The 55,130-nt window shown below is 64.6% G+C and carries 56 protein-coding genes and 1 pseudogene (2 of these 57 cut by a window edge); 34 read left to right on the top strand and 23 right to left on the bottom strand.

From position 1 onward, the window contains the following. On the top strand, positions 1-120 hold the final stretch of the coding sequence (locus tag KDC96_RS03820; protein ID WP_212450828.1) for a GNAT family N-acetyltransferase. 570 nt of this gene lie to the left of the window's left edge; only the last 120 of its 690 coding nucleotides appear in the window; its start codon lies beyond the left edge, outside the window; its stop codon occupies positions 118-120. 8 nt (positions 121-128) lie between these two features. On the opposite strand, the gene KDC96_RS03825 is transcribed toward KDC96_RS03820, so the two are convergent. Further along, a complete protein-coding gene (locus KDC96_RS03825; protein WP_212450829.1) occupies positions 129-1,070 on the bottom strand; it encodes a hypothetical protein in 942 nt (313 codons plus the stop codon). A gap of 111 nt (positions 1,071-1,181) precedes the next feature. Between KDC96_RS03825 and ligA the strand changes: the two genes are divergently transcribed. The 3 genes from ligA to KDC96_RS03840 are packed head-to-tail and all read left to right on the top strand — an operon-like array spanning position 1,182 to position 4,581. After that, positions 1,182-3,263 (top strand): NAD-dependent DNA ligase LigA, encoded by a 2,082-nt coding sequence (gene ligA / locus KDC96_RS03830; protein WP_371815526.1) that lies wholly within the window; start codon positions 1,182-1,184, stop codon positions 3,261-3,263. Between the two features lie 8 nt (positions 3,264-3,271). Then, the gene (locus KDC96_RS03835) at positions 3,272-4,084 is read left to right on the top strand and encodes a c-type cytochrome (RefSeq protein WP_212450830.1); all 813 of its coding nucleotides are present in this window, start codon (positions 3,272-3,274) and stop codon (positions 4,082-4,084) included. Continuing rightward, complete coding sequence (locus KDC96_RS03840) at positions 4,081-4,581, top strand: CinA family protein (RefSeq protein WP_212450831.1); 501 nt, start codon at positions 4,081-4,083, stop codon at positions 4,579-4,581. Before KDC96_RS03835 ends, KDC96_RS03840 begins: the two co-directional genes overlap by 4 nt. On the opposite strand, the gene KDC96_RS03845 is transcribed toward KDC96_RS03840, so the two are convergent. The 6 genes from KDC96_RS03845 to KDC96_RS03870 all read right to left on the bottom strand — a co-directional run bounded on the left by KDC96_RS03845 (position 4,578) and on the right by KDC96_RS03870 (position 9,011). Further along, on the bottom strand, positions 4,578-5,249 hold the full coding sequence (locus KDC96_RS03845; protein ID WP_212450833.1) for an SDR family oxidoreductase: 672 nt from the start codon (positions 5,247-5,249) through the stop codon (positions 4,578-4,580). The two genes, KDC96_RS03840 and KDC96_RS03845, sit on opposite strands and share 4 nt — an antisense overlap. A 143-nt stretch (positions 5,250-5,392) precedes the next feature. Further along, entirely contained in the window at positions 5,393-6,070 is a 678-nt protein-coding gene (locus KDC96_RS03850; protein WP_212450835.1) for a DUF2459 domain-containing protein, read from the bottom strand. A gap of 1 nt (position 6,071) precedes the next feature. After that, entirely contained in the window at positions 6,072-6,986 is a 915-nt protein-coding gene (locus KDC96_RS03855) for a 50S ribosomal protein L11 methyltransferase (RefSeq protein ID WP_212450837.1), read from the bottom strand. After that, positions 6,983-7,954 (bottom strand): MBL fold metallo-hydrolase, encoded by a 972-nt coding sequence (locus tag KDC96_RS03860; protein WP_371815527.1) that lies wholly within the window; start codon positions 7,952-7,954, stop codon positions 6,983-6,985. The genes KDC96_RS03855 and KDC96_RS03860 overlap by 4 nt, the downstream gene beginning before the upstream one ends. Continuing rightward, positions 7,941-8,231, bottom strand: coding sequence for a GIY-YIG nuclease family protein (locus tag KDC96_RS03865; protein ID WP_212450840.1), 291 nt, complete (start codon positions 8,229-8,231; stop codon positions 7,941-7,943). The genes KDC96_RS03860 and KDC96_RS03865 overlap by 14 nt, the downstream gene beginning before the upstream one ends. 54 nt (positions 8,232-8,285) lie before the next feature. Next, the gene (locus KDC96_RS03870; RefSeq protein WP_212450842.1) at positions 8,286-9,011 is read right to left on the bottom strand and encodes an SDR family NAD(P)-dependent oxidoreductase; all 726 of its coding nucleotides are present in this window, start codon (positions 9,009-9,011) and stop codon (positions 8,286-8,288) included. 108 nt (positions 9,012-9,119) lie between these two features. Here KDC96_RS03870 and sdhC point away from each other — a divergent pair, with 108 nt between their 5' ends. From sdhC to KDC96_RS03895, 5 genes are read left to right on the top strand one after another with little or no spacing between them, the layout of a single operon-like run. Beyond that, a complete protein-coding gene (gene sdhC / locus KDC96_RS03875) occupies positions 9,120-9,512 on the top strand; it encodes a succinate dehydrogenase, cytochrome b556 subunit (protein WP_212450844.1) in 393 nt (130 codons plus the stop codon). Next, positions 9,512-9,898, top strand: a complete 387-nt coding sequence (gene sdhD / locus KDC96_RS03880) for a succinate dehydrogenase, hydrophobic membrane anchor protein (protein ID WP_212450846.1) — start codon at positions 9,512-9,514, stop codon at positions 9,896-9,898. The genes sdhC and sdhD overlap by 1 nt, the downstream gene beginning before the upstream one ends. Further along, the gene (gene sdhA, locus KDC96_RS03885; RefSeq protein ID WP_212450848.1) at positions 9,898-11,751 is read left to right on the top strand and encodes a succinate dehydrogenase flavoprotein subunit; all 1,854 of its coding nucleotides are present in this window, start codon (positions 9,898-9,900) and stop codon (positions 11,749-11,751) included. Before sdhD ends, sdhA begins: the two co-directional genes overlap by 1 nt. Positions 11,752-11,802: 51 nt before the next feature. Continuing rightward, positions 11,803-12,789 (top strand): C13 family peptidase, encoded by a 987-nt coding sequence (locus KDC96_RS03890; protein ID WP_212450850.1) that lies wholly within the window; start codon positions 11,803-11,805, stop codon positions 12,787-12,789. Between the two features lie 10 nt (positions 12,790-12,799). Further along, positions 12,800-13,516 carry a hypothetical protein gene (locus KDC96_RS03895; RefSeq protein ID WP_212450852.1) on the top strand — a complete coding sequence of 239 codons (717 nt, stop codon included), beginning with the start codon at positions 12,800-12,802 and terminating at the stop codon, positions 13,514-13,516. A gap of 2 nt (positions 13,517-13,518) precedes the next feature. Here KDC96_RS03895 and KDC96_RS03900 read toward each other — a convergent pair whose 3' ends face one another. After that, on the bottom strand, positions 13,519-14,172 hold the full coding sequence (locus KDC96_RS03900; protein ID WP_249171910.1) for a peptidylprolyl isomerase: 654 nt from the start codon (positions 14,170-14,172) through the stop codon (positions 13,519-13,521). 123 nt (positions 14,173-14,295) lie between these two features. On the opposite strand from KDC96_RS03900, the gene KDC96_RS03905 reads away from it, so the two are divergent. The 3 genes from KDC96_RS03905 (at position 14,296) to creD (ending at position 17,887) form a co-directional block, all read left to right on the top strand. After that, positions 14,296-14,700, top strand: a complete 405-nt coding sequence (locus KDC96_RS03905) for a BlaI/MecI/CopY family transcriptional regulator (protein WP_256439035.1) — start codon at positions 14,296-14,298, stop codon at positions 14,698-14,700. After that, a complete protein-coding gene (locus KDC96_RS03910; protein WP_212450857.1) occupies positions 14,697-16,334 on the top strand; it encodes a M56 family metallopeptidase in 1,638 nt (545 codons plus the stop codon). The genes KDC96_RS03905 and KDC96_RS03910 overlap by 4 nt, the downstream gene beginning before the upstream one ends. A gap of 152 nt (positions 16,335-16,486) precedes the next feature. Beyond that, entirely contained in the window at positions 16,487-17,887 is a 1,401-nt protein-coding gene (gene creD / locus KDC96_RS03915) for a cell envelope integrity protein CreD (protein ID WP_249171911.1), read from the top strand. 66 nt (positions 17,888-17,953) lie between these two features. Here the strand turns inward: creD and KDC96_RS03920 are convergent, their stop codons facing one another. Both KDC96_RS03920 and KDC96_RS03925 read right to left on the bottom strand, forming a co-directional pair. Next, positions 17,954-18,460 (bottom strand): hypothetical protein, encoded by a 507-nt coding sequence (locus KDC96_RS03920; protein ID WP_249171912.1) that lies wholly within the window; start codon positions 18,458-18,460, stop codon positions 17,954-17,956. Then, a complete protein-coding gene (locus KDC96_RS03925) occupies positions 18,438-19,298 on the bottom strand; it encodes a neutral zinc metallopeptidase (protein ID WP_212450861.1) in 861 nt (286 codons plus the stop codon). The genes KDC96_RS03920 and KDC96_RS03925 overlap by 23 nt, the downstream gene beginning before the upstream one ends. Positions 19,299-19,413: 115 nt before the next feature. Here KDC96_RS03925 and KDC96_RS03930 point away from each other — a divergent pair, with 115 nt between their 5' ends. The 5 genes from KDC96_RS03930 (at position 19,414) to KDC96_RS03950 (ending at position 24,937) form a co-directional block, all read left to right on the top strand. After that, on the top strand, positions 19,414-20,169 hold the full coding sequence (locus tag KDC96_RS03930) for a 3-hydroxybutyrate dehydrogenase (RefSeq protein WP_212450862.1): 756 nt from the start codon (positions 19,414-19,416) through the stop codon (positions 20,167-20,169). Next, positions 20,166-21,647, top strand: a complete 1,482-nt coding sequence (locus KDC96_RS03935) for a M20/M25/M40 family metallo-hydrolase (protein WP_212450864.1) — start codon at positions 20,166-20,168, stop codon at positions 21,645-21,647. The genes KDC96_RS03930 and KDC96_RS03935 overlap by 4 nt, the downstream gene beginning before the upstream one ends. An 87-nt stretch (positions 21,648-21,734) precedes the next feature. Further along, on the top strand, positions 21,735-23,189 hold the full coding sequence (gene guaB / locus KDC96_RS03940) for an IMP dehydrogenase (protein ID WP_212450866.1): 1,455 nt from the start codon (positions 21,735-21,737) through the stop codon (positions 23,187-23,189). A gap of 3 nt (positions 23,190-23,192) precedes the next feature. After that, positions 23,193-24,380, top strand: coding sequence for an RsmB/NOP family class I SAM-dependent RNA methyltransferase (locus KDC96_RS03945; RefSeq protein ID WP_212450868.1), 1,188 nt, complete (start codon positions 23,193-23,195; stop codon positions 24,378-24,380). A 62-nt stretch (positions 24,381-24,442) separates the two neighbouring features. Further along, positions 24,443-24,937 (top strand): lipopolysaccharide assembly protein LapB, encoded by a 495-nt coding sequence (locus KDC96_RS03950; protein ID WP_249171913.1) that lies wholly within the window; start codon positions 24,443-24,445, stop codon positions 24,935-24,937. Positions 24,938-24,947: 10 nt separating this feature from the next. Here KDC96_RS03950 and KDC96_RS03955 read toward each other — a convergent pair whose 3' ends face one another. Both KDC96_RS03955 and KDC96_RS03960 read right to left on the bottom strand, forming a co-directional pair. Further along, a complete protein-coding gene (locus tag KDC96_RS03955) occupies positions 24,948-25,421 on the bottom strand; it encodes an RNA pyrophosphohydrolase (RefSeq protein WP_212450872.1) in 474 nt (157 codons plus the stop codon). Positions 25,422-25,425: 4 nt separating this feature from the next. After that, positions 25,426-26,367: an alpha/beta hydrolase gene (locus tag KDC96_RS03960; RefSeq protein WP_212450874.1), complete on the bottom strand. Its 942-nt coding sequence runs from the start codon at positions 26,365-26,367 to the stop codon at positions 25,426-25,428. A gap of 74 nt (positions 26,368-26,441) precedes the next feature. On the opposite strand from KDC96_RS03960, the gene KDC96_RS03965 reads away from it, so the two are divergent. The 4 genes from KDC96_RS03965 to KDC96_RS03980 all read left to right on the top strand — a co-directional run bounded on the left by KDC96_RS03965 (position 26,442) and on the right by KDC96_RS03980 (position 31,503). Beyond that, positions 26,442-27,446: a metal-dependent hydrolase gene (locus KDC96_RS03965; RefSeq protein WP_212450876.1), complete on the top strand. Its 1,005-nt coding sequence runs from the start codon at positions 26,442-26,444 to the stop codon at positions 27,444-27,446. 138 nt (positions 27,447-27,584) lie between these two features. Continuing rightward, a complete protein-coding gene (locus KDC96_RS03970) occupies positions 27,585-28,976 on the top strand; it encodes a deoxyribodipyrimidine photo-lyase (protein WP_212450878.1) in 1,392 nt (463 codons plus the stop codon). Positions 28,977-29,043: 67 nt separating this feature from the next. Continuing rightward, the gene (locus KDC96_RS03975) at positions 29,044-30,264 is read left to right on the top strand and encodes a cyclopropane-fatty-acyl-phospholipid synthase family protein (RefSeq protein ID WP_249171914.1); all 1,221 of its coding nucleotides are present in this window, start codon (positions 29,044-29,046) and stop codon (positions 30,262-30,264) included. 18 nt (positions 30,265-30,282) lie between these two features. Beyond that, positions 30,283-31,503 (top strand): serine hydrolase, encoded by a 1,221-nt coding sequence (locus tag KDC96_RS03980; protein ID WP_212450881.1) that lies wholly within the window; start codon positions 30,283-30,285, stop codon positions 31,501-31,503. 32 nt (positions 31,504-31,535) lie between these two features. Here the strand turns inward: KDC96_RS03980 and KDC96_RS03985 are convergent, their stop codons facing one another. The 4 genes and pseudogenes from KDC96_RS03985 to purF form a co-directional block, all read right to left on the bottom strand. After that, positions 31,536-31,847 (bottom strand): PilZ domain-containing protein, encoded by a 312-nt coding sequence (locus KDC96_RS03985; RefSeq protein WP_212450882.1) that lies wholly within the window; start codon positions 31,845-31,847, stop codon positions 31,536-31,538. A gap of 4 nt (positions 31,848-31,851) precedes the next feature. Continuing rightward, complete coding sequence (locus tag KDC96_RS03990) at positions 31,852-32,199, bottom strand: PilZ domain-containing protein (RefSeq protein WP_212450883.1); 348 nt, start codon at positions 32,197-32,199, stop codon at positions 31,852-31,854. Between the two features lie 134 nt (positions 32,200-32,333). Then, positions 32,334-33,046: pseudogene (locus KDC96_RS03995) on the bottom strand (SDR family NAD(P)-dependent oxidoreductase). Positions 33,047-33,055: 9 nt separating this feature from the next. Beyond that, a complete protein-coding gene (gene purF / locus KDC96_RS04000; protein WP_212450885.1) occupies positions 33,056-34,558 on the bottom strand; it encodes an amidophosphoribosyltransferase in 1,503 nt (500 codons plus the stop codon). A gap of 216 nt (positions 34,559-34,774) precedes the next feature. Between purF and KDC96_RS04005 the strand changes: the two genes are divergently transcribed. From KDC96_RS04005 to KDC96_RS04025, 5 genes are all read left to right on the top strand, one after another. Continuing rightward, the gene (locus KDC96_RS04005; protein WP_212450886.1) at positions 34,775-36,013 is read left to right on the top strand and encodes a lipoprotein-releasing ABC transporter permease subunit; all 1,239 of its coding nucleotides are present in this window, start codon (positions 34,775-34,777) and stop codon (positions 36,011-36,013) included. Continuing rightward, the gene (locus KDC96_RS04010; RefSeq protein ID WP_212450888.1) at positions 36,006-36,686 is read left to right on the top strand and encodes an ABC transporter ATP-binding protein; all 681 of its coding nucleotides are present in this window, start codon (positions 36,006-36,008) and stop codon (positions 36,684-36,686) included. The genes KDC96_RS04005 and KDC96_RS04010 overlap by 8 nt, the downstream gene beginning before the upstream one ends. A gap of 52 nt (positions 36,687-36,738) precedes the next feature. Continuing rightward, on the top strand, positions 36,739-37,047 hold the full coding sequence (locus tag KDC96_RS04015) for a hypothetical protein (protein WP_212450890.1): 309 nt from the start codon (positions 36,739-36,741) through the stop codon (positions 37,045-37,047). An 80-nt stretch (positions 37,048-37,127) separates the two neighbouring features. Then, the gene (locus tag KDC96_RS04020) at positions 37,128-37,652 is read left to right on the top strand and encodes a hypothetical protein (protein WP_212450892.1); all 525 of its coding nucleotides are present in this window, start codon (positions 37,128-37,130) and stop codon (positions 37,650-37,652) included. Then, positions 37,649-38,128, top strand: a complete 480-nt coding sequence (locus tag KDC96_RS04025) for a glutathione peroxidase (RefSeq protein WP_212450894.1) — start codon at positions 37,649-37,651, stop codon at positions 38,126-38,128. The genes KDC96_RS04020 and KDC96_RS04025 overlap by 4 nt, the downstream gene beginning before the upstream one ends. 7 nt (positions 38,129-38,135) lie before the next feature. Here the strand turns inward: KDC96_RS04025 and KDC96_RS04030 are convergent, their stop codons facing one another. Further along, on the bottom strand, positions 38,136-38,432 hold the full coding sequence (locus KDC96_RS04030) for a hypothetical protein (protein ID WP_212450896.1): 297 nt from the start codon (positions 38,430-38,432) through the stop codon (positions 38,136-38,138). Between the two features lie 4 nt (positions 38,433-38,436). After that, complete coding sequence (locus KDC96_RS04035; protein WP_212450898.1) at positions 38,437-39,174, bottom strand: Yip1 family protein; 738 nt, start codon at positions 39,172-39,174, stop codon at positions 38,437-38,439. 134 nt (positions 39,175-39,308) lie between these two features. Here KDC96_RS04035 and dnaE point away from each other — a divergent pair, with 134 nt between their 5' ends. From dnaE to KDC96_RS04050, 3 genes are all read left to right on the top strand, one after another. Then, complete coding sequence (gene dnaE / locus KDC96_RS04040) at positions 39,309-42,794, top strand: DNA polymerase III subunit alpha (protein ID WP_212450900.1); 3,486 nt, start codon at positions 39,309-39,311, stop codon at positions 42,792-42,794. A gap of 113 nt (positions 42,795-42,907) precedes the next feature. Continuing rightward, the gene (locus KDC96_RS04045) at positions 42,908-44,506 is read left to right on the top strand and encodes a long-chain fatty acid--CoA ligase (protein WP_212450902.1); all 1,599 of its coding nucleotides are present in this window, start codon (positions 42,908-42,910) and stop codon (positions 44,504-44,506) included. A gap of 2 nt (positions 44,507-44,508) precedes the next feature. Continuing rightward, the gene (locus tag KDC96_RS04050; RefSeq protein WP_212450904.1) at positions 44,509-44,949 is read left to right on the top strand and encodes a DUF1330 domain-containing protein; all 441 of its coding nucleotides are present in this window, start codon (positions 44,509-44,511) and stop codon (positions 44,947-44,949) included. A gap of 4 nt (positions 44,950-44,953) precedes the next feature. On the opposite strand, the gene KDC96_RS04055 is transcribed toward KDC96_RS04050, so the two are convergent. The 5 genes from KDC96_RS04055 to KDC96_RS04075 form a co-directional block, all read right to left on the bottom strand. After that, complete coding sequence (locus KDC96_RS04055; RefSeq protein WP_212450906.1) at positions 44,954-45,472, bottom strand: YbjN domain-containing protein; 519 nt, start codon at positions 45,470-45,472, stop codon at positions 44,954-44,956. 39 nt (positions 45,473-45,511) lie between these two features. Continuing rightward, complete coding sequence (locus KDC96_RS04060) at positions 45,512-46,609, bottom strand: PA0069 family radical SAM protein (protein WP_212450908.1); 1,098 nt, start codon at positions 46,607-46,609, stop codon at positions 45,512-45,514. Positions 46,610-46,996: 387 nt separating this feature from the next. Beyond that, positions 46,997-47,524 (bottom strand): molybdenum cofactor biosynthesis protein B, encoded by a 528-nt coding sequence (gene moaB, locus KDC96_RS04065; RefSeq protein WP_212450910.1) that lies wholly within the window; start codon positions 47,522-47,524, stop codon positions 46,997-46,999. Positions 47,525-47,536: 12 nt separating this feature from the next. Continuing rightward, positions 47,537-49,303 (bottom strand): lytic transglycosylase domain-containing protein, encoded by a 1,767-nt coding sequence (locus tag KDC96_RS04070; RefSeq protein ID WP_212450912.1) that lies wholly within the window; start codon positions 49,301-49,303, stop codon positions 47,537-47,539. Further along, complete coding sequence (locus KDC96_RS04075; protein WP_212450914.1) at positions 49,300-50,088, bottom strand: hypothetical protein; 789 nt, start codon at positions 50,086-50,088, stop codon at positions 49,300-49,302. The genes KDC96_RS04070 and KDC96_RS04075 overlap by 4 nt, the downstream gene beginning before the upstream one ends. 105 nt (positions 50,089-50,193) lie before the next feature. Here KDC96_RS04075 and KDC96_RS04080 point away from each other — a divergent pair, with 105 nt between their 5' ends. The 5 genes from KDC96_RS04080 to ilvD form a co-directional block, all read left to right on the top strand. Beyond that, positions 50,194-51,840, top strand: a complete 1,647-nt coding sequence (locus KDC96_RS04080; protein WP_212450916.1) for an electron transfer flavoprotein-ubiquinone oxidoreductase — start codon at positions 50,194-50,196, stop codon at positions 51,838-51,840. Between the two features lie 124 nt (positions 51,841-51,964). Then, entirely contained in the window at positions 51,965-52,333 is a 369-nt protein-coding gene (locus KDC96_RS04085) for a hypothetical protein (RefSeq protein WP_212450918.1), read from the top strand. After that, positions 52,330-53,139 carry a 4-(cytidine 5'-diphospho)-2-C-methyl-D-erythritol kinase gene (locus tag KDC96_RS04090; RefSeq protein WP_212450919.1) on the top strand — a complete coding sequence of 270 codons (810 nt, stop codon included), beginning with the start codon at positions 52,330-52,332 and terminating at the stop codon, positions 53,137-53,139. The genes KDC96_RS04085 and KDC96_RS04090 overlap by 4 nt, the downstream gene beginning before the upstream one ends. A gap of 11 nt (positions 53,140-53,150) precedes the next feature. After that, positions 53,151-53,873 carry an N-formylglutamate amidohydrolase gene (locus KDC96_RS04095; RefSeq protein WP_212450921.1) on the top strand — a complete coding sequence of 241 codons (723 nt, stop codon included), beginning with the start codon at positions 53,151-53,153 and terminating at the stop codon, positions 53,871-53,873. Between the two features lie 42 nt (positions 53,874-53,915). Next, a protein-coding gene (gene ilvD, locus KDC96_RS04100) for a dihydroxy-acid dehydratase (protein ID WP_212450923.1) crosses the window boundary here: on the top strand, positions 53,916-55,130 show its 5' portion. Its footprint extends 501 nt past the window's final position; only the first 1,215 of its 1,716 coding nucleotides appear in the window; it begins with the start codon at positions 53,916-53,918; the stop codon falls past the right edge of the window.

Below are 55,130 nucleotides of genomic sequence, written 5' to 3' on the forward strand. Positions count from 1 at the left end.
CGCGGCGATACGCCGTTCCTGCATTCCTACGCCGGGAACGCTGCGGCGATCGGGCTTTACGAAAGCCTCGGCTTCCGGATCGCGCGAACGATGACGGTCACGATACTCGCGCCCGCCTAGCGCTGAACCTATTGCGCGTGGAACCGCGCCGACTGGCCAAGGCGCTGCTTCGACGTGTTGGTCGGCACCGCCACCGACACCGCCGGATCGTACTTAACGCCTGATGCGTCCTCCGGGACGTACAGTTCGACCATGGTCCGGCTGTATCCGCTCGCATCGTAGCGCACCCAGTACCCGTCCGGATGGCGGCTCCACCGCTCGGACGGGACATTGGTGCGGCTGCCTTCGCCAAGCGGTGCCATCCCGGCCAGCACCGCCACCCGTTCAAGCTCACCATAGCTCGCACCGGTCGACAGCATGCGCCGCATGTCGGCTTCGGCGCGCAACACGGCGGCGACCGGTTGCGGCACCCCGCCGACCAGCGATTGCACCTGGCGATTGGTCAGCACGTCGATCGCGTTGCGGTTGAGCGAGGCCAGCTGACGGCTGGTGAGCAAACGCGTTGCCGCCAGCTTGGCGCGGCTGTTCAGATCCTCGAACTTGGCACGGGCTATGATCGCCCACAGCAGCACCTGGATATCGCGCTGGTCGATATCGGGATGATCGACCGAGTTGCGCAGGATCGCCTCGACCGCCTTTTCCTGCGATCCCATGAGCGGGGCGTAAAGGTAGGCATCGCCGCTGGTCGGGCCATAGGTGCCCGCCTTGAGGCAATAGCTCTGCGCGGTCATCGTGTAATATCCGGGAGCGAGGACGAAGCGGTTGCTGTCGTCGAGCGGCAGGTTGGACATCGCGTTGGCGGGGCCGGGATCGAACCCGTCGCGGTTGGGGTCTTCGTAAACCGCATCCTGAATGCTGGTCGAAACCGGCGGCTTGCCCTTCATCAGATCGGGCAGCTTGAGCTCGGGCGCGAGCTCGCGCACCAGGCCGCGCAACTGCGCGTGCGATTGCGGTGCGAACGACAGGCTCAGCCCGATAGCGACCAGCGCAGTCATTACGTAACGAAACATCGCATTCCCCCCAGAACCGGTCTTTCCCATACCGCCCGGCGCGATAGCCGATTCGCGCACGCGTCGATTGTTCAATCGCGACACTCTTGAGTTATGGTCAAATCGGTTTCGATGTCTATGGAAGAGGCGATGACCGACACGATGAGCGAAGCCGAAGCGGCCAACGAATTGATGCGTCTGGCGCGGGAGATCGCGCGGCACGATCGGCTGTATCACGCCGAAGATTCGCCCGAGATCAGCGATCCGGAATACGATGCGCTGGTGCGCCGCAATGCGGAGCTCGAGGCACGTTTCCCGCACCTGGTCCGCGAGGATTCTCCGTCGCGCAAGGTCGGCCACGCCATCGCGGCGTCGCCGCTGTCGAAGGTGACGCACGAAGTCCGGATGATGAGCCTCGACAACGCCTTCAACCGCGAGGAGGTCGAGGACTGGGTCGCGCGGGTGCGACGGTATCTCAATCTCGCCGGGGACGAACCGGTAGCGATTACCGCCGAGGACAAGATCGACGGGCTGTCGTGCTCGCTGCGATACGAGCAGGGAAAGCTGGTGCGCGCCGCGACGCGGGGCGACGGGCAGGTGGGCGAGGACGTGACCGCCAACGTGGCGCACATCGCCGATATTCCGCAGCAAATCGCAGCCTCTGACATGCCCGACGTGTTCGAGGTGCGCGGCGAGATTTATATGTCTAAACAGGACTTTACCGCACTCAATGCTGCGCAGCATGAAGCGGGTGGAAAGCTGTTCGCCAACCCCCGCAATGCCGCTGCGGGATCGCTGCGGCAAAAGGACGCCAGCGTCACCGCGACGCGACCGTTGCGGTTCTGGGCCTATGGCTGGGGCGCGGCGAGCGAGGTTCCCGCCGAGACCCAGCACGAGGTGATGCGCCGGATCGAGGCTTGGGGCTTTCCCGTCTCGCCGTTCCTGACCGTCACCGACAGCGTCGATGCGATGATCGCACATTATGACGAGATCGGCCGCCAGCGGCCCGACCTCGGCTACGAGATCGACGGCGTGGTCTACAAGGTCGACCGGCTCGACTGGCAGCAGCGGCTCGGCTCGGTCGGCAAGGCACCGCGCTGGGCGCTGGCGCACAAGTTCCCGGCGGAACGCGCCGAAACGACGCTCGAGGCGATCGACATCCAGGTCGGGCGCACCGGCAAGCTGACCCCGGTCGGACGGCTCGCGCCGGTTCTGGTCGGCGGTGTGACGGTCACCAACGTGACGCTGCACAATCGCGACGAGATCGAGCGGCTCGGCGTGCGGCCGGGCGACCGGATCGTGATCCAGCGCGCCGGCGACGTGATCCCGCAGGTGGTCGAGAACCTGACCCGCGACGCCGATCGCGCACCCTTCGTGTTTCCGGACAATTGCCCCGAATGCGAAAGCGAGGCCGTGGCCGAAGAAGGCGAAGTCGATGTCCGCTGCACCGGTGGGCTGATCTGCCCGGCGCAGCGCACTCAGCGGCTCGAGCATTTCGTCAGCCGCAAGGCGCTCGATATCGAGGGATTGGGCAGCAAGACGATCGCGCAGTTCTTCGCGCTGGGATGGCTCGAAAGTCCTGCCGATATCTTCCGCCTGCACCAGCGCCGCGAGGAGATCCTCGCGCTCGAAGGGTGGCAGGACAAGTCTGTGGACAACCTGTTGGCAGCTGTGGAGGAAAAGCGCGCGCCCGACGCGGCGCGGCTGCTGTTCGGCCTCGGCATTCGCCATGTCGGCGAGACGACATCGCGCGACCTGATGAAGAACTTTCACGAACTGCCGGTGCTGCGCGACCTCGCCGATCGCGCGCGGGCAGGGGAAGACGAAGCGGTGCAGGAGCTGACCTCGATCGATGGCATAGGTGAGACCGTGGTGTCCGCGCTCGGGGATTTCTTCCACGAGCCGCACAATGTCTCGGTGTGGGAGGACCTGCTGGGCGAGGTCAGCCCGCCTCGCTACGAGGTCGAAACGCTCGACTCGCCGGTCGCGGGCAAGACCGTGGTATTCACCGGCAAGCTCGAAACCATGAGCCGCGACGAAGCCAAGGCGCAGGCCGAGCGGCTCGGCGCCAAGGCGGCAGGTACGGTCAGCGCGAAGACGGACCTGCTGGTCGCCGGTCCGGGCGCGGGATCGAAGCTCAAGAAGGCGCAGGAACTGGGGATCGCAGTGATCGACGAAGCGGGCTGGGCCGAGATCGTCGCGCAGGCGGGTTAGGAGGGGTCATGCGGCTTTTGCTGATGGCGTGCGGATTGCTGTTGGTGGCGGCCTGTAACGCGCAGCCGGCCGAGACACCCACGCAGCCGGAACCTCCACGATTCGAAGTCGTCTCTGCGGACCCGGTCGAGCATGGTGAACGGCTTTCGGCTGTGCTCGGATGCACCGGCTGTCACACCCCTGGCCTCACCGGTGAAGACTGGAGCGAGCCCGAACTCGGGGTGCTCTGGACCGCCAACCTGACCCGAAGCGCCGCGGCATACTCGCACGATGAACTTGCAGCGATGATCACCGAGGGCAGACGCCCCGATCGCGCGCTTATCGATATGCCCTCGGCGCTGTTCACCGAAATGCATCCGGCGGATATCGATGCCCTGGTCACCTATTTGAAATCGCTGAACCCCAAGGGTGCCGTTCAACCCGCTCCGACCATCGGGCCGCAGCTGGCGAAACAGATCGCGACGGGTGAATTCAAGGACTCGGTCCAGCAAGTCGCCGAAATGCGCGGACAATTCCCGCCCGATATGGGGTCAGCGCATGACTATGGTCGCTTCATCGTGCGCGCGACCTGCGTCGAGTGCCACGGCATGGACCTGCGGGGCGGCAAACAAATGGCAGGTGCGATGCCGGTCGATCTGCGAGTCATGAAGCTCTACTCGGCGGAAGAATTCTCAACCCTGCTCCAGACCGGCAAGGCTCTGGGTGACCGCGAACTGGAGCTGATGAGCGCGGTGGCGCGCCGGCGTTACGCGCGGTTTACCGAAGCCGAGCGCGAGGCGGTTTTCGGATATCTGACCGAAGTGGCTAGGCGCGAACCGTGATCCTCAACGATCTCCACCCCCAGGCGCTGCGCATCGCGGCGGCTCTGCGCGCTCGGGGCGATACAATCGCTGTCGCCGACGGCGCGACCGGGGGCCTGATCGCGGCGGGCCTGCTCACGGTGCCCGGGGCGCTCGATTTCTTCGTCGGGGGCGGGGTGGTCTATTCGTTGCGGGCGCGCGACGTGCTGTTCTATCTGCCGCGCGAGGCCTATCGCGGGATGCGCGGGGCGAGCGAGGATTACGCTTTGCTCCAGGCGCGCGCGATCCGAGACAATTTCGGTGCGGAATGGGGCATCGCCGAAAGTGGCTCGGTCGGCGGTTCGACTCACCCCTCGGGCGCGCCGGCGGGGCGAAGCGTCGCGGCGGTCGTCGGACCGGAAGGGTTCGAACAGACCGCTCTGCTGGAGACTTCCCGCGAAGATCGTATCGCCAATATGGAGGCGTTCACTCGCAACGCCTTTGCACTGCTCGAAAGCGCCGTGAGGGTTGGCGTTTAATCGTTGGGCATCAGGTAGATCTCGCGCACCGCTGACGTTTCGGGCTGGCCCAGCGCGAAGATCACGGCATTCGCGACATCTTCGGGCTGGATCTTGGTGGGCTTGGGCTCGTCGAAGAAGTCGGTGTTGACCATGCCCGGCGCGATCACCGTCGCGCGGCCACCCCATTCGCGCATTTCCTCGGCCAGGTTCTCGCCGAAGCCGTGTACGAAATGCTTGGTCGCCGAATAGACCGAGCCCTTGAACGTGTCGCGGCCCGCTTTCGAACCGGTGACGACGAACTGGCCCCTGGTCTTCTTCAGGTGCGGGATCGCGGCATGCGCGGCGTAGAGCACGGCCATGATATTGACCTCGATCATGCCGCGCCATTCCTCGGGATCGCCACCTTCGACGCCGGGCTTTTCGACGCCCGTACCGGCATTGGCGAACACGCCATCGATGCTCCCGAAGCGATCGGCGGTCTGCTGCAGGGCGTCGCGTATGTCATCGAGACGGGTCACATCGCAGGTGATCGCGATAACGCCGTCGCCGATTTCGCCCGCAAGCGCTTCGATCTTGTCGGTCGAGCGAGCGAGCAGGGCGACGTTCCAGCCGGCGCTGGCGGCGGCCTTTGCGGTCGCGGCCCCGATTCCCGACGACGCGCCGGTGATAAGGAGGGTCTTGGCCATGATGATTTCCTTCGCATGGATGTGCGTTCGCCAATCCAATGGTCCAGCAAGTGGCGCGGTTCCGAATTATTCTCGCGCGCCGCTGCAGTCGTCCGCTACCGGTCGGTTCGTCATCCGGGCGAGCGGCGCGCGGCTTTCGCGTTCTAGCTGCCGGGCAGGTCGGGCACCCATTTCATCACCCCGCCGGGCATCGGGGTCCACCACCCGGTCCTGATGCCCGCCGCCGCCAGCCGGTCGCTGGTCCATTGATTGCAGGTCTTGCCGATATGGTAGGTGCCGCGCGCATCGTAGAACACGTCGTGGCGGTCATAACCGGGGTAGGTCTTGCGTCCAGGAGGCGGCACGATGTCCCCGGCAATCAGGCGCGCCAGTTCGCGATACTCGGCGGGCCGGATGCGCAGTTCCCGGAAACCCTCGGCTGGTGCAGGGCGGACGTAGTAGGCGGCGTGGATCAGACCGTCGCCCCCACCCAGCGCGCCGATGGCGATCACCGGATTGAAATCGGCCCAGGTCGGGGTTTCGAGGAAAAAGCCGCGCTCGCCCCAGCTGACCCCGACGTGGGTATAGTCGCGGCCCGGATTGGCGATATCCTCGACCGGGAAATAGGCGCGCCAGTCCACCGCATCGGTCACGATCGGCATGATGATCTCGGTGTGGATCGCGTTGGTGCCGATCAGGATCGTGACGGTGCCTTCGGCGTCGACCGCGGGTTCCTGCCAGTCGCCGTTGCGCGGAATGCTCGATCCGATCCAGGCGGCAAGCGCGAAGCCGAGGATCGCGCTCAGGAGGGCGGTTGCGGCCCAGCGGACCGCGGTGCGCATCCTAGCGCCCACGGCGACGGCGCCTGAGCCACAGTACCGACCAGTCATCGTTCTGGATGCGCGAGACGAAGCGAAAGCCGGCGCGGCGATAGGCGCGGCGGACATCCGCCTCCTGCTGCTCCGCGAGCAATCCCGACAGCACGATATTGCCGCCCGGATGCACCGCCGCTGCAAAGTCGCGCGCCATCTCGATCAGCGGCCCGGCGAGGATGTTGGCGATCAGCAGATCGTAGGGGCCGCGCATTTCGAGCAGCGGGTCGGCCATCCCGTCGGCAATCGTCATCACGAGCGCGCCCGGCTGCGGACCGAGCGCGACGCGGTTGAGCGCCGCGTTCTCCTCCACGACCGGAGCGCACACCGGGTCGATGTCCGATGCCGTCACGCGCGCGCGCGGCCACAGGGACAGCGCTGCGAAGCCGAGCAACCCGGTGCCTGTCCCGATATCCGCGATATCGCGCGCGAGCGCGCCGGTCCGCTTGAGCCTGCCCAGCATCTCGAGGCATCCGGCGGTGGTCTGATGCTGCCCGGTGCCGAATGCCTGCGCGGCGGGAATCAGGAAGTTGATGGCCTGCGGATCGGGCTCGAAGCCGGGCGTGCGCACACAGAACGGTCCCGCGCGGATCGGCTGCGCGCCCTGCTGGCTGAGCTCGACCCAGTCGGCCGAGGGCAGTTCCGCGCATTCGAAGGTGGGCGCGGACTTGCCGAACAGGCCGGACAGGGCATCGGTCTGCGCCGCGCCGGGCTCGCGCGGATACCACGCCTCCAGCACCCATTCCTCGGGCCGGTCCTCGGACAGTTCGCGCCCCGCGATCACCAGTTCGGGTTCCCAGTCCTCGATCTCGTCATGCGCGAGCAGTGCGGCCTGGACGACCTTCTTGGGCGCGTGGGCGGTGAGCTTCCAGCTGATCTCGGTCATTCCCCGGCTTCCGTTGCGAGGCGTTCGTCGAGCGCGCTGGTCTTGCTGTCGGCATATTCGGCGCAGGTCATCCCGCCCTCGAACGTGCCGGTGGCGGCGCGTTCGATCATCCTGCTGTGCGAGGGGTGGGGGGTGAGCAGGATGTCGCACTTCAACTCGCGCAGGCGGGCGATCCCCGCGCGGTATGCGGCGACATACCCGGGGTGGTCGGAGAATCTGTAACCGTCGCTGCTGATCGGCGAGAGGCTGTCGGCGTAGACGATCCAGCGGCATTCCTCGTTCTCGCATTCGCGCCATTGCCAGCTGAGCGCACCGGGAGAATGGCCCGGCGTGAAGACGGGAAAGAGCTTCTTCGGTCCGATCACGTCGGCCAGTTCGGGGTCAACCACGACGATCAGCGAGGCGGTGGGGCGAAATGGCGGATGGTGCGAACCTGCCTGCGGATCATCGGCGGAAGGCAATCCCGAGTGCAGGACATTCGCCGCCTCCTTCGAGGAAACGATAATCGCGTCGCTCGCTTCCTCGATACGCGCGATACCACCCATGTGATCGAAATGTTCGTGACTGATTGTGAGCGTTGCGATTTCGTTCGCCGCGATACCGAGCGATGCGATGTTCGCGAGCACGACCTTGGCACCTTCATCCGTGCCCATGTCGATCAGCGTGTGGCCCTTGGAGTCGGTATCCAGGATCAATATGGCCGCGATCCCGCAGGTCCCGACGTAATACGTGCCGCCGTATATGCGGAAGGGCGGGGCGGGTTTGTCCCAATCATCCCAATCCTCGCACGCCGAGGCGAAGCGGACGATGTCGCTCGAAAGCGTATCGGTCGGTGCAGACGGCGTCTGCAGAGTTTGCGAAGGATAGGAACAGGAAGCGAGCGAAAGAGCGAGAACGCAAGCGCCAAGACTCCTGCCGCTGTCATTCCCGCGAAGGCGGGAATCCAGCTTGTTCTCAAACCAGATCAATGAAGCGATCCTCCCAGTTTGGATTTTGCTCCTCGATCAGCCTGATTTTCCACTCGCGGTTCCATTTCTTCAATCGCTTCTCACGAATGATTGCGTCTGCGATAGCCTCGTACTGCTCAACATACACAAGCTTGGCGCAGCCGTATCGGGCCGTGAATCCTGAACCTTCGCTATTGCGATGTTGCATTGCCCGATGCGGCAATGACGAGGTGACGCCGATATATATCGTGCCGCGATAGCGATTGGCCATTATGTAGACCCATCCGCCTTTTGTCATTGGGCCTGACAGAAGCTGGATTCCCGCCTGCGCGGGAATGACGAAGATTCAACATCACCGAACATAGCTCGCTCCGTTGGCGTCGATCACCGCGCCGGTCATGCTGGGCGGAGCGTCGAGCGCGCAGAAGGCGATGATGCGCGCAATCTCTTCGGGTTGGGCAACGCGGCCCAGCGGGATATCGGCGAGCAGGCCCGCGCCGCCGCGGCTTTCGAGATAGTCGTCTGCCATCGCGGTGTCGGTGAAGCCCGGCGCGATCGCATAGCTCAGGATGCCGTCGCCGGCATAGGCGCGCGCAATGGTCTTGTGCATCGCCACCATTCCTCCCTTGGCGGCGGCGTAGTGCCAGTGCGCCGGGCTGTCGCCGCGATAGGCTGCGCGGCTGGCGACATGGACCAGTCGTCCGCGTACGCCATCATCGTCCGCGCGCCCGGCGAGCCAGTGCCGCACCGCGAAGCGGCTCAGTTGCGCGGCGGCGGTGAGGTTGATGCGCAGCGTGTCCTCCCACCCATCGAGCCACGCGATGTCGGAGGCATTGAGCGGGTTGGCCGCTAACAGTCCGGCATTGTTCACCACCGCGTCGATCCGCCCGCCGCTGCGATCGAGCGCCTCTTCCCACAGGAGTTGCGCGGCGATGGGGTCGGTGAAGTCGGCGGCGATGCGATCGCCGTCGCCCGGCTGGCTCTGGTGCCCGATCACGGTCACGCCGCGTTGTTCGAGCGCTTGCGCCGCCGCTGCGCCGATCCCCCGGCTCGATCCCGTGACCAGAATGAATCTCATGCAAGACCCTATCCGAAACTTTGCAACCAGAGTCGAGCGCTCGCGGCTTGCCTCGTGCGCGCGGTTCGCTAAGTGAGACGGGCAAATGCACGTTCGATCGGGATTATCATGAGCCAGAGACCGCTTTCGCCGCACCTCCAGATATGGCGCTGGGGGCCGCACATGTTCGTATCGATCCTGCACCGGGTGACCGGCGACGGGATGGCGCTGGTGGGACTGGCGGTGCTGGTGTGGTGGCTCGGCGCGCTGGCGAGCGGGCCGGATGCCTACACCGCGTTTGCCAACACCGCGACGTCGCCGTTCGGCTATGTCGTGCTGATCGGTCTGAGCTGGGCATTCTTCACCCACATGATGAGCGGCCTGCGGCACTTCGTGCTCGATATCGGCGCGGGCTACGAACTCGCGGGCAACCGGGTCTGGTCGATCCTTTCGCCGATCGTCGCGATCGTCGCCACGGTGTGTTTCTGGGCCGTGATCCTTGCCAAGCAGGGGGTGCTCTGATGGGCAACGGCACATCCATCGGCAAGGTGCGCGGGCTCGGCTCGGCGCACGAGGGCGCGCATCACTGGCTGGTGCAGCGCTTCACCGCGATCGGCAATCTGGTGCTGATGAGCTGGCTGCTGGTCAGCTTCCTGATGCTCAGCGATCTCAGCTACGGCACGGTCACCACCTGGATCGCGCGGCCGATTCCGGCGACCGCGATGATGCTGCTGGTGATCAGCCTGTTCTGGCACGCCCGCATGGGCCTGCAGGTGCTGATCGAGGACTACGTCCACGACAGCGGCACGAAATTCGCAGCGCTCGCAGCGCTCAACCTGGCAGTTATCGGCGGCGGCGCCTTCGCGATCTTCAGCGTCGTGCGCCTCGCCCTTGGAGTATCAGCGTAATGGCAAGTTCCCCTGCCAACGACGGCAGCCCCGATCTCAAGGGCGCCTACAAGATCATCGACCATACTTACGACGTGGTGGTCGTCGGCGCGGGCGGTTCGGGCCTGCGCGCCACGATGGGCGCGGCGGAAGCGGGCCTGCGCACCGCCAATATCTCCAAGGTCTTCCCTACGCGCTCGCACACTGTTGCGGCGCAAGGCGGCATCGCGGCGTCGCTGGGCAACAACACGCCCGATCACTGGACCTGGCACATGTACGATACCGTCAAGGGGTCGGACTGGCTGGGCGATCAGGACGCGATCGAATATCTCGCGCGCGAGGCCCCGCAGGCGGTTTACGAGCTGGAGCACGCGGGCGTGCCGTTCAGCCGCAACGCGGATGGCACGATCTACCAGCGACCGTTCGGCGGCCACATGCAGAACATGGGCGAGGGCCCGCCGGTGCAGCGCACCTGCGCCGCGGCCGACCGCACCGGTCACGCGATGCTGCACGCACTCTACCAGCAGAGCCTCAAGTACGACGCCGACTTCTTCATCGAGTATTTCGCGCTCGATCTGATCATGGCCGATGTCGACGGCGTGAAGAAATGCGTCGGCGTGATGGCGATGTGCCTCGACGATGGCACGATCCACCGCTTCCGCGCGCAGAGCGTGGTGCTGGCAACCGGCGGCTATGGCCGGTGCTACTACACCGCGACCTCGGCGCACACCTGCACCGGCGATGGTGGCGGCATGGTGCTGCGCGCCGGACTACCGCTGCAGGACATGGAGTTCGTGCAGTTTCACCCGACCGGCATTTACGGCGCGGGCGTGCTCATCACCGAAGGCGCGCGCGGCGAGGGCGGGTACCTCACCAATTCCGAAGGCGAGCGCTTCATGGAGCGCTATGCCCCGTCGGCCAAGGACCTTGCCTCGCGCGACGTGGTCAGCCGGTCGATGGCGCTCGAAATGCGCGAAGGACGCGGGGTGGGGCCGGATGGCGATCACATCCACCTGCATCTCGACCATATCGACCCGAAGGTGCTCGCCGAGCGCCTGCCGGGGATCACCGAAAGCGGCAAGATCTTCGCCGGGGTTGACCTGACCCGCGAAGCGCTGCCGGTCACACCGACCGTTCACTACAACATGGGCGGCATCCAGTGTAACTATCACGGGCAGGTCGTGACGATCGGCCCCGATGGCGATCCGGATACTGTGGTGCCGGGCCTCTACGCGGTGGGCGAAGCGGCCTGCGTCTCGGTGCATGGTGCGAACCGTCTCGGATCCAACTCGCTGATCGACCTCGTCGTGTTCGGCCGCGCGACCGGCCTGCACCTCAAGGACAATCTGACGGCAGGTGCGAGCCAGCCCGAATTGCCCGCCGACAGCGCCGATTTCGCACTGACCCGGCTCGATCACTTCCGCTACGCCGAGGGTGGCTCGCCCACCGCCGCGATCCGCGCCGACATGCAGAAGGCGATGCAGAAGCACTGCGCCGTGTTCCGTGACCAGGCACTGATGGACGAAGGCGTGCAGAAGCTTGCCGACCAGAACAAGCGGATGGAGGACATTCACGTCTCCGACAAGTCGCTGATCTGGAACAGCGACCTGATCGAAACGCTCGAGCTCGACAATCTGATGGCGCAGGCCAACGTGACCATGGCGAGTGCGGCGAACCGCAAGGAAAGCCGCGGCGCGCACGCGCACGAGGATTTTCCCGACCGCAACGATGCCGAATGGTTGAAGCACACCGTCGCATGGTTCGAAGGCTGGGGCGGCCGCGGCTCGAACATCCGCATCGATTACCGCCCGGTGCACGAGTACACGCTGACGGACGACGCGGAGTATATCGAACCGAAGGCGCGGGTTTACTGATCTGCCGTCCTTGCCCTTGACCTGAAATCGGGTCGAGGGCAGCTTCTGCGGATGGTCACGCGCGCACTCCTCGCTTTCGGCATGGCGGCTTTTCTCGCCTCGCCGATCCCTGCCGAGGATGCGGTGCCGGCGGCCAATCCCAATCAGCCGCCGCCGCATACGCTGCCGTTTCCAAACCTTGGAACCGGAGAGAGCTACGAAGAAGCGCTGGCGAGTTTTGCGCTCGGGCCGCAGATGCAGCGCGGGCTCAGTGCAGCGCAGATTCTCGAACAGCGCGAGCGGCTCGATACCGCGCTTGCCAAGCTCCAGCCGCAGCGGCCCGGCACGGTCGATGCCTATGTCCTCACCATCGCACTCGACAGCGATCCGGTCTTTGCCCGTGAAGCGCGCGAGGCGGGACGGGTGCTGGCGCGCCGCTATGACGGGGCGGGGCGCACGCTGACGCTCGCCGGGCCGGACGGGCACCGCAACGAATTGCCGCACGGTTCGATCGACGCGCTGATAATCAGCCTGGCGACAATCGCCGCGCTGATGGACCGGGAGGAAGATGTGCTGGTGGTCTACACCACCAGCCATGGGCTCGATCTCGGGCTCGCCTATCACTACGGGGACACCGGTTACGGCATTCTCAGCCCGGAACGGTTCGGCGCGGTGCTCGAGGAGCTCGGCATCGAGCGACGCCTGCTCATCCTCAGCGCGTGTTACTCGGGCGTCTTCATTCCGGCGCTGGCCAGCGCCGATACCGCCATCCTGACGGCGGCGGCGGGCAACCGCACCTCGTTCGGCTGCGAAGCGGAGAACGACTGGACGTTTTTCGGCGACGCGCTGATCAACCGCGCGCTGCGCCAGCCGCAGGGCCTGTCCGATGCCTCGAGGTCGGCGCACCGCTTCGTGGCCGGATGGGAGGCCGAGCGCGGGCTGCTCGCCTCGCTGCCGCAGACCGTCATCGGCGACAACGTGGAACAGTGGCTCGCCGCCCTTGAAGCGCGGATGCCGACCAGCGCCACCGAGCCGGTCGGTCGCCCGGCCGCCGAGTAGGCGAGTTGCGATGAAACAGGACCGGGCAGAAGCGGCCGCCTGCGACAGGGCGGCGGTGCACCGGCGGTTGCGCTCGAAACGCCAGTTTCTCCTGCGCGCCAGCTCGGCATTTCTGGTGTCGTGCTTCGGCCTGGGGGTGGTCGCGTTGCTGACGCCGATCGTCCTGCCGCTGATCGCGGCCGAACCGAGCCCCACGATCAGCCATTTCTACCACGACCCGGTCGCCGGCGATGTCTTCGTCGGCATGCTCAGCGCGACGGGAGTGTTCCTGTTCTTCTTCCAGGGCTTGTCCAGGATCGAAAACGCGCTGCTGTCTGCCGCAGGGATCTTCCTGCTGCTGGTCGTGTTTGTGCCGGTGGCACCGGAGACATGCACCGATCCGGCGTTCAACTGGCACGGTGCGTTCGCGCTGATGTTTTTCGCCTGCCTTGCGGTGGTCGCGATCTTCTTCGCCAAGAACCGGCTCGAACATATCGAGGAGCCCTCGCTGCGCACCCGGATCCGGCATGCCTACAATCTGGCAGGGCTGGTCATGATTCTCGGCCCCGCCACGGCCTTCGCGATCCACCAGTCCAGCGGGGTACAATGCTCGGACTGGATCTACCGCGCCGAAGCGGTGGCGACACTGGGGTTTGCGTTGTTCTGGTTCACCAAGACCTTCGAGTACAAGAAGCTCATGGGCCTCAATTTCACGCGGTTGCTGGTCAACATGGTATCGCTGCGATAGCGCTATTCGCCCGGTTCGCCGGCGCGCCTTGCCTCGATGATCGTGACCGGTTGGGCCAGCATCTGCCCTTTCATCCAGCCTTCGCCCTTGTCGGGATCGACCGGCGAGGTGTGGATCGCCTCGACCACTTCCATGCCGTCGATCACGTAGCCGAACACTGCATAGCCGTGCTTCCACACCGGATCGTCGGAATCGGGCTGCGCGTCGAGCCCGGTCTGGTCCTGCACCATGATCGAGAAATCACCATTGGCGGTTCCCGGTTCGCCCATTGCCATCGAGAGCGCGCCGCGCGTGTGGCTCAGACCGGTGACATTGGTCGGCTCGTGGGCGATGCCGGGCAGCACGCGCTCGGGGTCCCATTGCGTTCCGCCCTGGATCAGCCCGTTGGGGTGCGGCTCCCAGTCGAGCGTCATCGCGCGGTAGAACACCGTCCCGTCGAGCCGCCCTTCGTCGACATAGCGCAGGAAGTTCGCGGCGGTGATCGGTGCGCGTTCGGTCTCGAGCGCAACGGTAATCGCGCCGCGATCGGTTTCGAGCACCACGTCGACGGTTTCGTGGGGGACCGGCTCGGTTGAGTCGGCAGGCGCGGAGCCTTCAGGCCCGGCCTGCGCGGCAACCAGCGTGAGCGGCGCGAGAATGGCAGCGATCGGAGTCATTCGCCGGAGCATATCGGGCGTTCGTCGAAGCGCAAGCGCTGCGGCGATCCATTCATCCGGGCTTAATGTTTACAGACGTAGTCGATATGACTACAGACGTAATCAGAGAGGTGGGAGGTTCTCTTGACCAGTCCGAACTACTCCGATCCCGAACGCAACCAGCCCGACCGGATCAGCGAGGCCGAGCACGCCGTCATGGAAGTGCTGTGGGATCGCGGAACGCTTTCGGCCACCGAAGTCTGCGATGCGGTCTGCCAGCAGCGCGACTGGAGCCTCGCGACGGTCAAGACCCTGCTGTCGCGTCTCGTCCAGAAACGGGCGATCGCCACCCGGCCCGACGGGCGCCGGTTTCTCTACAGTCCGCTGATTGCCCGCGCCGATTACGTCGGCGGGGAATCGCGCCGCCTGGTCGATCGCCTGTTCGGTGGCAAGGCCGCTTCGCTGGTCGCGCACCTCGCCGAAACCGAAGCCTTGAGCGATGACGACCTGGCCGAGATCGCGGCGCTGCTGAAGGAGCTCAAGCAATGACCGAGTGGCTCCTCGACACGTTGGCATGGACCGCCGTCCTGATCGGGGTGGTGCTGCTGCTCCGCCGTCCAGTCTCGCGGTGGTTCGGTCCGCAAGCCGCCTATGCGCTCTGGGCGCTGCCGGTCCTGCGCCTGATCCTGCCCCCGATCCAATTGCCGGCCTGGCTTGCTCCGCAGCCTGGCCTCGAAGCGGGATCGACCGCCACGATTTTCCAGATCCACGACCCTGCCACTCCAGTTGCGACGACAGAGGCTGCTGCGGGATCGATGGATGCGGCGACCGGTGCAGCCATGCCGATTACCCCCCAGACCCTGTTCGATGCCGCTCCGTGGTTCGACGCGGGGCTGGTGGTGTGGCTCACCGGCGCCGCAGTTTTTCTCTACCTGCGGTTTTCCGCATACTTCCGGCTGCGCGGCGAGTTGCTCGAACAGGCGCGCGAAGTGGGCCGGGCGGGACGGGTGCGACTGGTCGAAACTCCGGGCACGCAGGCCCCGCTTGCTTTCGGAGTCGTCGACAAGGTGATCGCACTCCCGACCGGTTTCATGGCCCGGCCCGATCGCAGGGCGCGCGACCTCGCGCTGGCGCACGAACTGGCGCACCATCGCGGGCGCGATCTTCTGATCAATGTCGCGGTGCAGCCGCTGTTTGCGATCCACTGGTGGAACCCGCTCGGTCGATACGGTTGGCTGGCGCTGCGCCGCGATCAGGAGGCCGCGTGCGACGCGCGGGTCATGGCAAGCAAGCCTGCGGATGAACGCGCCGCCTATGCCAGTCTTATCGCCAGCTTTGCCGCCGGTCCCAACGTCGCTCTCGCCGCGCCGATGGCCTGCCCCGTGCTGGGCGAGAAATCGATCATCCACCGTCTGAGGAGCTTGACCATGTCCGACCATTCCCCCCGCCGCCGCATGGCCGGGCGCGTGCTGCTGGGCGCGGCGGTGCTGGCGCTGCCGCTCACCGCGTCGATCAGCTACGCCGAAAGCCAGGCTCCCGTGCCGCCCGCACCGCCAGCCGCGCCCGATGTGAGCATCGCTCCCCCTGCGCCTCCGGCACCGCCGGCGCCGCCCGAACCCGTGCTGGTCGAAACGATCGTGACGGTCGACGCGAGCGACGAGGGCGATGCCGTTCGCGACGACGAAGGCACCGTCACTGAAACGTGGGAGACCGATGCGGGAGCGGATGGTCAGGTGACGAAGAAGCGCGTCGAGAAGATCGAGATCGTCAGCCGGGGAGACAAGCTGAGCAAGAAGGAACGCGAAGCGATGATGGAAGACCTTCGTGCCGGGCTCGCCGAAGCCGATCGTGCGATCAGGGACGTGCCGAAAATCGTCGATGAAGCCATGGCCGAGGCGTATTCGCAGTCTGGCCAATCCGGGCGCACCGTTGTCAGGATGGAGTGCCGCGGTAATGGCGATGAAGCGACTCACGTCGAGATCACCGAGGGACAGAACCGGACGGTATTCCTCTGCCAGACCCGCGTGATGGCGCAAGCGCTCAACGGCCTCAAGGAGGCGCGCAAGGCCATCGCAAAGGACCGCGAAATGACCCGGCAGATGCGCAGGGACGTGCTCGAAACCCTGGATCGCCAGATCAAGGAATGGGAAAGCCAGCAGGCCGAATGGCGGTCCGTTTCCTGACGGCGCTCCGCTTGCAAGGTCATACGGCGGGCGCGGAAACGCGCTCGCCGTCGTCGTATGGAGGTTCATAAGGAATTCATTTCGTCGCTCACAAAGCACGTTTCATCGTATCGATAGGAGGACGAACGATGTCAGGTGAGCGAAGCCCCGGAATGAAACTGTTACTCGTCGGATTGGTCGGAGCACTGCTGATCATTCCGCTCGCGATGGTCTATTGGCTGGTCAGCGACCGCCAGCACCAGGCCCGCATTGCCCAGGATTCCATCACTGCGGGATGGGCCGGGCCCCAGGTGGTCTCCGGCCCGGTGCTGGTCGTACCCTACACCGTAACCCGCGTGAGCAATGAGGAAGTGGACGGTCGCGCCGTCACCCGCCGGATCGAAAGCCGGGAGCTGCTCTACATTTCGCCCAGCGAACAGTCGCTGGAAACAGAAATCGACCCGGAGGTGCGCTCACGGGCGCTCATCCATCAATCGGTCGTCTACGACGCCGCAATCAGCGGATCGGCGCGGTTCGCAATGCCCGACGATCTCGACCGGCTCGGCATCGAGCGGGACCGGTTGCTGCTCGACGAAGCATCGGTGCAGTTGCAGATTTCCGACCCGCGCGGGCTGCAGACCGATGCGCGCATCGCACTCGGCGGCGAGCAACTCGCGCTGCGGCCGGGTCTCGGCAACAGCCAGTCGGGCACCGGCGTGCACGCCTTTCTCGATTGGAGCGAAGGCGGCGATGTGGTGCTCGATTTCGCCTATGCGCTGCGCGGCAGCAGCGCGTTCAGCATGATCCCTCGCGGTGAGGAGAGCAATTTCACCGTGCGATCCAGCTGGCCGCATCCGAGCTTTTCGGGCGGTTTCCTGCCCGGCGACAACGATCGTGAAATCGGCCCCGACGGGTTCAACGCCAGCTGGTCGATCTCGAACCTTGCGCTCGGCCAGTCGCTCGTCAGCACCGCGCCGCCAGTGCTGCCGGTGGCCTATGGGGACCCGGCCGATCTCCGTTACTACGACGAAGCGGCTGAAACCGAAGGCGAAATCGCGACGATCCGCCTGATGGAGCCGGTCGATCTCTACAAGCGGGTGGAACGCTCGCTCAAATACGGGTTTCTGTTCATCGGGTTCACGTTTCTCGCCTTCTTCATGTTCGATATCGTCGCGGGTGCGCGGGTCGCCTCGGCAGAATACCTGCTGACCGGGGCGGGGCTGATCCTGTTCTTCGTCATGCTGCTGGCGTTCGCGGAGATGATCGGGTTTGCGCTGGCCTATATCGTCGCGAGCGGCGCCATTATCGGCCTGTTGACCAGTTACAGCGCGGCCGTGCTCGCGAGCTGGAAGCGGGCGCGGATCATCGGCGGATTGCTGGTCGGGCTCTATGCAGTGCTTTACGTCCTGCTCAACCTCGAAGCCTGGTCGCTGGTGATCGGATCGCTGATGCTGTTCTTTGCACTTGCCGGCGTGATGTATGCGACCCGCAACATCGAATGGTCGAAGGTCAGCCTGGGTGACGGGGCGGGCGACCCCGATCGGTTGCGGGACGGCGGATCGGTTCCCGTCTGACGCGGGCGACCGGTTACTGGAAAAGGCCGGGGCGGTCGGTGGACCGTCCCGGCCTCTTGCCGTGCACTATTCGCTCGGGGGTGCGGGTTTCGGTCGCGCCGGATACTGGCATCCGCGCTCCTGCCCCAGGCCCTTGAGATAACCGCGACGAACCATCCCGGCGGTCGCGGCGGCGCGCAGCTTGCGTTCGTCCCCGGCGGCACCCGAGACTTCGCGCACGATGCCGCGGAACGGGATCAGCGATCCGACCAGCCCCTGTGCGATCTTGCCTTCGCTCAGCCCGGTATCGCTCTCGCCGACCAGATCGTAATCCGGGCCGAGCGCCTGATCGATCGCGGCGATCTGCACCACGATATCGTTGCAGGTGACCAGCCCCTCCGAGACGTAGGGGCCCTGCGCAGCGGAGACCAGGACCTCGGGAATGTCCTCGCCGACGATATTGAGATCGGTGAGCGGCGTGCGCGCCACGTCCATCGCATCGGGCTCTTCCTGCTGAACCTGCGCCAGCGAGGGCTGCGCGGTGGCGAGCGCCCCGGCTAACGCCAGCGGTCTAGCCAGCCTCGAAATACACATCGCATGACGATCCATCGGCACTCTCCAATCCGCGCCGCAGCGCTTCCGCGCGCTGCTGGCTGGTTCCGTGAGTAAAGTTCTCGGGGTTGATCCGCTGGCCCGCGCGACGCTGCAACGTATCGTCGCCGATCGCGCTTGCGGCCCGCAAACCCTCCTGCATGTCGCCCGGTTCGATCAGGCGGGCGTTTTTCCCGGCCCACACGCCGGCATAGCAATCCGCCTGCAGTTCCATGCGCACCTGCAAGTCATTGGCGCGCGAGGGGTTGCGTTGCTGGATGCTGCGCACCTGCCCTGCGATCCCGGTCAGGTTCTGGATATGATGCCCGTACTCATGCGCGAGCACGTAATACCGGGCAAAGTCTCCGCCCGCTCCCATCTGCCGCGCCATCGTGTCATAGAATGCGGTGTCGATATAGATCGTATTGTCGGCCGGGCAGTAAAACGGCCCTGCGGCGGACGATGCGCTGCCGCAGCCGTTGGTATTCACCGGCCCGGAGGGATACAGCCGCAAGGTCGGGTCTTCGAAACGCACGTTGGCCCGCGCAAACACCGGGGACCAGGTTTCGTTGAGGCTGGTAAGCGCGTTGCACGCCTCGGTGGCGTAGGGCCCGCTGGTGCAGACCTGCTCTTCGGTCAGGCCGCCGGGCTGCGACTGGGTCTGGGTTTGGGGCTGAGACCCCTCGATCATGCCGATCGTCTGCATCGGGTCGACCCCGAATACCAGTGCCGCGATCAGCGCGATCACGATCGTGCCGCAGCCGATTCCGCCGGCCCGGCGCACGCCGCCGCGTCCGCCCTGGACCTTGATCTTCGATGTATCGAACCGGTTTAGCCGCACCCGCGTTTCCTCCTCTGTTTCCGCACGTACACCTGGTTGTCCGAAAGCTATTTGCTGGACAGGGAGCGATCGCGCGGCGAAAGCGTTGGTGTAGGGAAACCTGAAGGAGTTGGCGATGTTCCTCAAGGGAAAGCGTGCATTGGTCACCGGATCGACCTCGGGGATCGGCTTGGCGATTGCGCGCGCACTTCACGAGGAAGGTGTTGAAATCGTGTTGAACGGCCTCGGCAACCCGGCCGAGATCACGAAGCTGGTCGGCGAACTGGAGGCGCAGTTTCACGGCGCAAACCTGCTCGACCCGCAGGAAATCGAAGCGATGATGCGCGAAATCGGCCCGGTCGATATCCTCGTCAACAATGCCGGGATGCAGCACGTTGCGCCGGTCGAGGATTTCCCGCCCGAAAAATGGGATGCGATCATCGCGCTTAATCTGACGGCGGCGTTTCACACCACGCGGTTTGCGATTCCGGCGATGAAGAAAGCGGGCTGGGGCCGGATCATCAACACCGCGAGCGCGCATTCGCTGACCGCGTCGCCGTTCAAGAGCGCCTACAACGCCAGCAAGCATGCCATTGCCGGGTTCACCAAGACGATCGCGCTCGAACTGGCGCAGACCGGAGTAACGGCGAATTGCATTTCGCCCGGCTATGTCTGGACCCCGCTGATCGAAGGACAGATCCCCGATACGATGGCGGCGCGCGGGCTCACCCGCGAGCAGGTGATCAACGATGTGCTGCTCGCCAAGCAGCCAACCAAGAAATTCGTCCAGCCCGAGGAAGTCGGCGCGCTGGCGGTGTTCCTGTGCCGCAAGGAAGCTGGCAACGTGACGGGGGCCAACTGGAGCATCGACGGGGGCTGGACGGCCGAATGACCCGACTGGGGGCGCATACGGCACTGGCGATTGCGGCGCTGCTGGCGCTTGCGGGATGCGCGCGCGGTCCGCTCGGCTCCGTGCCGGTCTCGGAGCGTGCGGCGATAGAAACGCGCCTGATGCGCGACATCGCCGTTCTGGCGAGCGACGAGTTTGGCGGACGCCGACCCGGGACGCTCGGCGAAGAACGGACGGTCGCCTACATCACTCAGGAAATGCAGGCCGCGGGCCTTGTTTCGGGAACCAACGATCCAGGCAGTCCGTGGCGCGCTGCGGTCGAACTGGTCAGCTCCGAACCGGCCACGAGCCGCATTGTCCTGCGCCGCGGGCGTCGCGAATTCGATCTGACCGCGGAGACCTCGGCAGCCTTTACCTCGAGCCGCAGGGCGCTCGTCGAAGCGGCCGACATGGTGTTCGTCGGGCGGCTCGGTTACGAAGCGCCGGACGAGCTTATCACCGGCAAGGTCGTCGTGATGCTCGGGGAACCGGGGTCGAGTCCGGCCCGGCGCCGCAACCTGTTCGACAAGAACCCGGCAGCCATCATCACTGTCGTCGACAATGCCGAGGCGATCGCCAGCACGCGCCAGGCATTCGGCAGCGAGCGCTTCCTGCTCGCCAGCGAAGAGGAACCGAGGCTCAGCGCCTTCGTGACGCGCGCCGCAATGGCGCAGGCGCTGAAGCCGGAGGTCTGGAACGAATTGCTGCAGCTGGCCGAAACCGAGGAATTCACGCCGCAACCGATCGCGTTGGCATCCACCATCGAAGCGACATCGGTGCGCCGCGAGTTCACCAGCTACAATGTGCTCGGGTTGCATCGCGGCCAGGTGCCGCAATCCGGCGCGGTGCTGTTGCTGGCGCACTGGGACCATCTCGGCGAATGCGGCGAGGCTGCGGCTCAGGACCGGCTGTGCAACGGGGCCGTCGACAACGCCAGCGGGATCGCTGTCATGCTCGAACTGGCCCGCAGGCTCGCGGCAGGCGGGCCGCACGATCGCGACATCTATGTGCTCGCGACCAGCGCCGAGGAAGCGGGCCTGCTCGGCGCCCGCGCGTTCATTGCCGACCCTCCGGTGCCGCTCGACAGTATCGTGGCGGCGTTCAACTTCGATACGGTCGCGCTCGCCCCCGCCGGCAGTCCGGTCGGCTTCGTGGGGGAAGGGCGCACGCCGCTTGATGAGGTGATCCTGCAGACAATGGCCGAAGGCAAACGCAGCCTCGGCAATCGCGAATTCGCGGAAACCTTCGTGCAGCGGCAGGATGGCTGGGCGCTCCTCGAACAGGGGGTGCCCGCCGTAATGCTGTCGACTGCATTCGGTTCGGAAATCGTGCTCGGCCCGTTTCTCGAACGCGACTATCATCGACCCAGCGACGAGATCGGAGCGATCGAACTGGGCGGGGCGATCGACGATCTGTTGCTCCACGAGGCGCTGGTCCGCCGGATCGCCGATACCAAGACCTTTCCCGGCGGCGGCGGATAGCCTCCCTCGATCCCCTAGCGCTGGGGCGAAAGCGCGATTACATGGGCCGCCACGATTCTCCCCGCTGAAGACATGAAAGTGGCGCATATGGACATCCCTCTCGGCCTTACATTCGACGACGTGCTGCTGCGTCCGGCCGAAAGCAACGTCCTGCCGTCGATGGCGGATACCTCGACGCGGCTGACCCGGGCGATCGCGCTGAACATTCCGATCCTGTCGGCTGCCATGGACACCGTGACCGAAGCCGACATGGCGATCGTGATGGCGCAGCTGGGCGGGATCGGCGTGTTGCACCGCAATCTCGATATCGAGGAGCAATGCGCCGCGGTCCGCACGGTCAAGCGCTTCGAAAGCGGGATGGTGGTCAATCCGATCACCATCCGCCCGGATGCGGTTCTGGGCGATGCCGAAGCGCTGATGGCGCAGCACCGGATCAGCGGAATCCCGGTGACCGATGGCGACGGCAAGCTGGTCGGCATCCTGACCAATCGCGACGTCCGCTTCGCCGACAATCCGCGACAGCCGGTGCGCGAGCTGATGACCACCAAGGACCTCGCGACCGTACCGCTCGGCACTTCGCAGGAAGAGGCGCGCCGCCTGCTTCACCAGCGCCGGATCGAAAAGCTGCTAGTGGTCGATGACGATTACAAATGCATCGGGCTGATTACCGTCAAGGACATCGAAAAGGCGGTGACCTACCCGAAGGCGACCAAGGACGAAGCCGGACGGCTGCGCGTTGCGGCGGCGACAACGGTGGGCGACAAGGGATTCGAGCGGACCGAGGCGCTGGTCGAGGCGGAGGTCGATGTCGTGATCATCGACACCGCTCACGGTCACAATATGGATGTGGCGAGAGCGGTCGAGCGGGCCAAGAGCCTGTCCAATTCGGTGCAGGTCATCGCCGGCAATGTCGCCACTGCCGAAGCGACCCGCGCGCTGATCGATGCCGGGGCGGATGCGGTCAAGGTCGGGATCGGGCCGGGCTCGATCTGCACCACGCGGGTCGTCGCCGGGGTCGGCGTGCCGCAGCTGACCGCCGTGATGGAAAGCGCGGCGGAGGCTGCAAAGTCGAACATTCCGGTGATCGCCGATGGCGGACTGCGCACCAGCGGCGACGTGGCCAAGGCGCTTGCTGCGGGCGCTTCGTGCGTGATGGTCGGATCGATGCTGGCCGGAACCGCGGAGAGCCCGGGCGAGGTATTCCTCTATCAGGGGCGCACCTACAAAGCCTATCGCGGCATGGGCAGCGTCGGCGCGATGGCGCGCGGCAGCGCCGATCGTTATTTCCAGCAGGATGTTTCGGCGCTCAAGCTGGTTCCCGAAGGGATCGAGGGCCAGGTGCCGTTCAAGGGTGCAGCAGCCGACGTGGTTCACCAGCTGGTTGGCGGGGTGAAGGCGGCGATGGGCTACACCGGTTCGGCCACCATCCCCGATCTGCAGGAGCGCGCGCAATTCGTGCGGATCACCAATGCCGGCCTGTCCGAAAGCCACGTTCATGACGTGGCTATCACCCGCGAGGCACCCAATTATCCGACACGCTAGGTCATGACGCCGGCCGCGCGGGTGCAGGCCGCGATCGAGTTGCTCGATGCGATCATCGATGCCGCAAAGCACGAAGGTGCCCCGGCTGATCGCTTGATCGCCGAGTGGGCGCGCAACAATCGCTATGCTGGCAGCAAGGATCGGCGCGCGGTGCGCGAACTGGTCTATTCCGCCATTCGCGTCTGTGGCCCGGTGCCGGAAAGCGGACGGGCCGCGATGGGCGCGCTCGGTGCGGCAGCGCCGGAGACCGAGCACATTCTCCAGCTTTTCGATGGTTCGAATTATGGGCCTGCGCCGCTCGCATCGGGAGAAGTGCTCGCCGAACCCGGTATCGCGCCGGGCTGGCTTGTCGAACGTTTCGCCGCGTCCGGGATCGTGGGCGACGCGCTTGAGGCGCTGATGGAGCGCGCCCCGCTCGACATCCGGGTCAATGCGCTCAAGGCCGACCGCGCGACCATCGATCTGCCCGAGCAGGGCGAGCCGCTCGCCGCGCCGCAGGCGCTGCGGTTCGATTCGGGCACGCAGGTCGAACAATGGCCGGCATGGCGCGACGGGCTGATCGAGGTGCAGGACCTCGGCAGCCAGATCGCCTGCGAGGCGATGCCGGTTCGGGAGAGCGATCTTGTGATCGACCTGTGCGCCGGGGCGGGTGGCAAGACCCTCGCGCTCGCCGCGCGTTCGGGGAACGCCGCCACACTGGTTGCCGCCGATACGGATGCGCGGCGGCTCGGCAATCTCGCTCCCAGAGCCCTGCGGGCAGGCGCGCAGATCGCCAGCACGGTGCTGCTGAATCCCGGCCAGGAGCTCGAAGCGCTCGCCGAATGGCACGGCAAGGCCGATCTCGTGCTGGTCGATGCCCCGTGTTCCGGGACCGGGACCTGGCGGCGCAAGCCCGAGGCGAAATGGCGGCTGACACCCGATCGGCTCGATCGGTTTGCCGCCTTGCAGGACCGACTGCTGGATATCGCGAGCCGCCTGGTCCGCCTGGGCGGACGGATCGGATACGTCACCTGCTCGCTCCTCGATCAGGAAGGCGCAGACCGGGTTGCCGCATTTCTCGCGCGCAACGCGGGATGGCAATCTGAAACCGGCGATTTGCCGCTCGGCAGGCCGCACGGCGCAGGAATGCGGCTCGATCCGTTCCACGACGGTACGGACGGCTTTTTTATCGCCATCCTGCGTTCATCGTGATAGCCATACAGGCTATGGCTAAGCCTTCTCTGCCCCGGCTTGCTGACACCAAGGAGCTTATCATGCGTTTCGCGCCCGCTGCCGCCGCCCTGTCGCTGTTGCTGGCAACCACGGCCAGCGTGACGATCGCACAGGACAGCGAACCCGATCCGCGCGCCGCCGCGCTGATCGTGCAGGGACAGGCTGCGCTCAAGGCTGGCGACACGCAGGCGGCGATCGACGCTTACGAAGCGGCGCTGGCTGTCGATCCGGGCTACACGCCGATCTTCCTCGAACTGGCCGAAGCCGCACGGCAAGACGGGTTGCAGGGCAAGGCGATCCGCTACTACCGCGAAGCGCTGGACCGCGATCCGGGCAATTTTGCCGCGATTTCGGGCGAAGGCGCGGCGCTGGTCGAAAAAGGCGCGCTGGAAAAGGCCAAGCGCAACCTCGCCCGGCTCCAGAGCCTGTGCGGTTCGAACTGCCCCGAAACACTGGCGTTGCAGACTACGATCGCGGCAGGCCCGCCTGCGCGTCTTGCGGCGGATACCCCGGAAACGACTCCGGCGAGCAACTGAGCGCCCGCGCTCAGATCAGATCGAGAAATTCGTCGACGAGCGCGCGGTAGACATCGCGTTTGAACGGCACGATCAGGTCGGGCAGCGCCAGCGGATCGACCCATCGGTAGGCATTGAATTCCGGCGGGTCGTGCGCTTCGAGGTCGATATCGGCATCGCTGCCGAGGAACCGGCCGAGAAACCAGTGCTGCTCCTGGCCGCGATACTTCCCTTTCCACGCCACGCCGAGCAGGTCGGGCGGCAGGTCGTAATGCAGCGGAGCCGGTGTTTTCGCGATCACTTCGACCAGAGCTTCGGCGATGCCGGTTTCTTCCGCCAGTTCGCGCAAAGCTGCGTCGCGCACCTCCTCGCCGGGATCGATCCCGCCCTGCGGCATCTGCCAGAATCCATGCGTTCTCGGGTCTATCCGCTGACCGACAAAGACGCGCCGATCCGAATTGACCAGCATGAACCCGGCGCAGGGACGGTAGGGGAGGTCGTTCATCCGGTCAGGCTCCCAGTGTGCATTTCATCGCGGCGATGACCCGCTCGAGATCGGCCTGCGTACTCGGAACCGCGCCGCGCAGGTTGGTGAAGGAGTGGGTGACGCCCTCGATTTCCATGAAGCTGAAGCTGCATCCCGCGTCCGCCAGCGCCTTGGCATAATCGCGCCCCGAATCGCGGATCGGATCGAGACCGGCGGTGACGAGAACGGTTGGCGGGGCCGTCGAATGATCGCCGAGGATCGGCATCGCCCGCGGATCGCTGCGGTCGGGCGCATAGGCGGCATCGAAGAACTCCACCGCCGCCTTGGACAAGACGTAGCCTTCGGCGAATTCCTCGAGGCTGGATGAGCCGAAGGCGTCGCTGGCGAGCGGGAAGATCGGGACCTGCAGCACGACCGGCACGGCGGCGGGATCGGCGGCCAGTTGCTGCCCGACCACGATGGTCGCATTCCCGCCCGCGCTATCGCCGATGGTGACGATCCCGGTCGCCTCGCGGCCCAGTTCGACGGGCGAGGAGGCAATCCAGCGCGTCGCCGCCTCGCAATCCTCGATCGCGGCGGGGAAGGGCGCTTCGGGCGCCCGGCGGTAATCGACCGCGACCAGCGGCAGGTCCATCAGCGCGGCGATCTCGGTGCACAGATTGTGATGCGTTTCGAGGTCACCGATCACGAACCCGCCGCCGTGGTAGAACACGATCACGGGCGCCGGATCGCGGGTTTCGCGGGCATCGTAGAGCCGCAGCGGAATGTCGCCCGCCGGTCCGGGACACGCGAGATCGCGGATCACCGCCAGTTCGCGCGCCGGTCGGTCGGCTATCCCGTGCAAGGCGACATAGCTGGCACGCGCTTCTTCCAGCGTCATGTCGGCGATCGCCGGACCTTCCATCGCCGCCAGCGCATCGAGAAAAGCCTTCATGTCCGGGCGGATAAACGGCGTGTCGCTCATTCGGTGGTGTTTCCTGTGTCGCGTTTTGACGGACCTATGCACCATCGCTAAGCGCCAGAAAACAAGGAACGTAAATGGACAACATCACGCACAGTTTGGTCGGGGCGGTACTCGGGCAGGCTGGCCTCAAGAAAAAGACCGGCCTTGCCATGCCCGCGCTGATCATCGGCGCGAACCTGCCCGATGTCGATGCGGCGTGCTTTTTCTGGCTGGAGGGCACCGAGCATCTCGGCTTTCGGCGCGGGATCACGCATGGGCCGCCGGCGATGGTGTTGTTGCCGCTGATTCTCGCAGGGCTGCTGTGGGCTTTCGACCGCTGGCAGGAGAAGCGCGGCCAAGGTCGGTTTGGGCGGCCCGAGGGGCGGCTGCCGGTGAACTTCAAATGGCTGTTCCTGTTGAGCTTCATCGGCTGCCTGAGTCACCCGGCGCTCGACTGGCTCAATGTTTACGGCATCCGGTTGCTGGAGCCGTTCTCGTCGCAATGGTTCTACGGCGACACGCTGTTCATCATCGATGTGTGGCTGTGGGCGCTGTTGATCGGGAGCGTTTGTTGGTCGCTTCGGAGTGAGAAACGTGGCGGGAATTGGACGCGGCCTGCATGGGTGGGGATTGCTGGCGGATTGGCGTATATCGGGATGAATGGGTTGATCTCGGCTAGCGCGTCTGAAGATGCCAATCGGGCTGCACAAGCGACTGATTTTCTCGAGCATGGGCACGCAATTATCGCGAGCCCGGTTCCTCTCGCCTTCTGGGAGCGGGAGACGATCTACTCTTCTGCGTTGCTCATTGAGGACTTCAGCGCTGCCACTTGGAAGGTCGGCAATTGGTCTTTCTTCGGCGGAATGGCCGGCGAGGTCATTCTTCCCGTTCGCCCCTGCAACTGGGCTGGTTTGGAAGAGCAACGTCGTACCAACCCCCAACTCGACGCCTTCCTCTTCTGGTCGCGCGCACCGTTCGCGACGCGGGCGGAGGATGGCTCGGTTGTCCTCCACGATGCCCGCTTCTACGACCCTCGGGCGCGGGATCGGTTCTCCGTCGCTCTGCCCGATGTCGAATGCGAGGAACTTCCAGTTCCCTGAACCGTCATTGCGAGGAGCAACGCGGAGTCGAAGACGGCCCGGAGGGCCACCGGGCAATCCAGAGCCCTAAGCGCGATCCTCTCTGGATTGCCGCGGCGACTGCGTCGCCTCGCAATGACGATGGGAGTGGGGTGGTAAATGCCTGAAACACAAATCGTCTGGCTGCGACGCGATCTGCGCGTGGCGGACAATCCTGCGCTGTATCACGCGGCCAAGGCCGGTCCAGTGGTCGCGGTCTATGTGCTCGACGACGATTCACCAAAGCACCACAAAATGGGCGGCGCTTCGCGGTGGTGGTTGCATCATTCGCTCGCGAGCCTGCAAAAGAGCTTCGGCCGGCGCAACGCCAGGATCGTCCTCAGGCGCGGTGATGCAGTCGGGGAGCTGCTCAAGATTGCGAAGGAAACCGGCGCGACGACGATCCATGCGAACCGTCACTACGAGCCATGGTGGCTCAAGGCGCAGGGTAAGTTGAAAGACGAACTCGACCTCAAGCTCTACGACGGCAACTACCTGTTCCCGGCGGGCCACGTGACCACCGGATCGGGCGATCCGTACAAGATCTACACCCCGTTCTACAAAGCGATGCGGCAGGAGTTTCCTCCGCGCGACGTGCTGCCGGAACCCGAAACGCTGTCCTCGCCCGATAGTTGGCCCGCAAGCGATGATCTGGATGACTGGCACCTGCTTCCCACCAATCCGGACTGGTCGGGCGGGATCGCAGAGTTCTGGAATGTCGGTGAAGCGGCAGCGCACGAACGGCTCGACGCGTGGAAAGACGATGTCGGCGACTACGAGGCAAAGCGCAATCTGCCCTCGGTCGACTGCTCCTCGCGTATGTCACCGCACCTGCATTTCGGCGAAATTACCCCGGTGCAAATCTGGCATGCATTGAAGCACAAGCGCTCCGAGGGCTGGGACAGCTACGAAAGCGAGCTGGTGTGGCGCGATTATGCCGCCAACGTGATTTGCGAATTCCCGGCTTATGCGACCGAGAACTATCGCTCCGACTACGACGAGCTCGAATGGCGCGATCCGGACAACGACAAGCAAGCCGCCGAGGACCTCAAACGCTGGCAGAAAGGCCAGACCGGCTACCCGATCGTCGATGCCGGGATGCGCCAGCTGTGGCAGACCGGGTGGATGCACAACCGCGTGCGGATGATCACCGCGAGTTTCCTCATCAAGCACCTGCTGATCGACTGGCGCAAAGGCGAGCAGTGGTTCTGGGACTGCCTCGTCGATGCCGACTACGGATCGAACGCTGTCAACTGGCAGTGGAACGCGGGGACGGGGGTTGATTCCAACATGTTCAGCCGGATCATGGCTCCGCTGACCCAGTCGGAGAAGTTCGACGCGGCAGGCTATATCCGGGAGTACGTGCCCGAGCTCGCCGACCTTGACGAACCCTATATCCACGATCCCGAAGAGCATGGCTGCCTGCCGAGCGACTATCCGCCCAAGATGATCGCGCACAAGCAGGGCCGCGAACGGGCCTTGTCGGCCTACAGGGCGATGAAAGCGGGCTAGGAGCCTTCACGACGGGTTGCCGGATGCAACTTGCACCGCTTAAGACAAGGCTATGACGGCGCAAGGGATGAGGGGCGAGCGTTTGCTGAGCGGCGGGGAACGGTTCGCGCCTGTTCCCGGCCGGTTGGCGCGGCTGATCGCCCCGGGTTTTGCAAAGATCCTCGACCGCATCGATGCGGGCCTGGAGAAGGGATCGCTGATCGGGCATCTGCCCGACGGAACCACGCGCATGCTTGGCGGACGGGCGCCCGGATTCGAAGCCGAGGTGTGCCTGCACGACTGGCGCGCCCTGCTGCGCCTCGCGGTCAACGGCTCGATCGGGTGGTACCAGGCCTACGAGGCGGGCGAGTGGGATTCGGACGATCTCGTCAGCGTGTTCGCGGTGATGGGCGCCAATGCGGCTTCGCTGGGCAGCGCGGCGCGCAGCTCGGGCCCCTACCGATGGGCGGCATCGCTGGCGCATCGTTTCAACCGCAATTCGAAATCGGGCGCCCAGCGCAACATCGCGGCGCATTACGACCTCGGCAACGATTTCTACGCGGCGTGGCTCGATTCCAGCATGACCTATTCGAGCGCGCTCGATTGGGGCGAGGACGGGATCGAGGCGGCGCAGCAGCGCAAGCTCGCGAGCCTCGCGGCCAGATTGGGCGATCCCGCGACCGTGCTCGAAATCGGCTGCGGCTGGGGGGCTTTGGCCGATCGGCTGGCGAAGCAGGGTGCCAGGGTGACGGCTATCAGCCTGTCGGACGAGCAACTCGACTATGCGCGGTCGCATCGCGACCCGACGATCGATTTCCGCAAGCAGGATTATCGCGATGTCGCCGGGCAGTTCGACGCGATCGCCAGCGTCGAAATGGTCGAGGCGCTGGGGCGCGAGTACTGGCCGGCCTTCATGGACTGCCTGGCGCGCAACCTGAAGCCGGGCGGCCGCGCCGCAATCCAGTATATCTCGATCGCCGACGACCTGTTCGAGGTCTATGCCGGCGCGGCAGACTTCATTCAGGCCTATATCTTCCCCGGGGGATTGCTGATCCGGGCGAGCGAATTTCGCAGGCTGGCATCCCGGCGCGGCCTGAGCTGGGACGACGAGACCAGCTTTGGCGCGGACTATGCCGAAACGCTCCGCGCATGGCGCGCACGCTTCGACGAGGCGGTGCAAGGCGGACGCCTGCCGGACGGTTTCGACCACCGCTTCGTGCGGCTGTGGCGGTACTACCTCGCCTATTGCGAGGGCGGCTTCCGCGCCGGCAATATCGATGTGCACCAGGTCACGCTGGTGAAGGGATAACGAATGGGAGAACCCAGCATGACACTTCGCCGCATCACCTTCGCTGCGCTCGGCGCGCTTGCGCTCGCGGGCTGCTCGGCCGGCTATGCTGGCGCGGACGCGGGCGCTGCGCCGGTGGCGCTCGCTCCCGTCGCATTGCAGCAGCCGCCTGCGCGCGACCCGGCGGAGCTGCAGGTGCTGTTCTGGGACGATGCCAAGCGCTCGGCGCGGTTTCGCGACATGGAAAGCTGGTTCGCCGGTCACGAGGTGCCCGCAGCAACCCGAGAGCGGGTGTTGCAGCCCGGCGAACCGCTTCCCGACGAGCTGGCCGCGGAGCTTCGCGCGCTCATGCAGGAAACCAACGCGGCGGGCCTGATGGTGGTGCAGGATGGCCGGGTGCGGTTCGAGGAGTACCGGCTCGGCCTCGGTCCGTCGGATCGCTGGACCAGCTTTTCGGTCGCCAAGAGCTTCACCTCGACCCTGCTCGGCGCGGCGATCGCCGATGGCTTTATCGGCGGCCTCGAAGATCCGGTGACGCAGTATATTCCGGGACTTGCGGGCTCGGCCTATGATGGCGTCACGGTCGGCCAGATCGCCACCATGACCAGCGGGGTCGCGTGGAACGAGGACTACACCGATCCGAACAGCGACGTGGCGCAGATGAACCGCTTTGTCGTCGAATACGGCCCCGATGCGATCGTCGAGCAGATGAAGACGCTGAAGCGCGAAGCCGAGCCGGGCGAGAAGTGGGTCTACAAGACCGGCGAAACCAACCTCATCGGCGTGGTGGTGGAAAATGCGGTGGGCCTGTCACTCGCCGAATACGCGCAGCAGAAGATCGTCGAACCGGCGGGCTTCGCCGGGCCGATGTTCTGGATGACCGATCCGCGCGGCGGGAATATTGGCGGCTGCTGCCTGTCGCTGAGGCTCGCCGATTACGCGCGGATGGGCCAGTTTGCGCTGGAAGGCGGCGAAGGCGTGGTTCCGCAGAACTGGTTTGCCGATGCCGGCGCGCCGCAGGTCGATTTCAGGAATGGCGGGTTCGGATACGGTTACCAGTGGTGGACCTATCCGGGCGGCAATTTCGGCGCGCAGGGCATATTCGGGCAGGCGATCACCATCGTTCCCGAAAAGCAGCTGGTGGTGGCCGTGGTGAGCAACTGGCCGACTGCAACCAGCAGCGCGAACCGCGAGCGGACCCGCGCCGTCGTCAACAGGATCGCACAGGCTGCGGAGGTCACGCCCGCAGTGGTCAAGTAGGAGGGGCGGGGGCGTCCCCCTCCTGCCCGTACTCAAATGGCGGTGCGGGTCACGCCCAGATTGCTGTAGCGCTGCAGGATGTTGTCATGGATGATCGGGCTCAGCACTTCGCTGAGTTCGCATTGCACGATCGAATTTTCCCACCGAACAACTTCGGCTTCGAGCGGGTCGAGATCGGGAAGCGAGAGCCAGCAGACCTGTCCCTCGTGCATGCGGTTCATCGATGAGGCGGAGAAATCCAGGATCGAGAGATCGCGCACAACGGTCTGGAAGTCACGACCGCCCTTGGCCCGAAGCGTAGCCGGGATCGAGAGCTTGGTGTTCGGGCTGCCTGCGGCCGACATCTGCTCAGATCGCCGTGCGGATCACGCCATTGTTGTTATAGCGCTGCAGGATATTGTCGTGGACGATCGGGCTCAGCAGCTCGCTGAACGCGCATCCGACGATGCAATTGTCCCACCACACCACTTCGCCCTGGAGCGATTCGAGCCCCGGCAGCGACAGCCAGCAAACCTGGCCTTCGTGCATCCGGTTGATCGACGAGGCGGAGAAGCCCGAAATCGACAGGTCGTGCACCACGCTCTGGAAAGCGCGGCCACCCGATGCCCGCAGCGTTGCGGGGATCGAAAGCTTGGTGCGCGGCCCGCAGCGGTCTTCCTGCGCTGCGATCTGGTAACTGTCGTTGTTGTTCGGCATTGGAAGAATCCCTGTCCAATCAGCGTTGGTCTCTGGCCGGTTGGTCACAGGGGACAATGCGCCAACAGGCTTGCGAGCCGATTGAATTTTGCGGTTAACACCCGTGAAAGGCTGAATTTCGTCGAAAAAAGCGCTCAGTCCACCCGTTCGCGGTGTCCGGTGGGGAAGTCCTCGACCAGCAGTTCGACGATTCGCGCCGCGACTTGCTCTGGCGATTTGACCGACTGCGGGTTTTCGCCCGGATAGGCGCGGGCGCGCATGTCGGTCCGGGTCGCGCCCGGATCGACGATGGCGATGCGCACCGGGCTGAGCTTTTCGACCTCGGCCCGTAGGTTTCGAGGATGTTGTCGAACGCGGCCTTGGTCGATCCGTAGGCGCCCCAGAAGGCGCGCGGCGACGCGCCGACGCTGCTGGTGAGGCCGATCACGCGGCCCGCCCCGGCCTTGCGCAGCAGCGGGTCGAATCCCGCGATCAGCGCCTGCGTCGCGACCACGTTGGTGAGCAGTGCCTGGTTGAACTGTTTCGGATCGACTTGCGAAATCGGTGTGAGCTCCGGCAGGTAGGCTGCTGATATGCAGAGAATATCGAGCGTATCCCAGCGCCCTGCGATCGCCGCCGCGAGACGGGTCACCGCATCGGCTTCGGTCAGGTCGAGCGGGGCGATGGTCGAGCTGCCGCCGGACGCGTGGATCGCGTCCTCGACCGCTTCGAGCGCCTTGACCTTGCGTGCCACCAGGATGACGTGCGCGCCCGCCTCGGCCAGTGCCTGCGCGGTGGCGGCGCCGATCCCGCGGCTGGCGCCGGTAACGAGCGCGGTGCGCCCGGAAAGCGGTTTGGATTCGGTCATCGGATTGTCTCAGGCAGCCTTGGGGTCCGCGAAAGGCAGCTGCGCGTCCTTCTGTTCGGTCATCGAAAGGTCGGTGAGCGAGGTGGGGTAGTCGCCGGTAAAGCAGGCATCGCAGAACTGCGGGCAAGCCTTGTCGCGCCCCCTGGATCCGACCGCGCGGTACAGCCCGTCGATCGAGATGAAAGCGAGGCTGTCGGCCTTGATGAACTCGCGCATCGGCTCGAGCTCCATCTGCGCCGCCAGCAATTTGGAGCGTTCGGGCGTATCGACGCCGTAGAAGCAGCTATGCGCCGTCGGCGGGCTGGCGACGCGGAAATGGACTTCGCTCGCGCCCGCTTCGCGCATCATCTCGACGATTTTCGAGCTGGTGGTGCCGCGCACGATCGAATCGTCGATCAGCACGATCCGCTTGCCCGCGACAAGGCCGCGATTGGCGTTGTGCTTGCGCTTGACCCCCGCGTGGCGCGCGGTGTCGGAAGGCTGGATGAAGGTGCGCCCGACATAGTGCGAACGGATGATGCCGAGCTCGAAGGGAAGCCCCGATTGCTGGGCGTAACCGATCGCGGCAGGCACGCCGCTGTCGGGGACGGGGACGATCAGGTCCGCCTCGCACGGCGATTCGATCGCCAGCTGTGCGCCGATCGCCTTGCGCGCCTCGTAGACGCTGTGCCCGGCGAAGAAGCTGTCGGGACGGCTGAAATAGACGTGTTCGAAGATGCACGGGCGCGGATTGGCCTTGCCGAAGGGGTGGACGCTTTTGATCTCGCCCGCGAAATCCACCTGCAGCATCTCGCCCGGCTCGACTTCGCGGATCAATTCCGCCCCGATCACGTCGAACGCGACGCTTTCGCTCGCAAACAGGATCGCATCGCCCATCCGGCCCATCACCAGCGGGCGAATGCCGAGCGGGTCGCGGCAGGCGATCATTCCGTCGGGTGTCATGACGATCAGGGCATAGGCCCCCTCGACTAGACGCAGCGCATCGACGAGGCGATCGGCGATGGTCGGATAGCGCGAGGTCGCAACCAGGTGGATGATGACTTCGGTGTCGGACGTCGACTGGAAGATCGATCCCTTTCCGACCAGGTCCGCGCGCAGCGACTTTGCGTTCGAAATGTTGCCGTTGTGCGCGACCGCAAAGCCGCCGCTGGCAAGCTCGGCATACAGCGGCTGCACATTGCGCAGCCCCGATCCGCCGGTGGTTGAGTAGCGCACATGTCCGGCGGCCATGGTGCCGGGCAATTCGCCGATTGCCTCGGAAGAGGAGAAATTCTCGGCCACATGGCCAAGCCCGCGGCGGGAATAGAATTCCGTGCCGTCGAAGCTGGTGATCCCGGCGGCTTCCTGTCCGCGATGCTGGAGCGCGTGCAGGCCCAGCGCGGTCGCGGCAGAGGCATCGGCGGCGTTGATCGCACCGAAAACCCCGCATTCCTCGCGCAGCTTGTCGCCGTCGAGATCGAGAAAGGGGTGCGTGAAATTCCGCGGCGGTGAGTGTGCTGCCGTACTTGACATCGCCAATGTTGTCCGCTGCGCTACTCCGACCGGTGCCGCGTCAATGGCGATGTTGCGGATCAATTACAAGGCTGCACGCAGTGCAATCGCCGCCTTTCTGCAGGCCCCGCGCCGATCGCTTACGCACAGCGGCAGGGGCGATGCGGATTGCGGGGAGCGAAAGCTCCGCCTACAGCCGGGGTTCATCCGAGACCACTCAAGCACTTACCCGTCACAATGCTCACACCTTTCGAACGCATGATCGCCAAGCGCTACCTCTGGCCGGGCAAGGGGGAGGCATTCATTGCGCTTGTCGCCGGGATTTCGGTGGGCGTGGTGATGCTGAGCGTCGCCATGCTGGTCGTGGTGATGAGCGTGATGAACGGGTTTCGCGGCGAAATGCTCGACAAGTTCGCCGGGCTCAACGGGCACGCTGTGGTGCAGGCCTATGGCGGCAAGCTCGATAACTGGGAAAGCGTGCTGCAACAGGTGCGCGAGACCGACGGCGTGACCGAGGCGTCTCCGTTGATCGAGCAGCCGCTGCTGGCGAGCTTCAACGGCCGCACCGTGGCGATCTATGTGCGCGGCAACACCGAAGAGGATATCGGCGAGCTTCAGCCGCAATTGCTGTTCGGCGACCTATCGCGGCTCCAGCCGGGCGCGGGCCAGATCGCGATCGGTTCGCGGCTTGCTGCGAATATCGGCGCGCGGGTCGGCGACACGATCACGATCATCAATCCGCAGGGGCGCGCGACGCCGTTCGGCACCTCGATCCGGCAGGTCGGCTACGAAGTCGCGGCGATCTTCGAAATCGGGCTGTACGATTTCGACGAAACCTTCGTCATCATGCCGATCGAGGATGCGCAGACGCTGCTGCTGCTGGGCGACACGGTCGGGTTGATCGAGGTCAAGGTCACCGATCCCGACAATGTCGGCGAGATTCTCGGCTCGGTCGCGCAATCGCTGACGGGCCGGGCGCAGATCGCCGACTGGAAGACCATCAATTCAACCCTGTTCGAAGCGCTGGAAGTGGAACGGGTGGCGATGTTCTTCGTGTTGAGTTTCATGGTGCTGGTGGCGACATTCAATATCCTTTCGAGCCTGGTCATGCTGGTGCGCGCCAAGACCCGCGACATCGCGATCATGCGAACGATGGGCGCGACGCGGCGGAGTCTGGTGAAGATCTTTGTCACCACCGGCACGACCGTCGGTGCGATCGGCACGTTCGCCGGGCTGATTTTCGGTTTCATCGTGCTCTATTTCCGCAATCCCATCGTCGACGGGATCGCATGGGCGACAGGCGTGCAGATATGGGACCCGCAGGTGCGTTTCCTCACGTCGCTGCCCTCGCGGGTCGATCCGTGGGAAATCCTCGGCATCGTCGCGCTGGCGCTTGGCCTCAGCTTTCTCGCGACGCTCTATCCCGCGCTCAAGGCCGCGAGCACCGATCCGGTGCAGGTGCTGCGCTATGAATGAGGGTACGCCGATCGTGGCGCTGCGCGGGCTCAAGCGCAGCTTCGAGCAGGGCGGGCAGCGCATCGACGTGCTGCGCGGCATCGATCTCGACATCATGCCGGGCGAGATCGTGGCGCTGCTGGGGCCATCGGGTTCGGGCAAGTCGACGATGCTGCAGGCGGTCGGCCTGCTGGAGGGCGGCTTCGAAGGGTCGATCGCAATCGGGGGAGAACGCGCCGAGAGCTTGCCTGCTGACCAGCGCACCCGGCTGCGGCGCGAGCATCTGGGGTTCGTTTACCAGTTCCACCATCTGCTGCCCGATTTCGACGCGACCGAAAACGTGGTGATGCCGCAGATGATCGCCGGCACCCCCCGCGATGCGGCGAAAGAGCGCGCGACCGGCCTGCTGTCCGAACTCGGCCTCGGGCATCGCCTCACGCACCGCCCGAGCCAGCTTTCGGGCGGGGAACAACAGCGCGTCGCCGTGGCGCGCGCGCTCGCCAACCGGCCGACACTCGTCCTGGCGGACGAACCGACCGGCAATCTCGACGAGCACACCTCCGACGCGGTGCTCGGCCAGTTCCTTGAGCTGGTGCGCGGCGAAGGCAGCGCAGCACTGGTGGCGACCCATAACGAGCGCCTGGCCAAGCGGATGGATCGTGTGGTGCGCCTGCACGAAGGCGTGCTAGAATAGCCGCAGCCGTCGCCGGTTTCGCTTCTCGTGACGGTGGAAGGAGGCTTGCATCATGACTGATCATCCAAGCACATTCAGAGGCGGGCTCGACCGGGACGGAGGGATCGACTGGGACGACCGTGCCTCGCTGCATCGTTCGGACAGCGCAGGCATGGCCGAAAGCGCAGGCGCGCTGCGGCGCGGGAGCTTTTCCGAGATGATCCGCCACCTGGCCAGGCTGCCCGAGCAGGAACGCGAAAAGTACGTCATCGAGAAAGCGGGTGACAGACGTTACTCCGCTGCGGAAGCGGCAGCCCTCGCCTTGCGCGACGATTTTCCTGCGGAGGCTGAGCAACGCTGTTCCCGTGATGCGGCGGCCTGATCCTGATGGCCGTTGGGCGAATTGCAGTTGGTCTGCTCGTAATCGGCACTAGTGCGCGTTCCTGAACAGGGGATGAGAGCATGCAGCAACCATTGATACCGATCCTACTTTCGCTTCAGGGCGTTCCCTCCGTCCCTCCACCACCAGCACCGCCGCCGCCATGCGCGAGCGAAGGCCACGCCGGGTTCGATTTCTGGGTAGGCGAGTGGGAGGTCTATCCCAACGGGCGCGATACCAAGGTTGCGGAGAGCCGGATCGAACGGAAACACAACGGCTGTGCCGTGATCGAAAACTGGATGCCGCTCAGCGGGCAGGGCGGCACCAGCCTCAATCACTACGATGCTGCAACCGGGCAGTGGCATCAGAAATGGGTCGGCTCCGCGCCCGGTGCGGTCGAGTTCGTCGGGGGCACCACGGAGCGCGGAATGGTGCTGACCGGCAACTGGCCAAGCCCGCAGGCGCCCCATACGCTGGTGCGGATGACCTACACGACAAGAGATGACGGAAGCGTCCGCCAGTTCGGTGAAGCCTCGACGGACCATGGGGTTTCGTGGCAAGCGTCGTTCGACTTCATCTATCGTCCCAGACAGGAATCCACCGAATGACCACGATCGCAGATTTCACCGTCACCACCAATCGCGGCGAGGAGCTCGACCTTGCAACCAAGAAGGGCAAGGTGCTGCTGGTAGTCAACACCGCGAGCAAATGCGGCTTCACCCCGCAATACGACGGGCTGGAGAAGCTCTACCAGCAGTTCAAGGACGAAGATTTCGAGGTGCTCGGCTTTCCCTGCAACCAGTTCGGGGCACAGGAACCGGGCTCGGCGGACGAGATCGCGGAGTTCTGCAAGGTCAATTTCGGCGTGACCTTTCCGCTGATGGAGAAGGTCGACGTCAACGGGCCGGAGGCATCGCCGCTGTTCGACTGGATGAAGTCGGAGAAGAAGGGCCTGATGGGCTCGACCTCGATCAAGTGGAACTTCACCAAGTTCCTGATCGACCGCGAGGGCAATGTCGTAAAGCGCTACGGCCCGCAGGATACGCCCGCGAGCATCGCGAAAGACATCAAGAAGCTGATCTGAAGCCGGGCTATGTCCAGTGCCAGCGCAGCGGCTTCGTCCGCTCGCGCGTCAGCAGGCCCTTGGCTTCGAGATCGAGCTGCACCGTTTTCGCCCACCACCCGCTGGTCTTCCCATCAGGGAACAGGGTCTCGTCGAGATGGGGCAGCACCGCCTCGCGCGTCTGATCCTGCGTGAGGCCCGGAGATGATCGCGGCAGCGCCTGATCGAATTCGGCGCGCATGTTTGCATACTTGGCCGCGTTCACCCGGCTTGTGCGGCCCGGCGTATTGACGTTTTCGACCTCGATCATCTCCGCGTCGCCCATATTCCTATTCCTCCTCCTCGACCGGCACCTGAATCGACATTTCCTCGCCATCGACATTGATCGTCGCTCGCCCGGTTTCGCTGTCGATCTGGATCGTCGTATCGCCCGAAGAATAGCCGTCTCCGGCCATGTTGGGCATCTGCGCCGGACCGGTAATCGCCGCCGCGATCATGCCGATGACGATATTGGCGACTATCGCCACGACCACCGTGACCACCGTGTATCCGGTCGCCTTGTCCTGCGGCACGTCCATCATCGGGCTGGCGCCCTTGTAGAACAGGTACAGGCTGTACAGGCCAAGCAGGCCGAGGATCGAGAGCGCCGGCACAATGCCGAAAATCCCGACGATCCACGCTGCGGTCATCGAATAGGCGGCGAGCCGGAACGCGCTCGAAAAATCGTCTTTCCCGCCGAATTTGGGGCTCAGGAAATTGGCCACCCAGGCGATCAGCCACAAGCTTGCGAGCGTCAGGACATAAGCCGTGATCGCCTGCGACAGTCCACCCAGAAAAGTAGGCTTCCAGCTGATTCCGAACATGCCATACCCGAACAGCTGGCCGCCGATAAAGGAGGCTATCGGACCGATCGCCGCCAGCGGCACCGCATACCGCAGGAACACCTGCATCGGCGCATCGGTTTCCTTGGCGATAACCGGCCATGTTTCGGCTGGCTTGAGCGTCACCGCCTTGGCGCGGTTGAACAGGCCCTCTGCCCGTTCCTGTAACTCTTGATTGCTGTCCATACTGGATCCCCCACGACGTGATCAAAAGGCATTTAGTTTACGGACGACCCACTGCATCATATCACATTTTCGTTTTCCCCAATGTCCCCATGTGGACAGTTGGATTCCGGCGTGGCGACGAGCATATTGCGCCGATGCCATTCGCTCCCTTCGTTCCGCTGCGCGTTCTGTCCTCGTATTCGATGCTCGAAGGGGCGATCGATCCCAAGGCGATCGCGAAACTGGCGAAGGAACGCGGTTTTCCCGCAATCGCGATCTGCGACCGCAACGGGCTTTACGGGGCGGTCATGTTCGCCAATGCCTGCAAGAGCGAGGGCGTGCAGCCGATCATCGGGACGCTGCTGGGCGTTGCACGCGATGCCGAGGGTAAGCAGGTCGATTACCTGCCGCTCTTCGCGCAGGACGAGACGGGGTACGACAATCTCTGCCACCTCGTTTCCAAGGCCCACCTCGACCGCCCGCTGGAGCTTGATCCGCATGTGGGCCTCGGTGATCTTGAGGGCCGCACGGATGGGCTGATCGCGCTGAGCGGCGCAGGCGAGGGGGCGCTCACCCGCTTGCTGGCCGAGGGCCAGTCGCCCGCTGCCGAGTCTTTGTGCAAACGGCTTCAGGCGCTGTTTCCGGATCGGCTTTATGTCGAGCTTGCGCGCGACGGCGATGCGGTGTGCGAACGCGCCGAGGACGCGCTGATCGAGCTGGCCTATGGCCGCGACCTGCCCTTGGTTGCGACGAACCCCGCGAATTTCGCCGAACCGCACATGCACAAGGCGCATGACGCGATGCTGTGCATTGCGGGATCGACCTATATCGAGAACGAGGACCGCGAGCGCTCCAACGCCCAGCGCTTCGTCAAGTCGGCGAGCATGATGGATGAGCTGTTCGTCGACGTGCCCGAGGCGATCGCGAACAGCCTCGTCATCGCGCAACGCTGCGCCTACGCGCCGCCATATCGTGATCCGATCCTGCCGAGCCTTGCGGGCGACCTCGAAGGCGAGGCCAAGATGCTGGCCGAGCAATCTAGGGCGGGGCTGGAAGCGCGGCTCGAACCCTATGGCGAGATGTCGGAGGAGGACCGAAAGACCTATTTCGACCGGCTCGATTACGAGATCGAGATCATCGTCAACATGGGGTTCCCCGGCTACTTCCTGATCGTCGCCGACTTCATCCAGTGGGCCAAGGATCAGGGCATCCCGGTCGGGCCGGGGCGCGGATCGGGTGCGGGTTCGATCGTCGCCTGGGCGCTGACCATCACCGATCTCGATCCGATCAGGCTCGGCCTGCTGTTCGAGCGCTTCCTCAACCCCGAGCGCGTGTCGATGCCCGACTTCGATATCGACTTCTGCGAAACCCGGCGCGGCGAAGTGATCCGCTACGTCCAGCAGAAGTACGGCGCGGATCACGTCGCGCAGATCATCACCTTCGGCAAGATGAAGGCGCGCGCGGTGCTGCGCGATTGCGGACGCATCCTCCAGATGAGCTACGGCCAGGTCGATCGCCTCTGCAAGATGATACCCAACCATCCGACCGATCCGTGGACGCTGCCACGCGCGCTCAACGGCGCGGCCGATTTCAAGCGCGAATACGACAACGACAACGAGGTGAAGCGGCTGGTCGATCTGGCGATGGAGCTTGAGGGCCTGCCCCGCAACTCGTCGACCCACGCGGCGGGCGTGGTGATCGGCGACCGACCGCTGTCACAACTGGTGCCGCTGTACCGCGATCCGCGTTCCGACATGCCGGTGACGCAGTACGACATGAAGAATGTCGAAAGCTCGGGCCTCGTGAAATTCGACTTCCTTGGCCTCAAGACGCTGTCGGTGCTGCGCAAGGCGGTCGACTTGCTCGAATTGCGCGGAATCGCAATCGATCTCGGCACGCTGCCGCTCGACGATACCGCCGTCTACGACCTGATGCAGGGCGGTAACACGGTCGGGGTGTTCCAGCTGGAATCCGAAGGCATGCGGCGGACGCTGAAGGCGGTTAAGCCCAGCAATTTCGGCGACATCATCGCGCTCGTCTCGCTCTATCGACCCGGCCCGATGGACAACATTCCACTGTTCGGCCAGCGCAAGGCGGGCGAGGTTGCGATCGAATACCCGCATCCCAAGCTCGAAGGGATCCTCGCCGAAACCTACGGCATCTTCGTCTATCAGGAACAGGTGATGCAGGCGGCGCAGATCCTCGCCGGATACTCGCTGGGCGATGCCGACCTGCTCCGCCGCGCGATGGGCAAGAAGGTGCAGGCCGAGATGGACGCGCAGCGCCAGCGCTTCGTCGATGGCTGCAAGGAAGTGTCGGGCATCGAGGCCAAGCAGGCCAACGAGCTGTTCGACTTGATCGACAAGTTCGCCGGTTACGGCTTCAACAAGTCGCACGCCGCCGCCTACGCGCTGCTCGCCTACCAGACGGCCTGGATGAAGGCGCATTATCCGGAAGAATTCTACGCCGCTTCGATGTGCTTCGACCTGCATCAGTCGGAAAAGCTCAGCGCCTTCGTCGACGATGCGCGGCGTTACCCGGTTGAGGGCGGAATCGCAGTGCTGCCGCCCGACATCAACCAGTCCGAAGCGCGTTTCAGCGTGGAACAGACCGATCACGGCTACGCCGTGCGCTATGCGCTCGCGGGGATCCGCAACGTCGGCGAAAAGGCGATGGAGGCAATCGTCGCAGAGCGGGCGGCGAGCGGCCGGTTCGACAGCCTCCAGGACTTCTTCGAGCGCCTGCCGCAAGGCTCGATGAACCGCCGCCAGTTGGAAGGCCTGATCTGCGCAGGCGCGCTCGACGGCCTCGAACCCAACCGTGCGCTGCTGTTCGAGAATGCCGACATGCTGCTCGCAGTGGCCGATGCGGCGATGCGCGAGCGTTCGAGCGGGCAGGGCGGATTGTTCGGCGGCGAGGATGCGGCGGAAGACGATTTGCCGCTCAAACCAACGGAGCCGTGGTCGCGCACCGATCAGATGGCGAAGGAGCGCGAGAACTTCGGGTTCTATTTCTCCGCGCACCCGGTTCAGCAATATCGCGAAGTCGCCTCGGCGCAGGGCGCGCGGACCTATCAGAGCCTGATGGAAGCGGGAGCGCCGGCGGGCGGGCGCGGACATGCGGTGATTGCCGTAATGGTCGAAGGCGTGAACAAGGCCCGCACGCGCAAGGGCTCCGAATTCGTGCGAGCGGATTTCTCGGACAGCTCCGGACAATTCTCCGCCGCCTGTTTCGAGGAAGCGCTGGTTCCGCAGTTCGAGCGCTGGGCCGCCGAGGGCGCGTGCCTGCTGCTCAATGTGGAGCTTGATTCGCCCAATCCGGGCGAACCGCCGCGCCTGACGGTGCGCGGGGCCAAGCTGCTCGAGGCGGTGAGCGGGCGCATGCCGATGGTGCTGCGCGCCGATATTCTGAACGAACCGGCACTGCGTGATCTCAAGCTGGAGCTTTCCACCGGTGACGAGGCGCCCGGCGAAGTGATCGTTCGCCTGGCGCTGGCCGACGGCGGCGAAGCCCATATGCGGCTCGGGCGCAACTTCGTTCTCGACGGAGACCTTGCCGAACGGCTTGCCGCGATCGCCGGGATCGAGAACGTCGAGCTCGCTCCGCTGCGACGCCGGGCGGACCTGAAGCTGGTCGCCTGAACGCGGTCGCAGCTTCTCGAAGCGATTGCCAAGGCCGACCCGCATCGGCATGAAAGCTGGCGATAAACACGCGCAACAGAAACGCCGCGAGACAATTCCGAGGAGAGGACACCATGCTGGGAGCGATGCAGGACTGGACCATGCGGATCACCAACGTGATCGATCACGCGGCGCGCGAGGCGGGCGGCCGCGAAATCGTCACCCATTGGGCCGATGGCAGCGAGACCCGCACCGACTGGTCGGGCATCCGCACCGATGCGCTCAAGATGGCGCAGGCCCTCCAGGCGCTCGGCATCAGAAAGGGCGACCGCGTGGCGAGCCTCGCGATGAACCATTCGCGCCATCTGGTCAGCTGGTACGGGGTCGCCGGGATGGGCGGGGTGCTTCACACCGTCAATCCGCGCCTGTTCGACGACCAGCTCGAATACATCGTCAACCACGCCGAGGATCGCGTGCTGCTCTACGATGCGGCGTTCCAGTCGATCGTCGACCGCATGAAGGATCGCTGGACCACGGTCGAGCATTACATCTGCTACGATTCGGGAGAACACAGCCAGTCGTTCGAGGACTGGATCGGCGCGCAGGATGGCGATTTCGAATGGGTCATGGGCGACGAGCGCGATCCGTGCATGATCTGTTACACCAGCGGCACCACCGGCAATCCCAAGGGCGTGCAGTACGAGCATCGCTCGACCCTGCTTCATGCGGTTTCCGGGTTGCAGCCGGCGGCGTTCAACTTCTCGAGTTCGTCGGTGATGCTTCCGGTGGTGCCGATGTTCCACGCGGCGAGCTGGGGCCTGCCCTATGCCGGGGCGATGGCGGGGATCAAGTTCGTGTTCTCCGCGGTCAACGATCCGGCGGTGCTGCACGAGCTGATGCTGCGTGAAAAGGTGACCGACAGTGCCGGGGTGCCGACCGTGTGGCTGGCGCATTTCCAGTATTGCGACGCCAACGGGCTCGACCTGCCGCCCCTGAAAGCCGCAACCATCGGCGGCTCGGCCTGCCCCCGCTTCATGATCGAGCGGCTGATGAAGAACGGCACCCGCGTGCAGCATGCCTGGGGCATGACCGAAACCTCGCCGATCGGCACGGTGGGCGGTCCGACCTGGAACTGGGAAGAATTGAGCTTCGAGGAAAAGATCGATGTCACCGCGATGCAGGGTCGCCCGGTGTTCGGGGTCGAGCTGCGGATCGTCAGCCTCGACGACATGCTGACCGAGCTGCCGCGCGACGGCAAGACCTCGGGCGCGCTGCAGATCCGCGGGCCGTGGGTGATCAAGCGCTATTTCAAGGCGGAGCGGGACGCGGTCAACAACGAGGGCTGGTTCGATACCGGCGATGTCGGGATCATCCACCCCGACGGCACCCTGCAACTGACCGATCGGACCAAGGACGTGATCAAATCGGGTGGCGAGTGGATCAGCTCGGTCGAGCTGGAGAACGCCGCCGTCGGGCACCCGGCGGTGGCCGAAGCGGCCTGCGTCGGGATGCCGCACCCCAAGTGGGACGAACGCCCGGTGCTGTTCGTGGTGAAGAAGGAAGGCTCGGACTGCTCTGGCGAGGAGGTGATCGAGCATCTCAAGCCGTTGGTCGCCAAGTGGTGGCTGCCCGATGCGGTCGAATTCGTCGACGACATCCCCCACACCGCGACCGGCAAGATATCGAAGAAAGACCTGCGCGACCGGTTCGCCGACTACAAGCTGGAGACGTAATCATGGCTCAGGTCTACATCGACCCGTCACCCGCCAATTTCCGGGCCTTCAAGGACCTGCCGCGCGACGAGCCGATCCACATGCTCAACCTGCTGCGCTACCGCGACCTGGCGGAGTATCCCGAAGGCCACGAGCACCACGGCAATGGCTGGTCGGGTCGGCGCGCCTATCGGGAATACGGCAAGACCTCGGGTCCAATCTTTGCGCGCGTCGGCGGCAGTATCGTGTGGCGCGGTGCGTTTCAGACCATGGTCACGGGGCCGGAGCCGGACGAGAAGGTCTGGCACGATGGCTTCGTTGCGCAATACCCCAATTCGGGGGCATTCTTTGCGATGATCAAGGATCCGGATTACCAGCGGGCGGTGGTGAACCGCACCGCCGCGCTGCTGGACAGCCGGCTGATGCGGTTCAAACCGGGTGAAAGCGGCGAGGGGTTCGGGTGACCCCTCAGGTCCCTTCTTCTCCGTCCTCCTCCGGATAGAGATAGCCGATGAAATCGCCGAGCGATGTGGCCCACAGTTCGATCTGGCGGCTGTAGTTTTCGCGCACGATGCCGCCATCGGAGATGATGTACATCCGCACCGAAATCGTCCCTTCGGGATCGAGGTAGGCCCGACCGAAATTCTCGCGATAATTGTATTCTCCGATCGCCTTGGCAATCGACGCATCGTCCGCCCCCGTCGGAGCGCTGAAGGTCGCGAGGATCGATGTGCCGTAGCAATTGCTTTCGGTCTCGTTGTCGTCGCAGGCCATCAGCAGACCGTCCGCCTTGAGCCCGTTGCCAAAGCTGATGTCGATATTGCGCCGGTCGTCGTGCACGTCATAGGTCGCGCCGACTGCATCGAGCGCCTGGGTAAAATCGGCCTTGGTGAAGGTCTGGATCGTGTCCGAATCCTGTGCCTGCGCTGCAGTCCCCAATGCCAATGCCAGCGCCGCCGAAAGTGCGGCCGTACGTGTCCAGTTCATCGATTCCCCCCATCGTTTTTTGCCCAAGCGCGAGCCTAGTCAAAGCAAGCGCATCTGGCCACCGACTTCCGGCCGCCTGAAGCGCGAACAGTCAAGCTCGAACTTCGCCTTCCCGATCCCGGCCTTCTTGCACGCCACCCGGAACCGGGCGCGGAACAGCTCGGCCCACACGCCGCTCGGCCGCATGCGGGTGAAGAAGTCGGGATCGTTGTCGCGGCCGCCTCGGATCGAGCGCACGATGCTCATCACTTTGCTCGCGCGTTCGGGGTAGTGGACGTCGAGCCATTCGCGGAATAGCGGCGCGACTTCGTGCGGGAGGCGCAGCGGTATCCAGCCTGCGCTGGCGACGCCCAGTTCGCCCACGCGCGCGACGATCCCTTCCATGAATTCGTCGGTGATCGCCGGGATGATCGGCGACACCGAACAATGCACCGGCACGCGCGCTTCGACCAGCCTGGCGAGCGCCGCGAGCCTTTTGGCAGGCGCGGTGCAGCGCGGCTCGAGCTTGCCCGACAGCACCGGGTCGAGCGTGGTCACCGAAATCGCCACCGCCACCAGGTCGAGCTTCGCCATTTCCGCCAGCAGGTCGCAATCGTCGATCACCCGGTCGGACTTGGTGGTGATCGTCACGGGATGGCGCGCCTCAAGGCAAACCTCGAGCACCTGCCGCGTGATCCGGTATCGCCGCTCGATCGGTTGGTAGGGATCGGTGTTGGTCCCCATTGCGATCGGGCGGGGCTTGTATCTAGGCTTTGCCAGCGTCGCACGCAGCAATTCGGCGGCATTGGGCTTGGCGAACAGCTTCGTTTCGAAGTCGAGCCCCGGCGAAAGGTCGTGATAGGCGTGGGTGGGGCGCGCAAAGCAATAGATGCAGCCGTGCTCGCACCCGCGATAGGCGTTGATCGAGCGATCGAACGGCACATCGGGCGACTGGTTGAAACTGAGAATCGTCTTGGGATGCTCTTCGGTTACGTGCGTTCGCAGCTTCACCGGCGGGCCGTCCAGCGCCTGCACATGATCGCGCCAGTCGCCGTCGACTTCGCGCTCCGCCAATCCGAAGCGGGTCGGGACATTGCGCGAGGCCGCGCCCCGCCCCGCTTCGGCGTCTGGATGGGTGGGGGAGGGGCGGGTTCTCATGGAGAGAACATATATAGAACATGCCTGCGATTCGGAACCCACCACGTCAGTGCGAGGAGCGAAGCGGAGTCGTAGACGGCTCGATGAGCCACCGGGCAATCCATCTCCCGAAGATTGCTATTATCGTAGGCGGTGCAGATTGATCGAACGTCGGTCGATGGATTGCCGCGCGACCTGTCGGTCGCTCGCAATGACGAAGGAGTAGAATGGCGCTTTCCTACTCCCCGAAGGACTGCCAGATTATGCGCGCTCTTTCACATCGTCGGCCCCAAACGCGTTTCAAGTTGGAGAAGTGTCAACTTCGCCAGAGCGCCTTAAGCACATGACGCTAATCGAGAAATTATCGAAAATGGAGGATGACACAGTGTCAAGTGTGTCAACTTTGGCTCACCGCTCCTTCAGTCGCGGCATCAGTTCGACGAAGTTGCAGGGCCGGTTGCGGCTGTCGAGCTGTTCGGCGAGAATCCCGTCCCAGCCGTCCTTCACCGCGCCGTTCGAACCGGGCAGGGCGAAGATGTATGTGCCCTGCGCCACAACCGCGCAGGCGCGCGACTGGACGGTGCTGGTGCCGATGGTCCGGTAGCTGAGCCAGCGGAACAGCTCGCCGAAGCCGGGAATGTCCTTGTCCTTGACCCGCTCGAGCGCTTCGGGCGTGACGTCGCGGCCCGTCAGCCCGGTGCCACCGGTGCTGACGATCGCATCGATTTCCGGATCATCGATCCACGCGGCGAATTGCGCGGCGAGAACCGCCGCGTCATCCTTCACGATCGCGCGCGCGCAGAGCGTATGGCCGGCGTCGCGGACCCGCTGGGCGAGAATATCGCCCGACGTATCGGTCTCGGCGGTGCGGGTGTCGGATACGGTCAGGATCGCGATGTTGATCGGGGTGAAGATCTTCGCCTCGTCGATCGCCATGCCGTCCCTCCGTTATCGCTGCAGCTGCGCCGACCTCGTTCTAGCCATGTCCGGAAAGACTGGCCACTGCCCTTGTGCAAGCGCCCGACGGCTCGGAGAGTCCACGCCTGCCGCGCGCTCGTACATCCAGTAATTGCGCATCACGATCGATACGTAGCCGCGGGTCTCCCAGTAGGGGATCGATTCCATCCACAGCAATGCGTCGCCCTGATCGTTGATCTCGCTGTTCCAGCGGCTGACCGGGGTCAGGCCGGCGTTGTACGCGGCCATGATCTTGGGCAGCAGGCCCTGCGTCGCATAGCTGTCGCGCAGCATTTCGAGATGCTGCTGGCCGTAGGCAAGGTTGACCTCGGGATCGTTGAGATCCGCGTAGCTCGCGCCGAGATTGAGGCGGCGGTTGTGATCGCGCGCGGTGCCCGGCATGATCTGCATCAGCCCGCGCGCATTGGCGGGGCTGACCGCGCTGGCGCGGAAGTTCGATTCCTGCAGCGCATGGGCAAAGGCGAGGGCGGGATCGACGCTCCACCCGGTCTTGGGACGCCAGCGGGCGACCGGATAGCGCAGCGCCCCTTCGCTCTGCATGCCGTAAGGGGCGTAGTGGGCCATGAACAGCTGGGTCGAGGGCAGGCCAAGCTCGCGCGCCAAGCGCGCCAGCGCCGGGAAATCCTGCGCGCGGCCGGTGCGCGCCTCGTGCCGCAGCACTTCGTCGGCCAGAGCAGGCCGCCCGATTTCGGTCAGAGCAACCGCAACGCGAACGTTGCTTCGGCCGGAAAGCGCGCGCCAGTCGCTCTCGGAAAACGGTGTCGGTTCGGCCTCCTTCGGGAGATCGACTCCGAGCTGGTCGGCAGCGAGCATGCCGTACATGGTCTCGCTGTACTGCGCGGCGGCGCTCAGATGCTGCTGTGCCTGACCCGGTTCGCGGCAGCGGACCAGCGCGCGATGCGCCCAGTAATGCGCGGCGGTGGTGAGTTCGACATTGGTCGATTGTGCGGCGGCGCGGGCGAACGCTTCGGCCGACAGCGAGCAATAGCCAAGTCGCCACGCGGCGAGCCCGGCGACCCATTCCCCCTCGGCGACCCACGGCCCGCTGCCTTCGGAAACCTTTTCCGCCAGCGCGAGCGCGTTGCCGTCGTCGTTCTCGATGTAGAAGCTCCACGCCACGCGCTGGCGCCATTCGGCGCGGGCATCGGAGCTGAGCTGTCCATCGACTTCGATCAGCGCGTTGTACGCGGTCGCCGGATCGTCGTTCTTGATCGCATCGAGGATCGCCAGCTTGGTTTCGGAGGGCATCGTGCCATCGTCCACCGGGCGCGGCCTGATCCGTTTCGAAGCCGAAGGCTGGCTGCGAAAACTCTGCGCCTGCGGAAACGCGGGCAGGTATTCGAGGCCGCGCTTCGCGCCCATGCGACCCAGCTGCTCGGCCTGCGGCAGATCGACGCCGTCCTGGAACCAGCGCGTGATCTGTTCGGCGCTTACCTTGGGGCTGTTGGCGTGGGTGTAATATTCGGCCAGCGCGACCTGGTGGAGCACGTCGCCGTTGCGTCCATCGAGCTGGCCCTCGACGTCGTTCCATTGTTCCTGGTCGATTGCCCGGAACACGTCGCGATACCGTTCGCGCTCGCGCTGCGAAAGGACACTGGGCACGGCCTTGTTCTCGTTGGTCGCGTGGCTGTAGTGCGCCACCATGCTCTGGCTTTGTGCGGCGGCGATGCCCGGCGCGGCCAGAGCAGTGGTGAGGGTGGCTGCAAGCAGCACTGGCCGGAAACACGTTTTCATCATCGTTCGACCGACCATTCGCTCCATCTCCGCCAGAACCGGGCCTTGAGGCGGGGCATGGCCATCAGGCTGTCGAACCCCTCGCTCACCAGTAGCGGTATGGGTGGATCAACTAGGTTGATTTCACGTAAAGATGTAAGCTCTTTCGGCAATTCGTGTCCAATTAACGGCAGAATGTTGCTGCCGAATGCTATCACCTTTTCCGGAGCCGCAAGATTGATGTGTAGCCGCGTGACAGCCGCCATTCCGCTGGCGGCGAGCCGGGCGGTATCGGCCATCGGCGTATGCCGGGTGAGCGCCGAGGCAAGATAGATGTCGTCACGCGCGTATCCCATCGCACCGAGCATCCGGTCGAGCAGGCGCCCCTGCGGGCCGGACAGCAGCGTATCGCTATCCGTTTCTTCCGGATCGGTCACCAGCACCATCAGCTTTACACCGGACTCCCCGCACGGCGGCACCCGTCCGCGCGGGCCGATCGCATCCAGACCGGGCGCGGTCAGCCAGAACTCTCGAAACGCGTCCAGCGATTCCGGCGGCGAGTCGCCTAGCAGGTCGGCCGCGGCAGGAGGAGATTTCGCGGTGTGCCGCGGCGAAGTGGTGTCGCCGCGCTGAGATGCTAATTGCTCATCCCCGGTGGGTTTGCCGGGCCGTTCGGCGGTTTCAGCGGACGGGCGTTCTCCCAACCATGCCGTAGCGTCATCGGCGAAGTCGTAATCGACCCCGGCCGCGCGCCACCAATCGCACATGGCGTTCAGTTCGCGCAGAAGGGTGGGGTCGGCCTGGGTCATGCTATCGAATGCAGGTCTTGACTGTCCGAATCGCAGTTAGCAAGTGCACTCGAGACGTAATACGCGGCCCGTCGAGGCTGGCAGAACCGAGGACCGGAAAAGCGCATGAGCGAACGTGAATCAATGGAATGCGATGTGGTGATCGTCGGCGGAGGCCCGGCCGGGCTGTCTGCAGCGATCAAGCTGAAGCAGATCAACGACGAGCTTGAGGTCGTGGTCCTCGAAAAAGGCTCCGAAATCGGCGCTCACATCCTGTCCGGCGCGGTGGTCGATCCCAAGGCGCTCGACGAACTCTTCCCCGACTGGCGCGACATGGATTGCCCGATGGCGGAAACTCCGGTGAGCGACAACTGGCACTGGGTGCTGTCGAAGAAGGGCAAGACCCCGATACCCCACCTCATCATGCCGCCGCTGATGAGCAACCACGGGTGCTACACCGGTTCGCTCGGCAACATGACCCGCTGGCTTGGTGAACAGGCCGAAGCGCTGGAGGTGATGGTGTTTCCGGGCTTCCCCGCCTCAGAAGTGATCATCGACGACGACGGCAGGGTCGGCGGCGTAATCACGCAGGACATGGGCGTGGCCGCCGATGGCTCGCACAAGCCGGATTACCAGCCGGGCATGGAGATCCGCGCCAAGTACACCCTGTTTGCCGAAGGCGCGCGCGGCTCGCTGACCAAGCAGATGAAGGCGCACTTCGATCTCGAAGCGAATTGCCAGCCGCAGGTCTATGGCCTCGGCGTCAAGGAATTGTGGGATATCGATCCCAAGAAGCACGTTCCCGGACGCGTGATCCACACGCAGGGCTGGCCGCTCAGCGAAAGCGACAGCTGGGGCGGGGGCTTCCTCTACCATCAGGCAAATGGCCAGGTGGCGCTCGGCTTCGTCACCGCGCTCGATTACAAGAACCCGTATGTCTCGCCCTATCAGGAATTCCAGCGCTGGAAGCAGCACCCTGCGATCCGTGAGTATCTCGAAGGCGGAAAACGCGTTGCCTATGGCGCGCGCGCGATCAACGAAGGCGGCTGGCAAAGCGTGCCCAAGCTGGCCTTCCCGGGCGGCGCGCTGATCGGTTGTGCTGCAGGCTTCGTCAACGTGCCGCGGATCAAGGGCAGCCACACCGCGATGAAGAGCGGCATGCTGGCGGCCGAAAGCGTCGCGGCAGCCATTGCAGCGGGGCAGGAACAGACCGAGCTGGGCGATTATGACGATGCGGTGCGGTCGAGCTGGATCGCGACCGAATTGAAGAAGGTCCAGAATGCGCAGCCGGCGGTCGCCAAGTATGGCGGCGATATCGGCACGGCTCTCGCCGGGGTCGACATGTGGATGCGCACGCTCAAGATCGGCCTGCCGATCACGATGGGCCATCATCGTGATTACACCATGACCGGCCGCGCCGATCTCTATCCCAGGATCGATTATCCCAAGCCCGATGGCGAGATCAGCTTCGACCGGCTCACCAACGTCGCCTACAGCTACACCAACCATGCCGAGGATCAGCCGGTCCACCTGCAGGTGCAGGACATCGATCTGCAGAAGAACAGCGAGCTCGAAGTCTTCGGCGGGCCGTCGACGCGCTATTGCCCGGCCGGGGTCTACGAGTGGGTAACAGAAGAGGGCGCGGAGCCGAAGTTCGTGATCAATTCGCAGAACTGCGTGCACTGCAAGACCTGCGACATCAAGGACCCGAACCAGAACATCAACTGGGTAACGCCCGAAGGTGGCGGCGGGCCGAATTATCCGAATATGTAATGCAAATGTCGTCATTGCGAGGAGCCGAAGGCGACACGGCAATCCATCTTCTAACCTTGCGACATGTTGCAGCGTCGGTTGATGGTTTGCTTCGCTTCGCTCGCAATGACGAGGTCTTGTCAGGTTGACTCTCACCGAAACCGCCTACGCCGAGATTGGCCTCGCCTTCATCGCGGCGGTTTTGCTTGCCGGTTGCGCACCAGCAGAGGAGGCGCCATCCGTCGCATCCGCTGACGAGGCATGCGAGCGTACTATAGCGACGCTGGTGGCCGAAAGAGACTATCCTGCTGACCAGATGACTGGCTGTGACGGCTGGAAGAGCGAGGAGCCGGATGGCTTCTACGTTCTGCGCGTTAACGGGTACTGTCACGATCCGAAAGGCTGCGGGAGCGTCCTGATGGGCTGGTATGCGGTCGAAGCCTCAACCGGGGCGGTGTACGATTGGGATGTCGGCGAAATGCAAATCGGCCAGCGGATCGACCAGAAAAGATGATGCGCGAAACCGCCTACGCCAAGATCAATCTCGCACTGCACGTCCGTGCGCGGCGCGATGACGGGTATCATGAGCTTGAGACGCTGTTCGCCTTCGTCGACGCGGGCGACACTTTGAGCGCGCGGGTTGCCGAAGAGGATCGCCTGACCACGGTCGGTGAGTTTGCGGGCGGAATTGACAACCCGCTCGACAATCTGGTCGGCAAGGCGCTGGGAGCGCTTCCGCGACCGCAGGGCCTCGACATCACGCTCGAAAAGAACCTCCCCGTTGCTGCGGGGCTTGGTGGCGGTTCTGCCGATGCAGGCGCGGTGTTCCGGATCATCGAACACCTGCATGGCCTGCCGGACGACTGGCCCGAGCGCGCCGCAAAGCTCGGTGCCGATGTGCCGTCCTGTGTGCGCAGCGACATGGCCATCGGGCGCGGGACTGGGACCGAGCTTGAACCGGTCGAGAACGATCTTGCTGGAACGCCAGTCCTACTGATCAATCCCCGCATCACGCTCTCGACCGCCGCCGTCTTCAACGCCTGGGAAGGGCAGGATCGCGGCCCGCTTCCGCAAGGCACCGCGCGCGATATCGCGCTCCGGGGGCGCAACGATTTGCGCCAAGCGGCGATTTCGCTCTGTCCCGAAATCGCTCAGGCGCTCGAATTGCTCGGGCAGACCGATCCCTGGATGTTGGAAATGTCGGGTTCGGGGGCCACATGCTTCGCATTGTACGAAACCGAAGCGGCGCGCGATGGCGCATCGCGAAAAATATCCGGGCAACATCAAGATATGTGGCAACTCGGCGGGCGTTTGCGCTAAGGAACGGGGCAATGATCGACGGACTACCCTTTCGCCAGATCGGCGAACTCAAGCGCGGCGGCATGGTATGCGTTGCCGATCACGCTTCGAACTTCGTTCCGGAGGACATTCCGCTCGGCATTGCACGCGAACTGCTGGACCAGCATGTTGCCTACGATATCGGGGTTGCCGGGGTCGCGGGGCGCATGGCGCGGCGATACGGGATCCCTGCCCATCTCGCGACGGTGAGCCGCCTGGTGGTCGATCTGCACCGCGAGGAAGATCACCCGAATGTTGTCCCGACGAACTCGGACGGACACCTGATCCCGGGCAATATTGGCGCCAACACGCAGGCACGGCTCGACACATACTACCGCCCCTATCACGAGGCGCTCGGGCGATGGCTCGATGAGGCGCAGCCCGAACTGATCATTTCGCTCCACAGCTTCACGCCGAAGCTGGCCACCAGCGAGGAAGATCGCCCGTGGGAGGTCGCGCTGCTTTACAACGAGGATGATCGCGCCGCGCGCCACGCGATCCGGCTGTTCAGCGAGCTCGGCCTGTCGGTCGGCGACAACGAACCCTATTCGGGCAAGGATCTCAACGCGACGATGAACCGTCATGCCGAGGCGCATGGACGCTATTATTGCGCGATCGAGATTCGTCAGGACCTCATCGCCAACCGGGCTGCGCAATCGCGGTGGGCGGCAATGGTCGCAGACGTGTGCGGAAGGGTTGCGCTGGCGCTCGACTGAAGGCACTGCGCGTGTCGCAATCACTCTGCGACGGGAAACAATATGTCGTTCGACAAGTCCAAGCTGCCCAGCCGCCACGTTTCGGTCGGGCCGGAGCGCGCACCGCACCGTTCCTATTACTATGCGATGGGGATGACCGAGGAAGAGATCGCGCGTCCCTTCGTTGCGGTCGCCAGCGCGGGCAACGATTCCGCGCCGTGCAACACCACCCTCGATGCCCAGGCGAATATCTGCCGCGAAGGCGTTGTCGCCGGGGGAGGGACGCCGCGGCGCTTCAACACCATCACCGTGACCGACGGGATCGCGATGGGCCACCAGGGCATGAAGAGCTCGCTGGTCAGCCGCGAAGTGATCGCCGACAGCGTGGAATTGTCGGTGCGCGGGCACTGCTACGATGCGCTGGTCGGATTTGCCGGATGCGACAAGAGCCTGCCGGGCATGATGATGGCGATGCTGCGGCTCAATGTGCCGTCGATCTTTGTTTATGGCGGCTCGATCCTGCCGGGCACCTTTCACGGCAAGGACGTGACCGTCGTCGATGTGTTCGAGGCTGTCGGCCAGCACGCGGCGGGGAATTGCCCGCTGCAGGAGCTGATCGCGCTCGAAAAGGTCGCTTGCCCCGGCCACGGAGCGTGCGGCGGTCAATTCACCGCCAACACCATGGCCTGTGTCGGCGAAGCGATCGGATTGTCGCTGCCGAACAGCAACATGTCGCCCGCACCGTACAAATCGCGTGAGGAGATTGCGCGCGCGGCGGGAGCGCAGGTGATGAGGTTGCTCGAAGTCAATCTGCGCCCGCGCGATATCTGCACAAGGGCTGCGTTCGAAAACGCCGCCCGGGTTGTCGCCGCGACCGGCGGTTCGACCAATGCCGCGCTCCACCTGCCCGCCATGGCGAGCGAATGCGGGATCGAGTTCGACCTGTTCGACGTCGCAGAGATCTTCAAATCGACACCGTACATCGCCGACCTCAAGCCGGGCGGGAAGTATGTTGCCAAGGACATGCACGAGGCGGGCGGGGTCTACATGGGGATGAAGACGCTGCTCGACGGCGGATTCCTCGATCCGAACCCGATTACCGTCACCGGCAAGACAATCGGCGAAAACCTCGAAGAAATCACCTGGAATCCCGATCAGAAGGTCTTCTACGACGTGAAAAGCCCGATCACGCCCACCGGCGGGGTCGTCGGCCTCAAGGGATCGCTCGCGCCGGATGGTGCGATTGTGAAGGTCGCCGGCATGGCGCGGCTGCAATTC

Source organism: Erythrobacter sp. JK5, from assembly GCF_018205975.1.
GTDB lineage: Bacteria > Pseudomonadota > Alphaproteobacteria > Sphingomonadales > Sphingomonadaceae > Erythrobacter.

What these genes read in the sequence shown, in the direction of transcription:
- KDC96_RS04035 (WP_212450898.1), bottom strand. Translation starts at nt 39,174, where the DNA reads ATGGACAGCAATCAAGAGTTACAGGAACGGGCAGAGGGCCTGTTCAAC.
- KDC96_RS04075 (WP_212450914.1), bottom strand. Translation starts at nt 50,088, where the DNA reads ATGACCCAGGCCGACCCCACCCTTCTGCGCGAACTGAACGCCATGTGC.
- guaB (WP_212450866.1), top strand. Translation starts at nt 21,735, where the DNA reads ATGGACATCCCTCTCGGCCTTACATTCGACGACGTGCTGCTGCGTCCG.
- moaB (WP_212450910.1), bottom strand. Translation starts at nt 47,524, where the DNA reads ATGGCGATCGACGAGGCGAAGATCTTCACCCCGATCAACATCGCGATC.
- KDC96_RS04055 (WP_212450906.1), bottom strand. Translation starts at nt 45,472, where the DNA reads ATGAACTGGACACGTACGGCCGCACTTTCGGCGGCGCTGGCATTGGCA.
- KDC96_RS03910 (WP_212450857.1), top strand. Translation starts at nt 14,697, where the DNA reads ATGACCGAGTGGCTCCTCGACACGTTGGCATGGACCGCCGTCCTGATC.
- KDC96_RS04080 (WP_212450916.1), top strand. Translation starts at nt 50,194, where the DNA reads ATGAGCGAACGTGAATCAATGGAATGCGATGTGGTGATCGTCGGCGGA.
- KDC96_RS03865 (WP_212450840.1), bottom strand. Translation starts at nt 8,231, where the DNA reads ATGACAAAAGGCGGATGGGTCTACATAATGGCCAATCGCTATCGCGGC.
- sdhC (WP_212450844.1), top strand. Translation starts at nt 9,120, where the DNA reads ATGAGCCAGAGACCGCTTTCGCCGCACCTCCAGATATGGCGCTGGGGG.
- sdhD (WP_212450846.1), top strand. Translation starts at nt 9,512, where the DNA reads ATGGGCAACGGCACATCCATCGGCAAGGTGCGCGGGCTCGGCTCGGCG.
- KDC96_RS04010 (WP_212450888.1), top strand. Translation starts at nt 36,006, where the DNA reads ATGAATGAGGGTACGCCGATCGTGGCGCTGCGCGGGCTCAAGCGCAGC.
- purF (WP_212450885.1), bottom strand. Translation starts at nt 34,558, where the DNA reads ATGTCAAGTACGGCAGCACACTCACCGCCGCGGAATTTCACGCACCCC.
- KDC96_RS03950 (WP_249171913.1), top strand. Translation starts at nt 24,443, where the DNA reads ATGCGTTTCGCGCCCGCTGCCGCCGCCCTGTCGCTGTTGCTGGCAACC.
- KDC96_RS04070 (WP_212450912.1), bottom strand. Translation starts at nt 49,303, where the DNA reads ATGATGAAAACGTGTTTCCGGCCAGTGCTGCTTGCAGCCACCCTCACC.
- KDC96_RS03845 (WP_212450833.1), bottom strand. Translation starts at nt 5,249, where the DNA reads ATGGCCAAGACCCTCCTTATCACCGGCGCGTCGTCGGGAATCGGGGCC.
- KDC96_RS03990 (WP_212450883.1), bottom strand. Translation starts at nt 32,199, where the DNA reads ATGCCGAACAACAACGACAGTTACCAGATCGCAGCGCAGGAAGACCGC.
- KDC96_RS03985 (WP_212450882.1), bottom strand. Translation starts at nt 31,847, where the DNA reads ATGTCGGCCGCAGGCAGCCCGAACACCAAGCTCTCGATCCCGGCTACG.
- KDC96_RS03850 (WP_212450835.1), bottom strand. Translation starts at nt 6,070, where the DNA reads ATGCGCACCGCGGTCCGCTGGGCCGCAACCGCCCTCCTGAGCGCGATC.
- creD (WP_249171911.1), top strand. Translation starts at nt 16,487, where the DNA reads ATGAAACTGTTACTCGTCGGATTGGTCGGAGCACTGCTGATCATTCCG.
- KDC96_RS04050 (WP_212450904.1), top strand. Translation starts at nt 44,509, where the DNA reads ATGGCTCAGGTCTACATCGACCCGTCACCCGCCAATTTCCGGGCCTTC.
- ligA (WP_371815526.1), top strand. Translation starts at nt 1,182, where the DNA reads ATGTCTATGGAAGAGGCGATGACCGACACGATGAGCGAAGCCGAAGCG.
- KDC96_RS03945 (WP_212450868.1), top strand. Translation starts at nt 23,193, where the DNA reads ATGACGCCGGCCGCGCGGGTGCAGGCCGCGATCGAGTTGCTCGATGCG.
- KDC96_RS03835 (WP_212450830.1), top strand. Translation starts at nt 3,272, where the DNA reads ATGCGGCTTTTGCTGATGGCGTGCGGATTGCTGTTGGTGGCGGCCTGT.
- KDC96_RS03920 (WP_249171912.1), bottom strand. Translation starts at nt 18,460, where the DNA reads ATGTGTATTTCGAGGCTGGCTAGACCGCTGGCGTTAGCCGGGGCGCTC.
- KDC96_RS03855 (WP_212450837.1), bottom strand. Translation starts at nt 6,986, where the DNA reads ATGACCGAGATCAGCTGGAAGCTCACCGCCCACGCGCCCAAGAAGGTC.
- KDC96_RS03825 (WP_212450829.1), bottom strand. Translation starts at nt 1,070, where the DNA reads ATGTTTCGTTACGTAATGACTGCGCTGGTCGCTATCGGGCTGAGCCTG.
- KDC96_RS03955 (WP_212450872.1), bottom strand. Translation starts at nt 25,421, where the DNA reads ATGAACGACCTCCCCTACCGTCCCTGCGCCGGGTTCATGCTGGTCAAT.
- KDC96_RS04015 (WP_212450890.1), top strand. Translation starts at nt 36,739, where the DNA reads ATGACTGATCATCCAAGCACATTCAGAGGCGGGCTCGACCGGGACGGA.
- KDC96_RS04005 (WP_212450886.1), top strand. Translation starts at nt 34,775, where the DNA reads ATGCTCACACCTTTCGAACGCATGATCGCCAAGCGCTACCTCTGGCCG.
- KDC96_RS03975 (WP_249171914.1), top strand. Translation starts at nt 29,044, where the DNA reads ATGAGGGGCGAGCGTTTGCTGAGCGGCGGGGAACGGTTCGCGCCTGTT.
- KDC96_RS04095 (WP_212450921.1), top strand. Translation starts at nt 53,151, where the DNA reads ATGATCGACGGACTACCCTTTCGCCAGATCGGCGAACTCAAGCGCGGC.
- KDC96_RS03930 (WP_212450862.1), top strand. Translation starts at nt 19,414, where the DNA reads ATGTTCCTCAAGGGAAAGCGTGCATTGGTCACCGGATCGACCTCGGGG.
- KDC96_RS04020 (WP_212450892.1), top strand. Translation starts at nt 37,128, where the DNA reads ATGCAGCAACCATTGATACCGATCCTACTTTCGCTTCAGGGCGTTCCC.
- KDC96_RS03960 (WP_212450874.1), bottom strand. Translation starts at nt 26,367, where the DNA reads ATGAGCGACACGCCGTTTATCCGCCCGGACATGAAGGCTTTTCTCGAT.
- KDC96_RS03895 (WP_212450852.1), top strand. Translation starts at nt 12,800, where the DNA reads ATGAAACAGGACCGGGCAGAAGCGGCCGCCTGCGACAGGGCGGCGGTG.
- KDC96_RS03870 (WP_212450842.1), bottom strand. Translation starts at nt 9,011, where the DNA reads ATGAGATTCATTCTGGTCACGGGATCGAGCCGGGGGATCGGCGCAGCG.
- KDC96_RS03965 (WP_212450876.1), top strand. Translation starts at nt 26,442, where the DNA reads ATGGACAACATCACGCACAGTTTGGTCGGGGCGGTACTCGGGCAGGCT.
- sdhA (WP_212450848.1), top strand. Translation starts at nt 9,898, where the DNA reads ATGGCAAGTTCCCCTGCCAACGACGGCAGCCCCGATCTCAAGGGCGCC.
- KDC96_RS04030 (WP_212450896.1), bottom strand. Translation starts at nt 38,432, where the DNA reads ATGGGCGACGCGGAGATGATCGAGGTCGAAAACGTCAATACGCCGGGC.
- KDC96_RS03890 (WP_212450850.1), top strand. Translation starts at nt 11,803, where the DNA reads ATGGTCACGCGCGCACTCCTCGCTTTCGGCATGGCGGCTTTTCTCGCC.
- KDC96_RS04045 (WP_212450902.1), top strand. Translation starts at nt 42,908, where the DNA reads ATGCTGGGAGCGATGCAGGACTGGACCATGCGGATCACCAACGTGATC.
- KDC96_RS04090 (WP_212450919.1), top strand. Translation starts at nt 52,330, where the DNA reads ATGATGCGCGAAACCGCCTACGCCAAGATCAATCTCGCACTGCACGTC.
- KDC96_RS03935 (WP_212450864.1), top strand. Translation starts at nt 20,166, where the DNA reads ATGACCCGACTGGGGGCGCATACGGCACTGGCGATTGCGGCGCTGCTG.
- KDC96_RS03970 (WP_212450878.1), top strand. Translation starts at nt 27,585, where the DNA reads ATGCCTGAAACACAAATCGTCTGGCTGCGACGCGATCTGCGCGTGGCG.
- KDC96_RS03900 (WP_249171910.1), bottom strand. Translation starts at nt 14,172, where the DNA reads ATGACTCCGATCGCTGCCATTCTCGCGCCGCTCACGCTGGTTGCCGCG.
- KDC96_RS03980 (WP_212450881.1), top strand. Translation starts at nt 30,283, where the DNA reads ATGACACTTCGCCGCATCACCTTCGCTGCGCTCGGCGCGCTTGCGCTC.
- dnaE (WP_212450900.1), top strand. Translation starts at nt 39,309, where the DNA reads ATGCCATTCGCTCCCTTCGTTCCGCTGCGCGTTCTGTCCTCGTATTCG.
- KDC96_RS04060 (WP_212450908.1), bottom strand. Translation starts at nt 46,609, where the DNA reads ATGAGAACCCGCCCCTCCCCCACCCATCCAGACGCCGAAGCGGGGCGG.
- KDC96_RS04025 (WP_212450894.1), top strand. Translation starts at nt 37,649, where the DNA reads ATGACCACGATCGCAGATTTCACCGTCACCACCAATCGCGGCGAGGAG.